This window comes from Streptomyces sp. NPDC048565 (assembly GCF_040650935.1).
Classification (GTDB): Bacteria; Actinomycetota; Actinomycetes; order Streptomycetales; family Streptomycetaceae; genus Streptomyces.
The window spans coordinates 1-56,281 of the sequence record NZ_JBEZIH010000018.1 but is presented as its reverse complement, the minus strand read 5'-3'; the positions used below and the strand labels follow the sequence as shown (position 1 = coordinate 56,281).

The following is a 56,281-nucleotide window of genomic DNA, read 5'->3' as shown; positions in this document are numbered from 1 at the left end:
GAGCGGCGCGAACAGGGAGGGCGGGTTGGTCGCGGCGTCGGACTCCGCGTGCAGCGAGGTCAGCAGCATCCACAGCGCGGGCAGACAGAAGGCGAGTCCTGCCGCCCAGGCCAGCAGGCCCAGTGCGGTGGAGCGGCGCCGGGCCCGTCGCAGGAGGCGTCGCGCGGACGGGGCGGGTGCGGTGGTGGTGGTCATGCGCGGTTCGCCTCCTCACTGAAGAGGGACGAGACGGTCCGCAGCGCGAAGGTGGCGATGATGATCGTGCCGATCACCACCACGACTCCCGCGGCGGACGCCAGTCCGTATTCGTGGGCCTGGTAGAAGGTCTGGTAGATCGTGTACGGGAGGTTGGCGGTGTCGAGGCCACCGGCGGTGATCGTGAACACCGCGTCGAAGTTCTGCACGATGTAGACGGCGCCGAGCAGGATGCCGAGTTCAAGGTACCTGCGCAGGTGCGGCAGGGTCAGGAAGCGGAAGGTCTGCCAGGCGCTCGCACCGTCGAGGCGCGCTGCCTCGATGACGTCCGCCGGCCTGCTCTGGAGCCCGGCGAGCAGGATGAGCATCATGAACGGTGTCCACTGCCAGACCAGTGCGGCGATGACGGCGAGCAGCGGCATGTCCGCGATCCAGTCCGGCTGGCTGGGGTTCGTATCGCCGAAGAGGTCGCCTATCCAGCTGAGCGCGCCGTTGAAGAGGCCGTACTCCGGGTTGTAGAGCGCGTGCTTCCACAGGAGGGCCGCGGAGACCGGCACGATCAGGAACGGCGTGATGAGCAGGGTACGGACCACGCCCCGGCCGAAGAACGTACGGTCCAGGAGCAGCGCGAGTGCCAGTCCGATGACGACCGTGGCGAGGACGACACCCACGGTCAGCAGGATCGTGGTGATGACCGAGTCGCGGAGCCCGGCGTCGGTGAAGACGGACGCGTAGTTGCCGAGGCCGTTGAAGGCGCGCTTGTCGGGGCTGAGGGAGTTCCAGTCGAAGAGGGAGATCACCAGGGTCGCCACGAACGGCAGCTGGGTGACGACGACCAGGAAGATCAGGGCGGGCAGGAGCGGCGCTCTGGTCGCCCAGGCCCGTCGGCGGCTCTTGCTGTCGCGGGCCGGGGCGGTAGGCCGCGGTGGTGACTGGGGTGTGGTGCCGAGTGTGGTGGTCATCGGTACTCCTTGGCGACCTGTTCAGCCAGCTTCTGTGAGGTGGCCAGCGCCTTGTCGACGGACTGGCGGCCGGCGATGGCCGCGCTGATCTCCTGCGCGACCCTGGTGCCGAGATCGGTGAACTCGGGGATACCGACGAACTGGATCCCCGGCACGGGGCGCGCCTGGGTGCCCGGGTTCTTCGGGTCGGCCCCGGAGATGGCCTGTTCGGTGACGTCGGCGAAGGCGCCTGCCGCCTTGCGGTATTCGGGGTTCTCGTAGGTGGAGGCCCGCTTGCCGGCCGGCGCGTCGGACCAGCTGCTGGTCTCGCCGACGAGCGACTCGTACTCCTTGCTGGAGGCCCAGGAGACGAACTTCCACGCGTCGTCGGACTTCTTGGAGACCTTCTGGATGCCCCAGGCCCAGGTGTAGAGCCAGCCCGAGCTCTTGGTCTTCTCCACCGGCGCGGGGACGTAGCCGATCTTCCCCTTCACCGGGGAGCCGGCCGCCTCCAGCGAGCCGGCGCCGGCGGTGGCGTCGTACCACATGGCGGTCTTGCCCTGCGTCATGTTGTTGAGGCACTCGGCGTACCCGGACTGGGAGGCGCCGCGCTCGCCGTGCTTGCGTACGAGGTCGACGTAGAAGCGGGTCGCCTTCTTGAACTCGGGCGAGGTGAGCTGGGGTTTCCAGTCCTCGGTGAACCAGGTGCCGCCCATGGTGTTGACGACGGTGGTGAGCGGCGCGACGAGTTCGCCCCAGCCGGGCAGACCGCGCAGGCAGATGCCCTTCATCCCGGACTCGGCTCCGTCCGCCTTCGCCGCGAGTCCGGCCACCTGCTGCCAGGTGGGGTGCTCGGGCATCGTCAGGCCCTTCGCCTCGAAGACGTCCTTGCGGTACATGAGGAAGGACGACTCGCCGTAGAAGGGTTCGGCGTAGAGCTTGCCGTCGGAGGTGAGCGACTCCGTCAGGGGTTCGAGGATGTCGTCCTGGTCGAAGGCGGTGTCCTCGGCGGCGTAGGTGTCCAGCGGGTGCAGCCAGTCGTTCTTCGCGAAGAAGGGCACTTCGAAGTTGCTGATGGTGCCGACGTCGTACTGCCCGGCCTGGTTGGAGAAGTCCTGGCTGATCTTGTCGCGGACGTCGTTCTCGGGGAGCACGGTGAAGTGGACCTTGATGCCGGTCTCCTCGGTGAAGTGCTCGGCGGTGAGCTTCTGCAGCTCCAGCATCTGCGGGTTGTTCACCATGAGTACGTTCAGTGCGTCACCCCCTCCGAACGCGGTGCCGCCAGCTCCGGCGCATCCGGCGGCGAGGAAGGTCATCACTGCCGTGCCCGCGACCGCACGCACGCGGATCCCACGGCGTCGTTGCTGGTGGGGCATAAATTCTCCTGATCGGTCGTAGCGGCTCGTGGATATCGGGTGCCCGCGCTCCCCCGGCCTCTCCTGACGGTTTCGGGCATGGCGGGGCGGCCCGCCGGGCCTCTTCGCGGAGGTGGCGGGTGACGGGACGGGGAGAACGGGGGACGAAGGGGTGGGGGGTGCGGGGCGGCGGAGTCGTCCGCCGTCGTGTCAGACGCGGATGACGTTCGGGCCGAGCAGGGAGTAGCGCTGGGCTTCCGCGGAGGGCAGCCCGGTGTCGGTGACGACGGCCTCGAAGTCGCCGACGCCGGCGAAGCGGCAGAAACTCACCGCTCCGAACTTCGAGTGGACACCGGCGAAGACACGGCGGCGGGAGCTGCGCATGGCCTGCGCCTTGACCTCGCCGACCGCCGGGTCCGGAGTGGTCAGCCCGTACTGGCGGGAGATGCCGTTCGCACCGATGTACGCCAGATCGATGACGAAGTCGGCGAGCATACGGGTGGCCCAGTGGTCGACGGTCGCCATCGTGCTGCCGCGCAGACGCCCGCCGAGCAGGAGCACGGCGACCTTCTCCGCGTCCGCGAGGACCGTGGCCACGGCCAGGGACGCGGTGACCACCGTCAACGGCCGGTCACGGGGCAGGGCTTCGGCGATGAGCTGGGGAGTGAAACCCTCGTCGACGAAGACCGTCTCGGCGTCGCCGAGCAGATCGGCGGCGGCCGCCGCGATCCGTGACTTCTGCGGCACGTGGTGTGTGGTGCGCATCGCGAGGGTGGTTTCGAACCCCGCGCTCTCGACCGGGTACGCACCACCGTGCGTGCGCCGTACGAGTCCGTGTTCCTCCAGGGTGTGCAGATCGCGCCGGATGGTCTCCTTGGCCACCTCGAACTGTTCGGCCAGCCGGTTCACGTCGACCGAGCCATCCCGTCGGGCCGTCTCGAGAATTCCTCGTCGGCGTTCCTCGGTGCCCACGACCCCATCCCTGCGCTAGGTGCGAATGCGTCAGGCCCGGTGTCCGTTCGGGCCCTGGCATAGTTTGTACAAGCAGCAGCAGGTGTTCGGCCAGCTTCTTCGCGCCACTGCCTGTGCCCGTTCATGCCCGGTGCGCCGGGACTTCCCGCGCTGGTCGGAGCGCCTTTCGGCCGTCGCGACACGGGAGGTGCGGCCCGTTCGGCACACCGTACTGCCCGTTTCGCGACCGTATCGCGGTCAAGGTACCGCCCGGTGCGGGCGCGACGAGCCGCCGGTATCCGCCCGGCTCGGCAAAAGAGCTGTGGCAGACTGCGCCGGCGGGAACGCTTCAGTTCGCCCCATCTGCAACGGAGTTCGGGATGAAGACCGGGATACCTCAGCCACCGATCGACACCAGCAGGCCCCACCCGGCCCGGGTCTACGACGCGCTCCTTGGCGGCAAGGACAACTACCCGGTGGACCAGGCGGTGGCCGAGCACCTGCCGGCCGAGGCGAAGACGGGGGCGTTCCAGCAGCGCGCGTTCATGCACCGGGCGACGGCGTGGCTGGCGGGCGAGGGCGTGGAGCAGTTCCTCGACATCGGTACGGGCATCCCGACGGCTCCGAACCTCCACCAGATCGCGCAGGAGATCCGCCCGGCGTCACGCGTCGTCTACTGCGACAACGACCCGATCGTCCTGCGGCACGCCGAGGCCCTGCTGATCAGCAGGCCGGAGGGGGTCACCGACTACGTCCACGCCGATGTGCGCGAGCCCGGCACGATCATCGAGGCCGCCCGCCGGATCCTGGACTTCGACCGCCCCGTCGCCCTGTCGCTCCTGGGGCTGCTGCACTTCCTGCCCGACGACGAGGACCCGGGCGCCATCGTGCGCGGCCTTGCCGGTGCGCTGGCGCCCGGCAGCTTCGTGACGCTGTCCCAGGGCGCGTCGGACGTGAATCCGGAGCGGGGCGAGCAGGGGACCGAGGAGTACGGGAAGGGCGGCATCCGGCTGGCGCTGCGCACCCGTGCCGAGTTCGGCCGCTTCTTCGACGGTCTTGAGCTCGTGGATCCGGGTGTCGTGACGGCACCGCTGTGGTTCCGCGGCTCGGCCGCCCCCGAGCAAGGACTGAGCGGGATGTACGTCGCGGTGGCCCGCGTCCCGTAGGCCCGTCCGGACGGGCCTACGGGCAGGGCCGGGACCGCCCCCCGGACCTTCGCACGCGTCGCCGGCTCAGCTGCCGAGCCAGGCGAGTGCGGCCACCGTCACGGCGCTGACCCCGGTGTCCAGCGTCGGCTGGACGACAGGGGCGAAGGAGGCGCTGTGGTTGACGGGGATGTCCTGGGAGACGGTTCCCTTCCTGGCGGCTTCGGCGTAGCGCTCGGGGTCGATGCCGCCGATCGCCCAGTACGTGAACGGCACCCCGAACGCCTCGGGGATCTCACTCAGGTCCTCGCTTGCGGTCTGGAGTTCGACGGTGTGGGCGTCGTCGCCGAAGTAGGCCCCGAAGGCGTCCGCCACGCGCCGGGTCGGCTCCTCGTCGTTGACGGTCGGCGGGAAGGAGGTCGTCCGCTCGAATTCGGGCTCACGGGGCGCACCGGACGCCTCGCACTCGGCTCTGACGATCCGCTCGATCGCCGCCAGGACCTGTCGGCGGGTGGCGTCGTCGTAGGTGCGGACATTGAGCTCGATGACGGCGCGGTCGGGGATGACGTTGGGGCCGCTGCCCGCGTGGACGCTGCCCACCGTCACCACGGCGGGGGTGGTGGCGGCCAGTTCCCGGGCGACGATGCTCTGCAGCCGTACGACGATCATGGCGGACATCACCACGGGGTCGATAGCGGCCTGGGGCATGGAGCCGTGCGCCCCTCGTCCGTGGACGGTGACACGAAGGCTGTCCGCGGCCGACAGGAACGCCCCCGGGCGGGTGCCCACATATCCGGCCGGGTAGGGCAGGACGTGCTGGGCGAGCACCACGTCGGGCCGCGGCGCCTTCCTGGTGAGGCCGTCGTCGATCATGGCCCGGGCGCCGTCGCCGTTCTCCTCCGAGGGCTGGAGGAGCGCGACGAAGGTGCCCCGCCAGGCATCGCGTTCCCGGGCCATCAGCTGTGCGCAGCCGATCAGACAGGTCACATGCACATCGTGGCCACATGCGTGCATGACCGGCTGTTCGCTGCCGTTCCCGTCGGTCGTCGTCGCGCCGGAGGCGTACGGGAGGCCGGTCTCCTCGCGTACGGGAAGGGCGTCCATGTCCGCCCGGGCCATGACGACCGGGCCGTCGCCGTTCGCCAGGACGCCGATCACGCCGGTGCCGCCGATGCCCTCGGTGACGTCGTAGCCGCAGGCGCGCAGGGCGTCGGCCGCCTTCTTCGCCGTGCGGTGTTCCCGCAGGCCGAGTTCCGGGTTCCGGTGGAGGTCCTTGTAGAGCTCCTCGAGATCGGGGCGTACGGCATCGAGGCCGGACAGGACGGTCTGCGCCGGATCGGTCATGATGGCTCCTTGCGTGGGTGCGGATCCCCGCTCCCACCTCGGGTTTCGAGTGGTTCGGGTGCGTTGAGGCCGTAGTGGAGGCCGAGCACGCGGATCAGGAAGCAGGCCGTCGCAGCTCCCAGCGCCGCGGGCGGACCGTAGAAGCCCCACTCGACCGCCGCCACGGTCATCGCGGCAGCCACGAGGGCGGGGATGGCGTACAGGCCGCTGTGCAGCACCGAGGGGATCCTGCCGACGAGTACGTCGCGGATGGTGCCGCCTCCCACCGCGGTGACCACCCCCAGCAGGACCGAGGGGGCGACGCCGAGACCGGAGTCCAGTGCCTTGATCGCGCCGATCACGGCGAAGGCGCTCAGCCCGATCGCGTCGAGTACGACGATCGCCGTCCCGATCCGCCGCAGGTGCCTGCTGAGAGCGAAGGCGATCAGCCCCCCGACGGCGGCCAGCGTGTAGTAGCGCCAGTCGCGGAGGGTCGCGGGAGGGAGCGAGTCGATGAGGACATCGCGGATGAAACCGCCGCCCAGTGCGGTGATCATGCCGAGAACGACTACACCGACCACGTCCAGCCGCGCGGCACGTACCGCGGTCAGAGCGCCGTTCAGCCCGAAGGCGAAGGTCCCGGTCAGATCGAGGACGAGGAGCGGCGCGGGTTCGGAGCTCATACCCGCCCGCCTCTCCCCGGGCGGGCCGGGCGCTCAGAGAACGTCATGGCCGGGCAGCGGTTGTTCGGTCCAGATGACCTTGCCGCCGTCGTCGGTGTAGCGGGTGCCCCAGCGTTCGGCCATCTGGGCGACGAGGAACAGTCCTCTGCCTCCCTCGTCCATGCCGGCCGCCTGGCGCAGATGGGGTGAGGTGCTGCTGCTGTCGGACACCTCGCAGATCAGCGTCCTGTCACGGATCAGCCGTACGCGGATGGGGCCGTTGGCGTAGCGGATGGAATTGGTGACCAGTTCGCTGAGGATCAGTTCGGTCGTGAACGCCTCCTCGACCAGAGTCCACTCGTTGAGCTTGCGGGACACCTCGGAACGGATCCGGGAGACCGCCGAGGGGTCGGGGGGCACGTCCCATTCGGCGACGTTCTCGGGGGCGAGACGACGGGTGCGGCCGACGAGCAGCGCGATGTCGTCCCTGGCCCTGGCGGGCACCAGACGGTGCAGGACGGCCTCGCAGGTCTCCTCCGGTGTCCGGTCGGGGTGTCCGGCCAGGGTTTCGCGCAGCAGCTCGAGTCCTACGTCGATGTCGCGGTACCGGTCCTCGACGAGCCCGTCCGTGTAGAGCACCAGCCTGCTCTCCTGCGGAAGCTCCACGACGAGCGTCTCGAAGGGCATACCGCCGAGCCCCAGGGGCGGGCCGCCGGGCACGTCCGCGAACGCGGCGTCGCCATCGGGGCTGACGATCACCGGCTGGAGATGGCCGGCCCGCGCCATGGTGCAGCGCCCGGACGCCGGGTCGTAGATCGCGTAGAGGCAGGTGGCTCCGGTGACGCCGCCGCCCTCCCAGCCCTCGGTGGACTCGTCCTGGTCGATGCGGGCGACGAGCTCGTCCAGGTGCCACAGGAGCTCGTCGGGGGGCAGGTCCAGGGTGGAGAAGTTGTGGACGGCCGTGCGCAGCCGGCCCATGGTGGCGGCGGCGTGGAGCCCGTGCCCGACCACGTCGCCGACCACGAGGGCGACCCGGGCGCCGGGCAGCGGGATGATGTCGAACCAGTCGCCTCCGACCCCGCCGAGCCCGCCGAACCCCGCCTGCGCGGGGAGGTACCGGTAGGCGGCGTCCATGGCGCTCTGCTCCGGGAGTCCCTGCGGCAGCAGGCTGCGCTGCAGGGTGACGGCCACGTTGTGCTCGCGGGAGTACCGGCGCGCGTTGTCGATGCTCACCGCGGCGCGGGCGACGAGTTCCTCCGCGACGGACAGGTCCTCGTCCTCGAACGGTTCGGGGGTCCCGGCCCGCCAGAACAGCGCCGCCCCGAGAATCACGCCCCTGGCCCGCAGCGGGACGGCCATCAGCGAGTGGAATCCGCTCCCCACGATGCGCTCGGCGCGTTCCGGGCTCTGCTGCTGCCAGCCGCCGCGCCCGGCCAGATCGGTGTCGAGGACGGCCTCACCCCTGAGCAGTCCCGCACCGATGTCGGTGCTCGGCAGGAAGCGGATCACCGAGCCCAGCGGATAGAGCCCCGTGTCGTCGCGGGGGCCGCTGAAGGCCGTGCGGCGCAGGCCGTCGGTGGTGGCCCGGACGGCCGTCGGCTCCTCGCCGCGGAGCACCCCCTCGACCAGGTCCACCGTGGCGTAGTCGGCGAACCGTGCCGTGGCGAAGTCGGACAGCTCCTCGCACGTGCGTACGACGTCCAGGGCGGTGCCGATCTCCGTGCCCGCGTCGTAGAGGAGCTTCAGCCTGCCACGCGCGAGGGCGGCCCTGCCCATGAGTGTCTGCAGCTCCGTGGTGTCCCGCAGGGTCGTCACGCTGCCGGGCGGACCGCCGTGCCGGTCCGTGGCCCGCTGGCTGACGGCCAGCAGGCGGTCACCCACGGAGTGCACCTCGTCGGTCGCGCTGCGCCCCGAGACCAGCAGCCCGGTGGTGTCGGTGTCGAGCCCGAGCTCGCCGACAGGCCTGCCCTCGACGTCCTGAGGAAGGCCCAGGAGCCGTCGTGCCTCGTCGTTGGCCAGCAGCAGCCGTCCGTCGCCGCTGACGATGACCACGCCCTCCCGGACGGCGTGCAGCACCGCGTCGTGGTGCTCGTACATCCGGGTCATCTCGGTCGGGCCGAGACCGTGGGTCTGGCGTTTCAGACGCCGGGTGACGAGGGCGGTGCCTCCCATGGTGAGCAACAGGATGCCGGCGGCCGAGCCGAACAGGAGGGGGAACTGGCCCTCGGCGACCCCGCTGACGTTCTTGATGGTGATGCCGGCGGACACCAGGCCCACGACCTGGCCGTCCGCGCTCTTCACGGGCACCACCGCCTGGACGAGCGGGCCGATGGTGCCGTCGATCTTCTCGGTGACGGTACCGCCGTCCAGGGCAGGGCCCACGGTGCCGACGAACTTCTTGCCGATCCTGTCGGGCAGCGGGTGGGTGTAGCGGATGGACTCCAGGTTCAGGACGACGATGAAGTCGACCCCGGAGCCCTTGCGCGCCGCCTCGGCCCTGGGCTGGAGCAGGGTGGTGGGGTCGGGGCTCTGCAGAGCCGCCTCCGTGCCGGGGGCGTTCGCGAAGGCCTCGGCCACGGCGACCGAGCGATCGCGGGCTTCGCGTTCGCTGTCGGACCGGGACTGGAGCACGAGCGCGGCCACCGAAGCAGCGACGAGCAACACCACGATCGCCACCTGCAGGAGAAAGACCTGACCAGCGAGGGTTCTCATTCGGAGAAACGAACGCGGGCGGCCGTAGCGTCCGGCCATGTCCCCCTTTCTACACGGATTCCCGCTCCCTCGCCGCCCCGCCCTTCTCGCGGGCACGGGATCCGGCGAGGGCGGACTACTGCAGGGCGCGGACCGCCGCGGTGAACAGAGGGGGCAGCCGCTGGGCCGCGGGCACGATCAGCCCGGCGGTCCAGGGGTGTCCCGCGGCGCCCAGCAGCGCTCCGGTGAGCAGGCGGTGGCGCCGCGTCAGCCGTGCCCACTGTGCGGGGTAGGCCTCGGGCCGTCCCGCGACGAGGCAGTCGACCGCGGCCGACGCGGTCGCCGCCGCCAGGGCGATGCCCTCGCCGGTGAGCGCGTCGACGTAGCCGGCCGCGTCACCGGCCAGCAGGACCCGCCCGGCTCGCGGTGCGCTCGCGGTCCTGCGCAGCGGGCCCGCGCCGCGTACGGGGCCCGCCGTCAGGCCGCCGAGCCTGTGGGCCAGCGCGGGGAAGGCGGAGAGGTGCTCCTCATGGGGCCGGCGGTGGCGGCTGAGCACGGCGACACCCACCAGGCACTCCCCCACCGGGGTCACGTACGCCTCGCCGTGGCGTGACCAGTGGACCTCCACCAGGTCCGTCCAGGGGGCGGTGCTGTAGTGCCGGCGCAGCCCGTACCTGCGGGGTGCCGAGCTGGGGCGTTCCAGGCCGAGCGCGCGGCGCAGCGGGGAGTGCAGGCCGTCGGCCGCGATCAGCCAGCGCGCCGTGAGACCCGCCGCCGTGACGCTGTCCGCCCCCTGGTGCACCCGCGTAACCCGGCCCGTCACGACGCGCACCCCGAGCTCCTGGGCACGCCGGTGCAGGGCGGCGTGCAGTTCGGTCCGCCGGACGCCGAGCCCGGGGGCGCCCCGGAAGGCGGCCTCCGCGTGCCGGGGGCCTTCGACGTACCGGATCCCCCGGAGTTCACGGCCGGCCGGAGTGACACCCAGCGCGCGCAGGGCCGCCACTCCGCTGGGCATGATGCCCTCGCCGCAGGCCTTGTCCACGGGCGTGGGGCGCGGCTCGACCACGACGGCCTCCAGTCCGGCCGAAGCGGCCCGGATCGCCGCCGCCAGGCCGGCCGGTCCACCGCCCGCCACCAGGATGTCGATCACGTGCGCGCGTCCGCTCCGGCGAGGCGGGCCAGGGCGCTGTCCTCGCACGGGATGCGTACGGTCATGAGCGCCGCGTTGAACACGGTGAACAGCACGGCGGTCACCCAGGCGCCGTGGACCAGCGGCAGGGCGGCCCCTTCTGCGGCCACCGCGACGTAGTTCGGGTGGCGCAGCAGGCGGTAGGGCCCGCCGGTCACCGGGGGCAGGCCGGGGACGACGATGACCCGGGTGTTCCAGCGGTACCCCAGGGTGCGGACGCACCACCAGCGCAGTCCTTGTGCGGCGGCCACCACCGCCACCATGGCCCAGCCGGACCGGGGCGCGAAGGGCCGGCCGGCCAGCCACACCTCGGCGAGGCACGCGACGAGCAGCCCGGTGTGCAGTGCGACCATCACCGGGTAGTGCCCGCGGCCCGCCTCGGTGCCGCCCCGCGCGAGGCTCCACCGGGCGTTGCGCAGGGCCAGGACGAGCTCGGCCAGGCGTTCCGCGGCGACGGCGAGCACGAGGGCCGTGTACCAGATCATGTGTTCCTCCGGACTACCAGCGCAGCAGCACCAGTTCGCAGCAGAAGCCCGGTCCCATGGCCAACAGCAGACCGGGGGTTCCCGGCTCGGGCCTCGGCTGCTCCATCGTGTCCCGCAGGACGTGCAGGACCGAGGACGAGGACAGGTTGCCGACCTCGGCGAGCGAGCGCCAGGTGACGTCAAGGGCTCCTTCGGGCAGGGACAGGACATCACTGACGGCTTCCAGGACCTTGGGCCCGCCGGGGTGGCTCACCCAGCGGGCGATGTCCTTGGGTTTCAGCCCGTGTTCCGCCAGGAAGCCGCCGACGTCCTCGGCGAGATAGCGGCGTACGACGTCGGGGACGGCCGGGTCGAGGACCACGGTGAAGCCGGAGCCCCTGATGTCCCAGCCCATGACATGTCCGGTGTCCGGGTACAGCCGGCTGCGGGTGTCCACCACCTCGGGCCCTTCCGCCGGTGCCGGGTGGTCGCCGCCGACGAGTACGGCGGCTGCCGCGCCGTCGCCGAACAGCGCGGTGGCTACCAGGTTGGCGGCGCTGGCGTCGTCGCGCTGGAAGGTCAGGGAGCAGAGCTCGACCGAGAGCAGCACGGCCACCTGTCCCGGCCTGCCGAGCAGATAGTCGTGGAGCCGCGCCACCCCGGCGGCCCCGGCGACGCAGCCGAGGCCGAAGACCGGGAGCCGTTTCACGTCGGGGCGCAGGCCGAGACGCCCGACCAGCCGCGCGTCGATGGAGGGGGCGGCGATCCCCGTGACCGAGGTGAACATCAGCAGGTCCACGTCCTCGGGGCGCAGCCCGGCCTTGCGCAGGGCGCCGCGGACGGCTTCGGCGCCGAGGCCGACGGCCGAGTCGATGAACACGTCGTTCGCCGCGCCGAAGTCGTCCAGTTCGCCGTAGCGTTCCAGGGGCAGCACCATGTGCCGGGTGCGCACGCCCGCGTTCGCGTGGATCCGGTCCAGCACACGGCGGTCGGCCCCGGCCGGCAGGCAGGTGTGCGCCACCATGTCGGTGACGTCGTGCTGGGTGTGGCGGTGTGGCGGCAGGACACCGTGCACAGCCGCGATCCGGGTCACCCTGGCCACCGCTTCGGAGAGGTCATGCCCCCCATCCTGCCCACAGAGTACGGCGAATCACCGCAGATACGACACGCGGCTTCTGTGTTCCCTCACCCCGGATGTCCCTACGATCGCCTCGTGGACACCACGGACCGGCCGCCCGCGTACGCCCCCGCCGCGCGGTTGTGCCGCGCGTCGGCGGGGCTCGCACTGTCCTGCCATCCGGGCCCGGTCGTGGCGGTGACCGGGCTCGTCACCGCACTGGCCGTCAGCTCGGGGCCGGGGGCGGGCCGTTGGATGCTGATCGGCGCCGCCGTGTTCACCGGTCAGCTCTCCGTCGGCTGGTGCAACGACGCCTTCGACGCCCGCCGTGACACCGGGGCCGGGCGTCGGGGAAAGCCCCTGACCCGGGGGGCGGTGGGCCTGCGCACGGTGTGGGGCGCGGCGTTCACCTCGCTCGCCCTGTGCGCGGTGCTGTCGTCGGCGTGCGGTGCGGCGGCGGGTGCGGCGCATCTGACGGGGGTCGCGGCGGCATGGGCGTACAACCTGAGGCTGAAGGAGACCGTGGTGTCCTGGCTGCCGTACGCGATCGGCTTCGGCAGCCTTCCCTGTCTGGTCGCCCTGAGCCTGCCGGGAAGCCCCTGGCCCGCGTGGTGGGCGGTGGCTGCGGGTGCGCTGCTGGGGGTCGCTGCCCATCTGGGCGACGTGGTGGCGGACATCGAGGAGGATCTGCGGGCGGGGGTGCGTGGGCTGCCCCAGCGGCTGGGGCCTGCCCGCACCAGGCTGCTGCTGCCCTTCCCGTTGGTGGCGGCCACCGCGGTGCTGGTCCTGGGGCCCACGGGGACGCCCGGTGGACGGGGGGTCGCGGTCCTCTCCGGGGTGGCTCTCTGCGCCGTGGCCGCGGCGACGGCGTGCGCCGGTCCACGGCCGGTCAGGACCTGGCGCAAGGCGGCGCTCGCGGGGACGGTGGCGGTGGCTGCGGCGGATGTGGCGCTGCTGCTGGCGCGGGGCACGGAGATCGCCTGACGGCCCGTACGGATGGGCGCGTCGCCCGTACGGGCCGTCCGGTGTGCCGTGGCCGCTACTGGCCGGCGAGACCGGTGTGCGCGATGCCGCGCACGATCTGCCGCTGGAAGAACGCGAAGACGATCAGGAGCGGTGTGCCGGCGATCACGAGCGAGGCCATGATCTGGGCGTACCGCACCCCGAAGGTCGACTGGACGCTGACGAGGCCGACGGGCAGGGTCATACCGCCCGGGTCGGTGGTCACGAGGAACGGCCACAGGAAGTTGTTCCACGTCGAGATGAAGGTGAAGATCGCCACGGCCGCCAGCACGGGCCTGGACAGCGGTATGACGATCGTCCAGAACACCCGCCAGCGGCCGGCGCCGTCGACGAAGGCCGCCTCCTCCAGTTCCCGCGGTACGCCTTCGAAGAACTTGACCAGGATGAACACCATGGCGGGCACGGCGACCTGGGGCAGGATCACGCCCCAGTAGGTGTCGACCAGGCCGAGCTGGACCATCTCGCGGAACAGGGGCGCGATGAGCACCTGCGGTGGCACCATGATCCCGGCGAGCACCAGACCGTGGAGCAGCCGCCGGCCGCGGAAGTCGGTGCGGGTGAATCCGTACGCGGCCATCGCGCACGTCACGACGGTCAGCAGGGTGGTCATGACGGAGATGTACGCCGAGTTCATGAGCCAGACCATCAGGTCGCCCGACTCCCAGACCTTGCTGTACGCGTCGAAGGTGACGCGTGAGCCGATCCAGGAGAGCGGCGTCCTCGTCGTGTCGCCCTCCGGCTTCAGGGAGGTGGCGACGGCCCAGCCGAGCGGCAGGAGCCAGGCCGCGGTGAGGAGCAGGGCGATGACGAGCAGGGCGATCCTGCCGGGCGTCCAGCGCGGCCGGCGGCCCCCGGTGTCCGCGGCCCGCTCGGGCGGTGCGGCGGGGCTGGTGGTGACGGTGGCGGAACCGCTCACTTCGCGGCCTCCTCAGCTCGGCGCCGGGACAGCAGCGGCTGCACCAGGGAGACGGTCAGGATCAGGGCGAAGAAGATGTACGAGACGGCCGATGCGTAGCCGATGCGGTACCCGGTGAAGCCCTGCTGGTAGACGTACTGGAGGATCGGCCGGGTGGATTCGTCGGGGCCACCGCCGGTCATGATGTACACCTGGTCGAAGATCTTCAGCGAGGCCAGCACCTGGAGGACCACGACCAGTCCTGTGGTGCGGCGGAGCATCGGCAGGGTGATGTGCAGGAGCCGCTTCCCCGCGCCGGCGCCGTCGAGTTCGGCGGCCTCGTACAGATGCGCCGGGACGGCCTGGAGGGCGGCCAGGTACAGCAGGAAGTTGAAGCCGACCGTCCACCAGACGGTGGTCGCCACAATGCTGAGCATGGCGTACCGCTCGTCGGTCAGCCAGCCGATCTCCGGCGTCAGCCCGACGGTGGCGAGCATCTGGTCGGCGAGGCCGAAGCCGGACGGCAGGATCATGTTCATGAACAGCAGGCAGACGACCCCGGACGGCAGCAGGAAGGGCGCGAACCAGCTGAGCCGCCACAGCCACTGCACCACCCGCAACTGGTGGGCGAGCAGTGCCAGCACGAGGCCGACCACGACGAGCGGGACGGTGGACAGGACCGTGAACCAGACGGTGTTCCACAGCGAGGACCACACGGCGGGGTCGCGCACCGCTTCGGCGTAGTTGTCGAGGCCGGTGAACTCGCCTCCGGTGCCGGTGATGTTCTCGCTGGTGAGGCTCATGCCCAGGCCGGATATCAGCGGCCAGATCAGGAATCCGGCGTACACGAGGAGGAAGGGGGCGATGAACACCAGGCCGTGTTCGGTCCACTTCCTGCGCACGGTCCGGGACGGACGCCCGGCCGCCCCCCGGTCGGGCTTCGCCACGGGTGGCGGCGGCGCGGTGGTGGAGGTCATGTCGCGGCTCCCGGGAGGGGGTTGCGGGTGTCGAGGAGTTCCCGCAGCCGCGCCCTGGCCTCGGTCACGGCGTTGCGCGGGCTCCGGGAGCCGGTGAGGACCCCGGAGAACACCGCGCCGAGCTCGATCCACAGCCGGGAGGCGGAGCCCGCGAACCACGCGGGCTCGTCGAGCGCCACGTCCTCGATCACGGTGCGGTATTCGGACTGCGGTTCCAGCGCGAGGTAGGCCGGGTCGTCGAGCACCGGCAGATAGGCGGGCACATGGCCGCCCTCGGCCCAGGCCACCGAGTGCTTCAGCATCCAGGCGACGAGGGTGTGGGCCGCCTCGTCGGGGGCGCCGCCGCGGTCCTTCTGGTGCGGCAGGACGAAGGCGTGGCAGTCGGCCTGGGTGGCCGCGGTCCCGAAGAGCGCGGGTATGCGGGCCATGGAGAACGGGAGCCCGGTGGCCCTGAAGGTGGAGATCTCCCATTCGCCGTTGAGGTGGAAGGCGGTCCTGCCCCCGTTGAAGACGCCGATGGATCCCGCGTAGTCGACGCGGCGCACCATCAGCCCTTCCTCGATCAGCCGCGCCAGGTACTCCAGGACCCGCAGCGCCTTGGCGTCGTCGAGTGCGAGACGTTTGCCGTCAGCCGAGAGGACCTTGCCGCCGGTCTGCGCGTAGAAGCTGGAGAACAGACGCCAGGGGGTGATGCAGTCGGGTCCGAGTGTCTCGGTCACCAGGCCGGGCTGCCCGGTCGCCTTCTTCGCGGCGCGCAGCGCGTCGGCGAACTCCTCCGCGCCGCTGATCGGCTTGAGCCGGCCACCCGACAGGAGTCCGGCCTTCTCGCAGACCTCGGTCTGGAAGTAGAGGACGAAGGGGTGGGTGTCGAGCGGGACGGCGTACTGCCGGCCGCCCACCCGGCCACGACGCCAGATGTCCGGCGGGAAGTCCTCCTCCCGTACGCCGTGTTCGGCCAGCAGGTCGAGGTCGAACGGATCGAGGAGCCTGCCGGGGGCGAAGCCCGCGAGCCGGGCCAGATGCAGGGCGGCGAGTTCGGGGGCCCGTCCGCCGGCGCCGGCCATGCCGAGCTTGGTGTAGTACGGGGCGCCCCATTGCAGCGTCGAGGCCTCCAGCGCGATCTCCGGGTGCCCGGCCCGGAAGTCGTCCAGCATTCCCCGCATGTTGACGCCGTCGCCGCCACCGAACAGGTGCCAGTACCGCAGCAGCGTCTGTCCCGGCCCGGCGGCGGTGGCGGGCGCGGCGCAGCCGGACAGGGAGCCCAGCGCTCCGGCGGCTGCGAGGGCGCCGGCGCCGCCCGCGAGGGCTCGGCGCCGACTGAGGAGAGGTGGTCGCATGGCGGCTCGTCTCGGCTCGTCATTGAGGTGCGGGGACGCGCGAAGGGAGGGCGGTGCGTTCGAGATCTCGACGACTGCCCGCTACTTCGGACGGGACCGTAGGCCCGGGACATGGCGGCGTCAATGGCTCTCGCTGAAATCGCGAACGATGTTCGACATGACGAACACGGCGGTGCGCGCGGGGAGATGTCGCAAGGATGCCCGCACATTTCCTACCGGGGGGTAGGCCCGCGCGGCCTCCTTGCTATACCTTCCGTCTAACAAGCGGGACGACGGGACATGACACCTCGTCACCGACATTTCAGGCGAGCGCACCAGGGACCTCACTGACGAACCGAGGAGCCGCACCATGGCAAGCAGCACCGTTCGACCGAATGCCGAGGACGGGCCGCCCGAGGACCACCTCACCCGGCGCCTGCTCGAATCGGCGGCCACACTGGCGTACGACCCCGCCACGGAGGTCGACTGGGACACCCCTCTGGACAAGGACTTCCACGGCGCCAGCCCGGAGTGGAGCACCCTGTACGGCACCGCGTACTGGGGCGAGCTGAGCGAGCAGCAACGCAAGGAACTCACGCGCCAGGAGGCCGCTTCGGTGGCCAGCACGGGCATCTGGTTCGAGATGATCCTCCAGCAGATGGTCCTGCGCGACGTCTACGCGAAGGACCCCACGAGCGCCGACGTGCAGTGGGCACTGACCGAGATAGCCGAGGAGTGCCGGCACTCGATCATGTTCGCCCGGGGAGCACAGAAGCTGGGCGCCCCGCCCTACCGCCCGCACCGGCTCGCGGTGGAGCTGGGGCGGGCCTTCAAGACACTCGCGTTCGGCGAGGCGGCGTACGCGGCGATCCTCGTCGCCGAGGAGGTCCTCGACGTCATGCAGCGCGACTGGATGCGGGACGAGCGGGTCGTGCCCTTCGTCCGCACCATCAACAACATCCATGTCGTCGAGGAGTCCCGGCACATGAAGTTCGCCCGCGCGGAGACCCGCAGGCACCTGAGCGGTGCGGGTCCGGTGCGGCGGCGGATCAACGCGCTGGTCATCGCCATCGCGTCGTACGTGATCGTCACCAGCATGGTGAACAAGGACGTCTACGCCAACGCCGGACTCGACGCGGAGCGCGCCATCGCCGAGGCGAAGGCGAACGAGCACCACAAGTCGATGATGCGTTCCAGCTGTTCGGGCCTCATGGAATTCCTGGCCTCGGCCCGCCTGCTCACCAGGCCCGCCCTGGCGTTCTACAAGCGTGCCCATCTGATCTGAGCGGACGACATGACCTACGCCATCACCCAGACGTGCTGCGGCGATGCCACCTGCATCTCGGTGTGCCCCGTCAACTGCATCCACCCGACGCCGGACGAACCCGACTTCGGACGGACGGAGATGCTGTACATCGACCCGAAGTCCTGCATCGACTGCGGGGCCTGCGCCGACGCCTGCCCGGTGGACGCGGTCTTCCCGGTGGACAGCCTCCCCGCCCCGCAGCGGGAGTACGGCCCGCTCAACGCCGCGTACTTCGCGGACCGGGGGCCCGGGCAGGAGCCCGAGGGGCCGAACTTCCACCAGTGGGGGGAGCCGTCCTTCGAGCGCAGTCTGCCCTCGGACTTCGCACCACTGCGGGTCGCGGTGGTGGGCACGGGACCCGCGGGGATGTACGCCGCGGAGGACCTGCTCCTGCACACCGGCGCGGAGGTGACGCTGATCGACCGGCTGCCCGTCGCGGGCGGGCTCATCCGCTACGGAGTGGCGCCCGACCATCTGTCGACGAAGAAGGCCGGCGACACCTTCGCCAGGTTCCACACCCATCCGCGGGTGCGCATGCATCTGGGCCTGGAGGTGGGCCGGGATGTGACCCCGCAGGAGCTCGCCGCGCATCACGACGCGGTGATCTACGCGGTGGGCGCACCGGCCGGCCGTCGGCTCGGAATTCCCGGCGAGGACCTGCCGGGCAGCCTCTGCGCGACGACGTTCGTCTCCTGGTACAACGCCCACCCGGAGGTCGCCCCTGACGCGGTGGACCTGTCCGGCGAGCGGGCCGTCGTGGTCGGCAACGGAAATGTGGCCCTCGACGCGGCGCGGATCCTGGTCTCGGACCCCGAGGCGCTGGCCGCGGGCGACATCGCCGGCCACGCGCTGGACGCCCTGCGCTCCGGCTCGGTGCGCGAGGTGGTGCTGCTGGGCCGGCGGGGGCCCGGGGACGCGGCGTACACCAGGTCGGAGCTGCTCGCGCTCAAGCACCTGCCCGGCGTGGAGCTGGTGGTCGACGTGCACGACCCGAGGACCGGTGCGGCGATCGACGCAGCGGAGCCGGGCGACAGGGCGGCGCTGCTGGCGGATGTCGTCCGCGAGGAGGTGGACTGGTCGCGCCCGCCGCCCGCGGGACGACGCATCGTGTTCCGCTTCCACTCCGCACCCGTCGAGGCGCGCGGCGAGACGCTCGATGTCGTCGGCGACGGTGGTGTCCGCGCCGTCCGGGTCACCGGCGGCGACGAGGGCACGGAGATCCCTGCCGGGCTGTTGCTGCCGGCCGTCGGTCAGCGCGGGCTGCCTATCGGCGGGCTGCCGTTCGACGAGGCGACTGGCACCGTTCCCCACGAGGGCGGCCGGGTTGCGGGCCGACCGGGGACATATGTCGTGGGCTGGATCAAGCGCGGCCCCTCGGGCGGCATCGGGGCCAACCGGACCTGTGCCGCGGAGACCGTGGGCACCCTGCTGGACGACGCCGTCGCCGGGGCGCTGCCCACGCCGGAGCACGGGGTGAAGGCGTTCGCACGCCTCGTGCGGCGCCGTAACCGGCGGGTCGTGGACGCCCGCGGCCTGGCGGGGATCGAGCGTGCGGAGCTGGCCAGGGGGCGCCGGGAGGGCCGGCCCCGGGTCAAGCTGGCCACGCTGCCCGAGCTGGTGGCGGCGGCCAGGAGCGGACGTCGGCGGATCTCCGGCTGACCGCGTCCGACGCTCAGCGGTGACACCCGGCCGACGGACCGGGTGCCACCGCTGAGCGGGTCCGGCGGGTCAGCGGGGGGCGCCGACCCCGTCAACGGTGTCGTGCGGCCGGCTCAACGCCTCTTTCTGCCCGCGTTCCACGACCGATTCGAGGATCTCCCCGACCCTGATCGCGGTGTTCGACAGCAGGGACGACGTGATGCCGTGGGTGTGCTCCGTGCCACCCTGCAGATAGATGCCGCACCGGAGCGCGGGGTCGGCCGCCACACGGTAGTCGCGCTCGACGCGGACCCGCCCCTGGTCGTCACGTTGGCAGTGCTCGGCGACGTCGCCGAGCAGACCGAGGGCGTCGGCGGGCAGATAGCCGGTGGCGTAGACGACCACGTCGGCGTCCAGCGTCGTCCGTTCACCTGTGACCAGTGACTCGACGGTGGTGCGGACCGTGTCCGGCGTCTCGACCGCGTCGGTCACCCTGGAGACGTTGAGGAACCGCAGCCGCTCGGCCCCCAGGACCTTCTCCTGGTACGCCGTGCGATAGAGGTCGTCGATGAGATCGATGTCCACCACGGCGTAGTTGGTGTTGCCGTGATAGTCCATCAGCCGCCGTTTGGTCTCGTCGGGAGCCGTGAAGTACGCGTCGACCGCGTCCGGGTCGAAGATCCGGTTCGCGAAACCGCTGTCGTCGGCGGGGCTGTAGCCGTAGCGGGAGAAGACCGCGCAGACCTCGGCGTCCGGGAAGCGACGGTGCAGGTACGCCACGTTCTCGGCGGCGCTCTGTCCGGCCCCGACCACGACGAAGCGGGTGGGCTTCGGCTGGGCGCTCTCCAGGTCGTCCACCCGGGCCAGCAGGTCGGAGGTGTGCCAGATCCGGTCCGAACGCTTGACGTCCTCGGGCATCTGCGGCCGAAGACCGGTACCGATCACGAGGTTGCGCGCCCGGTGGACCACCACGTCCGAGCCCGAACGGGACGTCACGTCCACGTACTCCACGACACCGTCGACCTCGACGGGACGGACGTCGATGACCTCGTGCCCGTAGGACACCATGTCGTCGACCTGGGCGGCGGCCCACTCGAAGTAGGCGTGGAACTCGACCCGCAGCGGGAAGAGGCTCTTGCCGTTCACGAAGTCGATCAGGCGCCCCTGGCTCTGCAGATAACAGAGGAAGCTGAATTCACTCGACGGGTTGCGCAGCGTCACCAGGTCCTTCAGGAAGGACACCTGCATCGTGGCGTCGTCGATCAGCATCCCGCGATGCCAGCCGAAGCGCGGCTGACTCTCGAAGAAGTGAGCGGTGACGGCCTGCTGCCTGCCGACGCGCGAGTTGCGCTCGGTGAGCGCGATCGCCATGGCCACGTTGGACGGCCCGAAGCCGATTCCTATGAGGTCGTGCACCGGTGGCGCGTCGTCGGGTGAAGCCTGTGACATGTCACTCCCAATCGTGCGGGACAGCCGCTTGGCGGACGTGGGGGAAAAGCGGAACAGAACACACCGGCTGAGCGGCAGCCGAGGCGGAACTTAGGTAAAGCTAACCTCATCTTCGCGCGCTGTCGACAGGGCAAATCGGACAGGCAGGGGGTCGGACGGCATCAACTCGCCTTGCGATGACAGGCATTGCACACTTAGGTTAGGCTTGCTTAACTAAGCATCTTGTTGTCGTTCCGAGGAGGAACTCGTGCGGGTCGTCATGTTCGGCTATCAGACGTGGGGGCACCGGACCCTGCGTGCTCTTCTGGACTCCGACCACGAGGTGGTGGCGGTCGTGACACACCCCAGGAGCGAACACGCGTACGAGAAGATCTGGAGCGACTCGGTCGCCGACCTCGCCGAGGAGAACGGCGTGCCCGTCCTGATCCGCAACCGGCCCGACGACGAGGAGCTGTTCGCCCGTCTCAAGGAGGCGGAACCGGACATCATCGTGGCCAACAACTGGCGTACGTGGATCCCCCCGCACATCTACGGGCTCCCGCCGCACGGCACGCTGAACGTGCACGATTCGCTGCTCCCGAAGTACGCCGGCTTCTCGCCGCTGATCTGGGCGCTGATCAACGGCGAGCGTGAGGTGGGCGTCACCGCGCACATGATGGACGCCGAACTCGACGCGGGCGACATCGTGGTGCAGCGCGCCGTGGAGGTCGGCCCCACCGACACGGCCACGGACCTGTTCCACAAGACCGTCGACCTCATCGCCCCGGTGACCACGGACGCGCTCGACCTCATCGCCTCCGGGCGCACGGACTTCACCCGGCAGGACCGCTCGCAGGCCACCTTCTTCCACAAGCGGGCCGACGAGGACATCCGCGTCGACTGGAACTGGCCGGCCGAGGACCTGGGGCGTCTCGTGCGCGCGCAGTCCGCCCCGTATCCCAGCGCGTTCACCTATCACAAGGGCAGGCGTCTGGAGATCGTGACGGCGGTCGTCTCGCAGGGCCGTTACGGCGGCACCCCGGGAAGGATCTTCTACCGTGAGGGCGAAGGCGTGGTGATCGTCGCCGGTGCGGACGCCAGGACCGGCCGCAACCACGGCCTGGCCATCACCCGGGTACGCACGGAGGACGGCCAGGAGCTGCCCGCCACCGAGTACTTCACCTCGATGGGCGGCTACCTCACCGGCCGGCCCTGACCTCCCGGTTCCTCCCGGCCGTCGCCACGTTAGGAAGAACCATGCAGCAGCCGAGCTCTCCGGGTGCGGAACCCGCCTCCCGCGCCGCGGGCATGCCGCCGTCGAGCGTGCTGGGCCTCAACGCCTATCTCATGTACGCGACGGGCAAGGCCGCACGGCGCAGGCTCACCGACACCCTGACGGCTCACGGGCTGCGGCTGTGGCACCTGACCATCCTGGCCATGCTGGACGAGGCCGGCCGGCTGTCCAAGGGCGATCTGGCCTCGCGTCTCGACATGAACCAGAGCGATCTGACCAGGACCGTCACCGACCTGGACACGGCCGGCTACGTCGTGTGCGCCCGCGACACCTCGGACCGCCGGCGCATCGAGGTCACCCTGACGCCGGCGGGCCGGTACGCGCTGGCGCGGCTCAACACGGAGGTGTCCGCCACCGAGGCGGACCTCCTCACCCCTCTGACCCACGAGGAGCGCGAGCTGTTCGCCGCCCTTCTGCGGCGTGTCCACAGCCATCTCGAACGGGACCGGGCGGTCAACGGCCCACTGCCGGCGCCGTGATCTCCGGCCGGGCCGTCCGGCCTTCGACGCCCCGGGACCGCTCCCCTGGTGAGCGCCCCCGGTGGTGGGCCGCTCAGGCGCCCGCCGCCGACTGGGCCTCGGCCGCCGCGCGGTAGAGCCGGCGCAGCCGCACCACGCCGAGGTCGTGCTGGTAGAGGTTCTCCCGCTGGTCGGCGTCGCCCGGCATGGCCTCCAGCATGACGCGGTCCTGTTCCAGGACGTCCCAGTGGCGCTGCTCGATCAGCGTCCGGTAGAGGAAGCGCCAGGACGCGCGCTGCCAGTCCTCGACCCGGCGGTAGCGCCAGAAGAAGACGCCGCTGCGCCGCTCGTCGACCGGGCAGACCATGCCGACGATGCCGAAGGGGCCGCCGGGGCCGGCCGACGGCGGGTACGGGATCGAGAGGTCGACCCAGTCCACCCCGGTGCGGCACAGCTCCACCCAGTCGAAGTTGACGCCGCGCTGGTCGGTCTTCTCGAAGAAGTAGCCGCGGGCGGTCTCCCGGATGCGGAACTTCGCTGTCGTGTCGCCGTCGAACATGGTGTGCGAGTCGTGGTGCAGGAACGCGCCGTGCATGGGGTCGAGCAGGTTCTCCACCGCGTAACGCCAGGGCGCGTTCCATTCCGCGTAGCAGAGGAAGGCGTCCACGCCTGGCTCGGTCAGCGGCTCCGGCAGGGTGAGCTCGGCGGGCTCGGGATGCTCCTCGTCACCGAAGTAGGCGAGGATCGCGCCCGCGACCTCGCGTACCGGCAGGGAGGTCACCAGCTGTTTGCCCTCCAGGCTGCAGCCCGGCAGCCCGGGGACGGAGGAGACCGTGCCGTCGGACTCGACCTCGACCCCGTGGTACCAGCAGGCGACCCGGTCACCGAGGTGCTTGCCGAGGGACAGCGGGGCACCGCGGTGGGGGCAGCGGTCGGCGAGCATGGACAGGGCGCCGTCGGAGCGCCGGAACAGGAGCCACTGCTCGCCGAGCGCTGTCACCTTGCGCATGGCGCCAGGGGCGACCAGGTGCGAGGGGACGACCGGGTGCCACTGGTTGCGCAGACCGGTGGCGTAGATGTGGTCCGCGGTGGCGGAGGACGTCAGGGTCATGGGTCAGGCTCCCAGTCGGTTCATCTCGGCGCGGAAGGATTCCTCGGTCCACGGTGCGCCGTCGGCGGCGTGGACCTGGCGGGCGTTGAGCCCGCGCACGACGTCGGCGAGCTCGTGGCCCTCGCGGGTGAAGACCTCTTCGAGGGTGGCGGCGAGTTTGTACTCGTAGGGGGTGGGCTCGTGCGTACGGGACTGGTGGACGTCCAGGTACGGCCAGGTGTCGGTCATGGTGTCTCCTGAAAATGCGAGGGGAAGAGGGGAAAAGAGAAAGGGAGGGAATGAGAAGAGAGAGGAACGGGTCACAGGTCCAGGACGAGCCGGCCGGAGGCGCACCGCGAGACACAGATCATCATCGTGGCGCCCGAGGCCCTCTCGGCATCGCTGAGCAGGAAGTCGCGGTGGTCGGGGGTGCCTTCGAGCACCCGGGTCTCGCAGGAGCCGCAGATCCCGTCGCGGCACGAGTTGTCCACGGTGAGCCCGGCGCCCTCGGCGGCCTCCAGGACGGAGGTTCCGGCGCCGACGGAGAGCGTCAGTCCCGAGGTGCGGCACTCGACCTCGAACGCCTCGTCGTCGTCGGCGTTTTCCGCCGCGGGCGCGGCGAACCGCTCCAGGCGCAGCCGGTCGCCGGGGCAGCGCTGTTCGACGGCGGCGAGCAGCGGCTCGGGGCCGCAGCAGTACACCAGGGCTCCCTCGGGCAGCCCGGCGAGCACGGGATCCAGGTCGATGTGGCCGTGTTCGTCCTGAGGGACGAGCGTGACCTCACCGCCGAGCGCGTCGAGTTCGCCGGTGAAGGCCATGGAGGCCCGGCTCCTGCCGCCGTAGACCATCCGCCATCCGGCTCCACGGCGGGCCGCCTCGCGGGCCATGGCCAGCAGCGGTGTGATGCCGATGCCACCGGCGACGAACACGTACGACTCGACGTCCTCCAGCGCGAAGTGGTTGCGCGGCTCGGACACCGTGATCTGCTGGCCCGGTCGCAGCCGGGTGTGCACGAAGCGTGAACCGCCGCGTGAGGCGGGCTCGTCGAGTACGCCGATGCGGTAGACGTCCGGGGTGTGCGGGTCGCCGCACAGGCTGTACTGGCGGACCTGGCCGCCGACGTGGACATCGAGGTGCGCGCCGGGTGTCCAGGCGGGCAGCGGTTTGCCGTCGGGGTGGGTCAGCTCGACGGACAGGACGCCCTCGGCCTCCCAGGTCATACGGCGGACGGTCAGCCGCAGCGATTCCTCGGTCATGGTCTGGTGCCTCCTTACCGGCAGTCCGGGCGGCCGGGCTACTGGCCCGGGATCCTCACGGGCGGGGTGAACGGGTTCTTCATCGGGCCGAGCGCCTCCAGATCGACCTCGACGAGCGTGGGCCCGTCGGACGCGACGGCCTCGGCGAGCACCGGCCCCGCGTGTTCCTCCGCCGAGACGCGGGCGTACGGCAGTCCGCAGGCGGCTGCGAGCAGGCCGAAGTCGGGGGTGGTCAGGTCGACCCCGGAGCGGCGCTCGCCGTGGTGGTCCTGCATGTTGCGCAGGACGCCGTAGCCGCCGTCGTTGAAGACGATCAGGGTCAGGCGGGGGCGCTCCTGGGCGAGGGTGAGGAGTTCGCCGAGGTGGACGGCGAGGCCGCCGTCGCCGACGATCACGACGGTGGGCGCTTCGGGCCGGGCGAGCGCCGCGCCGATGCCCATGCCGAGGCCCTGCCCGATGCCTCCGCCGCGCGGGAAGACGTTGTCCTTCGGGTCGTACATCTCCAGGAGCCGGTTGCCCCAGCTGCTGGAGGGGATGGTGACATCGCGTGCGACGACGGCCTCGCGGGGCAGGGCGGCCCGGATCGCGTCGCAGATCGCGGCCTGCGGCCCGATGGCGTCGTGGAGGTTCGCGCGCACTTCGGTGCGTACGGCGCCGACGCGGTCCGTCCAGCCGGGCTCGGCGGACACCGCGTGCGGGAGCAGGGCCGTGAGGGTGGCGGCGGCGTCGCCGTGCAGCGCGTGGGCGGCCGGGTACACCCTGCCGAGGGCGGCGGCCTCGATGTCGATCTGGATGTGGGCCCCCGGGAGCCCCAGGGTGTAGTCCGCGGTCTCGTTCGACCGGAAGTGGGTGCCGACGGTCAGCAGGAGGTCCGCGTCGGTGAGCAGGGCGCGTACCGCCGGTGTGGTGGCGAAGTTCCCGATGACCTGCTCGTGGTCCTCGGACACGCTGCCACGGCCGGAGTTGGAGGTGATCAGTCCGGCGCCGGTCGCCTCGAGGAGCCGGGCCAGTTCGCCCCGGGCGGTGTTCGCGCCGCCGCCGGCCCAGAGCAGCGGGCGGCGGGCGGAGGCCAGGAGGGCTCCCGCTGCGGCGAGTTCACCTTCCGTCGGGGCCGCCGGGGCTGCCTCGGCGTGTTCGGCGGGTTCGTCGGTCTGCGCGGCGTACTGGAGGTCGATCGGCCACTCGACGCTCGAAGGACCCCCGGGCGCGGCCAGGGCCGCGCGGGCCGCCTCGCGCAGGATCCGGCCCGCCTGCCCGGCGTCCGGCACGCTCGCGGCGTACGCGGACACGGCCAGGAGCATGCCGAGCTGGTCCTTGGTCTCATGGATGAACCCCCGTCCGCTGCCCAGGAACTCGCTCTCCACCTGCCCGGTGATGTGCAGCACGGAACTGCCGGCGCTGAGCGCCTCGATCAGCGATCCGGCGGCGTTGCCCGCGCCGGTGCCGGTCGAGGTCAGGGCGCAGCCCAGGGTGCCCCGGGCGCGGCCGTAGGCGTCGGCGGCGTTGACGGCGGACGCCTCGTGGCGCACGGGGACGAACCGCAGCTCACGGTCGACGGCCTCGACGAGCGGCAGGTTGTGGACGCTGACGATGCCGAAGACGGTGTCGATGCCGAGTTCGCGCAGGACGGTGACGAGAAGGTCGCCTCCGTTGTCGTGACGCATGGTGACTCCTCAGAGGATGGAGCGGCCGACGCCGCCGCAGACGTCGATGCTGGTACCGGTGATGTAGGAGGCGCGGGGCGAGAGCAGGGTGACGACCGCGTACGCGACCTCCTCCGCCCGGCCGAGCCGGCCCAGTGCGATGCCCCGGTCGGCGGCCAGTGCCCTCTGCCACTGCTCGTACGTCAGGCCGGAGTCGGCCGCCGCGTGGCGGCGGGTCCACTGGCCGGTGTCGACGAGTCCGAGGCAGACGGAGTTGACCCGGATGCCGTCGGCGGCGAGTTCGGCGGACAGGGACTTGGAGAGGTTGAGGATGCCGGCGCGTGCGGCGCTGGTCGTGATCAGCCGGGGTTCCGGCTGCTTGGCCAGGACCGCGTTGATGTTGACGACGCTCGCCGCCGACGACGCGATCAGATGGGGGCGCGCCGCCTGGAGGGGGTTGAGCACCCCGGCGAACTTCAGCTCCAGCTCGTCGCGCCAGTCGTCGGCGGTGGAGTCGTCGAGCCCCTTCATCCGGGACTGCCCCGCGTTGTTGACGAGACCGTCGATCCCGCCGAGCTCGTCGGCGGTCCTGCGGACGAAGCCGTCGACCGCTTCGGCGTCCCGTACGTCGCACACGCCGGTCAGCAGTCGGTCCCTCCCGGCGCCGAGGCCTGCGACCGCGTCGGCCAGCCGGCCGGCGTCGCGGCCGCAGGTGGCGACACGGGCGCCCTCGTCGAGCAGGGCGCGGACCGTGGCCAGGCCGACGCCCGAGCTGCCGCCGGTGACCACGATGGTGCGGTCGGCCAGACCCAGATCCATAACTCGTCTCTCCTGCGGTTCAGTTCATGGTGAAGCCGCCGTTGACGGCGATCACCTGTCCGGTCAGATAGCGGGATTCCTCGCCGAGCAGGAAGGAGACGATCCCGGTGAGGTCGTCGGGCTGCTGCGGCCGGGAGATGGCCCGGTTCATGCGGTAGAGGTCGTGGCGCTCGGCGGGCACGGTCCCGGTCGCCTCGCACTCGGTGAGGCCGGGGGCCACCGCGTTGACGGTGATCCCCTTCTCGCCGAGCTCGCGTGCCATGGCGCGGGTCAGGGCGATGACGGCGCCCTTGGAGGCGATGTAGTGGGCGAGGCGCGGGGAGCCGTACAGGGCGGCGTCCGATGCGAGGTTGACGATCCGGCCCTGCTCGGTGAAGAGCGGGTACAGGGCCTTGGACACCAGCCAGGGGCTGCGGGCGTTGACCGTCATCAGCCGGTCCCACGCCTCGACGCCGATGTCCTGGAACTCGCTTCCGCCCACGCCGTTGGCGAGTGCCGCGTTGTTGACCAGGCCGTACAGCGGGCCGAGCTCGCGCACCGCGCCGGCGAGTGCCTCCACCGATGCGGGGTCGGCGACGTCGCAGCGTACGAAGTGGGCGTCGAGCCCCTCCGCGCGCAGTGCGGCGGCGGCATGCTCACCGCGTTCGCGTTCCAGTTCGGCGAGGACGACCCGGAAGCCGTCGGTGCCCGCCCGGCGGGCCATGGCCAGTCCCAGGCCACGGCCCGCTCCGGTGACGACGACGGTGCGCCGCTCTGCCGGGGGCTGGTCAGCCACGGGTCACGCCGTGCATCGGCGAGTACTCGGGGTAGGTCGGCACCTGCGGCTTCTGCGTGCCGATGACGACACAGAACAGGGCGTCGGTGTCGCCCTCGTTCTTGAGCGACCGGGTGACACCCGCGGGGACGACGATCATGTCGCGGTAGCCCAGGGTGCGGTACTCGGCCTCGTCGGCGCCCCGGTGGATGCCGACCTTGACCTCACCCTCCAGGACGTAGAAGGCCTCCTCTACGTCGTGGTGGGTGTGCGCGGGGCCTTCGGCACCGGGCGGCAGCAGCATGTTGGAGAAGGTGAAGCCTCCGGAGGGCAGGATCCGGCTGTCGCTCTCGTGGTTGCCGGTGGCGCCGGAGCCGACGTAGCGGATCTGACCGCGGCGGAACTGCGGGCCGGCCTTCTCCTGGAAGGAGAGGGTGTCGAAGTCGGCGACCCGGGAGGCCTTGGTGGCGATGAGTGAGTCGGTGTACGTGGAGAGGTCGTCGCCGTTGTCGTACGCGTCGGTGGTCAGTGGCATGGGAGGGGCTCCTGTTCGGGGATGGAGGCGGTGATGCGGAGGTGGGAGAGCACCCAGGCGTCGAAGCGCCCGGGCTGCTCCTGGTTGGCCAGGTGACCGGCGTCCTTGACGATCACGTAGGCGGACCTGTGGATGGCCCCGGCGATGGCCTGGCTCGCCTCGACGCCGGTGACCCGGTCCTGTTCGCCGCAGAGCACGAGGGTGGGGGCGGCGACCGAGGGGAGTTCGGTGCGCAGGTCGGCGGTGGCCATGGAATCGGCGGCGTACGCGTAGCCCGGCAGCCGCACCGAGGCGGCCATGGTGTCGACGACGCGGCGCACCAGTTCGTCCGGAGCGCCGGACGACACGAGCCGCGGGCCGCGGGCCTCGGCGAAGGCGAGGGGGCCGAGCTCGGCGAGGTCGGCGGCCCTGGCGCGCATGCCGGCCGCCCTGGCCTCGTCCGTGCCCGAACCGGGGCTGGAGTCGGCGATGATCAGCGAGGCGACGAGCTCCGGGTGCCGGGTCGCCAGACGCAGCGCGATCACCCCGCCCCAGGAGACGCCGAGTACGTGCGCGGTGGTGGCGCGCTCCCGGATGAGGGCGGCCGCCACGTCCACGTAGTCGTCGAGGCCCATCGGCCCGGCGGGGTCGGGCGACTTCGCGTACCCGGGGGCGTCCCAGGCCACGACCCGTACGTACGCGGAGAGTTCGGCGAGCTGCGGGGCGAAGGCGGCCGATGAGGAGCCGATGCCGTGCAGGCAGAGCAGCAGCGGTCCGTGGTCGCCCGCCTCCTCGACGTGGACGTCGGCGGCGCTCACAGGATCTGTCCGGTCCGGCCGGCGAGGGCGGCGAGGCTGCGCAGCACGGCGTACGGCACCACCTGGCTGGTGGCGGGGTTTGCGGGGTCGGGCAGGTGCGCGACATCGAAGCGGTAGGTGCCGTGTCCGCCGGACGCCTCGATCACATGGCGGGTGTGGTGCGCCGCGGGGTCGGCGACGACCTGGACCCGCACAGCGTCCAGGTCGCCGACGGCCAGCGCGACCGATGCGGCCACGTTCGTCGACTTGGGGAATTTGACCGGGATGTCCCGGGCGGTACCGGACATGACCTCGACCGGTCCGGTCGCCGTCCGCATGCGCCTCAGCAACTCCTCGTCCATCCAGGGCTGTTCGAGGGTGGCGGGCAGCTTGGTGGTGGTGAGGCTGACCGTGTCGAGCGGGCCGAGTGCGCGGACCGCCTGGAGCAGGTCGAGCCCGCCGACGGCGCCGCCGGTGAAGTACACCCGGCCGGGGCCTGCAGCCAGCAGCCGCTTGGTGAGCTCGTCGTCGGTCAGCGCGCCGGTGGAGGCGATCAGCAGATCGGTGCCGGCCTCCAGGACCCGCTCACCCCACTCGCGTACGACGCCCTGTCCCGCGGCCTCGACGACGAGGTCGCAGCTCTCGATGGCCTCGTCGAAGGTGGCCTGCCGCACGGGGGCCGCCTCGCCCAGCGCGCGGTTGTCGACGACGCAGACCAGTTCGGCGCCGGTCACCCGCCCTTCGGCGAGCGCGGTGCCGACGACCCGGCCGATGGCGCCCCAGCCGACGACTGCGACCTTGCGGACGGTGCTGCTCATGCGGTGACCTCCTGGACAACTGCGGGACGGGCGTCCACGGGAACGAGCGGGCCGGGGTCGGGGGAGCCCGCCATGCTTCGGCGGATCTCCTCGGACGGCGGGCCGGCGGTCCCCCACAGGTCGGAGAGCTCGGGAACGCGCCGCCACACCCGGGCGATCCAGGCGTCCTCGACGATCTGGGCGACCTCGGAGGTGTATTCGCAGACCAGGCCCGAGGGGTCGGTGAAGTAGGAGAAGGTGTTGTTCCCCGGGCCGTGCCGGCCGGGGCCCCACTCGGGGGTGATGCCGTGGTGGCGCAGCCGTCCCAGGCCTCGCATGAAGTGGTCGACCGAGGTCATCTCGTACGCCACATGGTTCAGCGAGGTCCACTCCGCCTGGTTGAAGGCGATGCAGTGGTGGTCGCTGTTGCAGCGCAGGAACGCCATCCGGTGCTCGGACCAGTCCGAGACGCGCAGCCCCAGCACCTCGCGGTAGAAGGTGACCGCGGCGTCGATGTCGATGGTGTTGAGCACGGCGTGCGTCACTCCGACGGGTACGGCGCCGTCCCTGCCGCGTGGGGCGACGGCCTCGACCTGGGAGCTGATCTCGATGAGCCGGCCCTCGGGGTCGGTGAACCGCAGCCCGTAGCCGCCGCCGGCCTGGTCGAGCGGGCCGGGTCCGGTGACGGGCACGAGGGAGCGCGCTTCGAGGCGCCGTGCCGCCTCGTCGACCTCGGCGGGTGTGGCGACGGCGAAGGCGAGCCTGCCGAGGCCGACCCGGTCCCGCTCGCTCAGGTGCAGGACGTGGTGCTCGTCGCTCGTACCGCGCAGCCAGCGGGCGCCGGTGTCGGACTCGACGGTTTCGAGGCCCCAGACGTCCTCGTAGAAGTCGGCGGCCTCGGTGAAGGCCGGGGTGTGCAGCTCGACGTAGCGCAGCGAGCGCAGGCGGGCGATCGGACCGGGCGGTGTTCGGTGCATGGGGTTCCTCCAGGACGGGCAGGCGTGCCGGGTCAGTCGGCCCACGGGAGCGGGTGGTCCGAGACGCCCCAGTACAGGGACTTCTGGCGCTGGTAGGCGCGGATCGCGTCGCGGCCCTTCTCCGTGCCGAGACCGCTGTCCTTCCACCCGCTGAAGGGGGTGGAGGCGCTGAACTGCTTGTAGGTGTTGATCCAGACGGTTCCCGCCTCGATCCGGCGTGCCAGCGCTCCCGCGGCACGCAGATCGCGGGTCCAGATCCCGCAGGCCAGGCCGTAGACGGAGTCGTTGGCCTGGCGGACCAGGTCGTCCTCGTCGTCGTAGGGCAGGGCGACCAGGACCGGGCCGAAGATCTCCTCCTGGCAGGTGCGCGAGGTGTTCGCCAGACCGTCGAGCACCGTGGGCAGGTAGTACGCCCCGTCCTCGTACGGCTCTCCCCCGGGCGCCGATCCGCCGCACAGCACACGGGCGCCCTCGGACCTGGCGAGGTCGACATAGGCGGCGACGGAGTCGCGGTGGCGGTGGTGGACCAGGGGGCCGACCTGGGTGGACGGGTCGGTGCCGGGGCCGACCCGCAGCTTGCGTACGCGCTCGACGAGTTCGCCGACGAAGGAGTCATGGATCTCGCGAGCCACGAAGAGCCGTGAACCGGCGACGCAGGACTGGCCGCTGGACGAGAAGACCCCGAACAGCACACCGGCCAGGGCCTGTTCGACATCGGCGTCGGCGCGCACGATCGTCGGCGACTTGCCGCCCAGCTCCAGCGATGCGGGGATCAGCTTCCGGGCGGCGGTCTCGGCGATGGACCGTCCGGTCTCCGTGCCCCCGGTGAATCCGATGCGGCCGACGAGCGGGTGGCGCACGAGGGCGTCACCGACCACCCGGCCGCTGCCGGGCAGTACGGAGAACAGTGCGGCCGGCAGCCGGAACTCCTCCAGCGCCCGGAAGATCAGCCGCCCGAGCGCCAGGGAGACCAGAGGTGTCCAGGCCGCGGGCTTGAGGATCACCGCATTGCCCGCGGCGAGTGCGGGGGCGATCTTCTGCGCGTCGCTGGCTATCGGGGAGTTCCAGGGGTTGATCGCACCCACGACACCGATCGGCTCGTGCGTGCTCACCGTGACGTACGGACCGCGGGACGGGGTCACCGTGTCCTCGGCCGTCTCCAGGGCGGCCGCCATGTAGCGGAACGTGCCCGCCGCGCTGAGTGCGAGCGCCCTGGTCTCGGTGAGCGTCTTGCCGGTGTCGGCGGTCTGCACGGCCGAGAGCTCGTCGGCGGCCTGCTCGGTGAGTTCACCGATCCGGTGCAGCAGCCGGGCGCGGTCGTGGGCGTACAGGTCACGCCAGGCGGGGTCGGCCACGGCGCGGGCCGCGGCTCCGGCCGCCTCTGCCACCTCCTGGGCCGAGGCGGAGTGGACGGTGGCCAGGACGTGGCCCGTCGCGGGATCGATCGTGTCGACGGGCTCACCCGCACCGCGCCGCCACTGGCCCGCGATCAGGATGTCGGTGGAGAACTGCGGCACGGGTGGACCTCCGGACGAGGCGGGAAAGGGACGGACTCCGGGTGCGGACAGGGCCGTTGGGCTACCGCAACCGGACTGCCGAAGTGCTAGAAATCTAAGTGCTTAAGTTTCTCAGCACAAGACCCCGAGGTGAAATCGTTGCCCAGGAGGCCTTGAGCACCACATCTGTGGCATTGATGATGGTGGCCGAGCCGCGGGAAGGAAGTTTCCTAAGTCCTTAACCATTGACCACTTAGGTATAGCCCCCTACTGTCTCCGCAACTCATCTGCCCGCGGAAGGACCCCTCCATGACGACTGTGGCCGGCAACCCCGCTCTCGGCTCGATCGCCGCGAGACTCGAACGACTGCCGCACTCGCGCTGGCACGTGAAGGTCAGGTTCCTCATCGGTACCGTCACCTTCTTCGAGGCGTTCGACCAGTTGCTGGCCGCGTCCGCACTGCCCGTACTGACGAAGGAATGGGACCTGTCCACCGGGCAGGCCACCTTCGCCGTCACCTCGGCCTCGATCGGCATGCTGCTCGGCGCCCTGGCCGCGGGCTGGCTGGGTGACCGCATCGGGCGGGTGCGCACGGTCGCCCTGGGGGTCGGTGTCACGGGGCTCGCCAGCCTCGCGGTGGCCTTCGCCGGCACCATCGAGGTCTTCTCGCTCTTCCGGTTCCTCCAGGGGCTCGGGATCGGCGGTGTCGTGCCGGTCGCGGCCACGTACATCAACGAGATCGCCCGGTCCGACAAGCGCGGCCGCTTCGTCCTGCTGTACGAGATGATCTTCCCGGCCGGGCTCGCGGCCGCCACCCTGCTCGCCGTCTGGGTGGTCCCCACCTTCGGCTGGCGCGCGATGTTCCTGGTGGGCGCGCTGCCGGTGGTCATCGCCGCGATGCTGCCGCACCACGTCCAGGAGTCCCCGCGCTGGCTGCTGTCACGTGGCCGTACGGCGGAGGCCGAGGCCGCCATCGCCCGGATCGAGGCGGAGGTCGCACGCGCGAGCGCCGAGGAGCTCCCCGCACCTGTCCCGTCCGTGGACCCGCCGAACGAGCCGGGCGGCACCTTGGCCGACCTGTTCCGGGGGCGCTACCTGCGGCGTACGGCCGTCCTGTCGGGGCTGTGGTTCGTGGCGTACTACGTGAACCACGGCATCTCCACCTGGCTGCCCTCCCTCTACACCAGGGAGTTCGGCCTTGATCTGACCACGGCGCTCGTCTACACCCTGATCAGCAATGTCACCGGGCTGCTCGGCACCTTCGTCGTGGCCATGCTGATCGACCGCATCGGCCGCAGGCCCGCCCTGATCGGGGCCTTCGTCGGCACCGTGCTCTCACTCGGCGTACTCGCGCTGGCGGGCGCGACCTCGGGCGGCCAGGTCGCCCTGTTCGCCTCCTGTACGACGTTCTTCCTCTACGCGGTCAACGCCAGCCTGTACCTCTACTCCCCCGAGCTGTACCCCACGTTCAACCGGGCCAAGGGCGCGGCGTTCGGCGGTCTGTGGAACCGGCTCGGTGTCATCCTCGGCCCGGTGGCCGTGGGCGCGGTCATCGGGGCGGGCGGCGGCCTGGCCATGGTCTTCGCGCAACTCGCGGTGATGGGCGCGGTGGGTGCGGTGATCGCGTGGTTCGCCGTCGAGACGAAGGGCAGGACGCTGGAGGAGCTCAACGCCTGACCGTCCCGGGGCACTCCATCTCCTCAGCGGTAAGATTCTCAGTGCCGTGATAAGTCACGGACGGCCGGGGGCGCCGGCCTGAGCCGCACAAGGGGATGAGATGGCAGCATCAAGGCCTGGGGGCCAGGACGCCGTGGCGAAGGTGATCGCGGACTGGGCGCGGGAGCGGCCCGGGTTGGACACGAGCCCGCTGGAGGTCCTCGCCCGCCTCCACCGTTCGTTCCTCCGCTACAGCACCGGGCTCACCGAATCCATCGAACGGCACGGCCTGTCGGTGGCCGGCTTCGACGTCCTGACCGCCCTGCGCAGGTCCGGCGAGCCCTACCGGCTGACGGCCGGGCAGCTCGCCGACTCGGGGCTGGTGTCGTCGGCGGGGGTGACCCTGCGGATCGACCGCCTGGAGAAGGACGGCCTGATCGTCCGTGAGCGGGACACGGAGGACCGCCGGGTCGTGTACTCCCGCCTGACCGAGAAGGGCCTCGCCACGGTGGACACCGCGTTCACCGAGCATCTGGACAACGAGAGCCGGATGCTCGCGGGCCTCTCCCCCTCCGAGCGCCGGCAGCTCGCGCGGCTGCTGCGCAAGCTGGAGATCTCGATCCTGGACGCCTACGAGGAGCGGGACGGTACGGCGCAGTAGCCCGGGACACCTCGTGGATGGTCCACAGCGCAGGTGACAGGTGCCGCGATGCCGCACCCGGGCCGATCTCAGGCCTCGGGCGCGGCATGGTTAACATATGAGCACCGCCTAGCTCGAAAGATGGACCTGTGACTGCCACCGAGGACACGTTCAGCCATTGGAAGACCCGTGAGGAGATCGCGGAGTCGATGATCCCGATCATCGGGAAGCTGCACCGCGAGCGGGACGTCACGGTCCTGCTCCACAGCCGCTCCCTGGTGAACAAGTCGGTGGTCAGCATCCTCAAGACCCACCGTTTCGCCCGCCAGATAGCCGGCGAGGAGCTCTCGGTCACCGAGACGCTGCCGTTCCTGCACGCCCTCACAGCACTCGACCTCGGCCCGTCGCAGATCGATCTCGGCATGCTCGCCGCGACGCACCGGACCGACGGCCGAGGCCTGTCGGTGGCCGACTTCACCGCCGAGGCGGTGGCCGGCGCGACGGGCGCCAACAAGACGGACCGCCGCGAGGCGCGCGACGTGGTCCTCTACGGATTCGGCCGCATCGGCCGGCTCCTGGCCCGTCTGCTGATCGAGAAGACCGGTTCGGGAAACGGCCTGCGGCTGCGTGCCGTCGTCGTGCGCCGCAGCGCGGGACAGGACCTCGTGAAGCGCGCCTCCCTGCTGCGCCGTGACTCCATCCACGGCCAGTTCCAGGGCACGATCACCGTCGACGAGGCGAACAACAGGATCATCGCCAACGGCAACGAGATCCAGGTGATCTACTCCGACGACCCGACGTCGGTGGACTACACGGCGCACGGCATCAAGGACGCCATCCTCATCGACAACACCGGCCGCTGGCGCGACCGCGAGGGCCTGTCCCAGCATCTGCGCCCCGGCATCGCGAAGGTCGTCCTGACCGCGCCGGGCAAGGGCGATGTCCCCAACATCGTGCACGGTGTCAACCACGACATGATCAAGCCGGACGAGCAGATCATCTCCTGTGCCTCCTGCACCACCAACGCGATCGTCCCGCCGCTGAAGGCGATGGCGGACGAGTACGGCGTGCTGCGCGGCCATGTGGAGACGGTCCACTCGTTCACCAACGACCAGAACCTGCTGGACAATTACCACAACTCCGACCGACGGGGCCGCTCGGCACCGCTCAACATGGTCATCACCGAGACGGGCGCCGCGTCCGCCGTCGCCAAGGCGCTGCCCGGCCTCGACGCGAAGATCACCGGCAGCTCCATCCGGGTCCCGGTGCCGGACGTCTCGATCGCGATCCTGAACCTTCAGCTCGCGCGGGCCACCGACCGCGACGAGGTGCTCGAGCACCTCCGTGACGTGTCGCTGACCTCGCCGCTCAGGCGCCAGATCGACTTCATCACCGCTCCCGACGCGGTGTCGAGCGACTTCATCGGCTCGCGCCACGCCTCGATCGTCGATGCCGGAGCCACCAAGGTCGAGGGGGACAACGCGATCCTGTACCTCTGGTACGACAACGAGTTCGGCTACTCGTCCCAGGTCGTCCGGGTCGTCCAGCACGTCTCGGGGGTCGAGTACCCGACCTACCCGGCACCGGCGGCCTGATACGGGCGAAGGCCCCCGGCCTCAAATCAGGTCGTCCTCGGCGTCCGGCAGCGGCTGCTCGGCCCAGATGGTCTTGCCCGTACTGGTGTAGCGGGTGCCCCAGCGCTCGGTGAGGCTCGCGACGAGCAGGAGGCCGCGTCCGCCTTCGTCATAGATGCGGGCGCGGCGCAGATGGGGGGCGGTGCTGCTGCCGTCGAAGACCTCGCAGATGAGCGCGGTGTCCCGGATGAGGCGGAGCCGGATGGGGCCGCCCCCGTAACGGATGGCGTTGGTGACCAGCTCGCTGACCACCAGCTCGGTGGTGAACACCGCGTCGTCCAGACCCCATGCGGCGAGCTGTACGGCGGCCCGCATACGGGCGTTGGAGACGACGGCCGGATCGGCGGCGAAGTCCCACGCGGCGTAGTGGTCGGCGTCGAGGCGCCGGGTGCGGGCCAGCAGCAGGGCGATGTCGTCCTCCGGCTGCTCGGGAACCAGCGTGTCCATGACCGCGTCGCAGGTCTGCTCCAGGGAGAGCGCCGGGCGGCCGAGCACCTCACGGAGCTCGGCGAGCGCGGTGTCGACGTCGCGGCCCGCAGTCTCGATCAGACCGTCCGTGTACAGGGCGAGCCTGCTGCCCTCGGGCAGCTCGTACTCGGCCCCCTCGAAGGTCAGGCCGCCCACTCCGAGCGGCGGCCCGGTGGGCAGCTCCAGCTGGCTGACGGTGCCGTCGGGCCAGGTCAGCATCGGCTCGGGGTGGCCCGCCCTGGCCATCATGCAGTGGCCCGTCGCCGGGTCGTAGACGGCGTAGAGGCAGGTCGCGCCGGCGACCTGCCCGCCGTCGGCGCTGTCCGCCGGCTGTTCCCGGTCGAGCGTGAGCACCAGGTCGTCGAGCTGGGTGAGCAGCTCCACGGGAGCGAGGTCGACATCGGCGAGCGTCCGTACGGCGGTGCGCAGCCTGCCCATGGTGGCCGAGGCGTGCAGACCGTGGCCGACGACGTCGCCGACCACGAGCGCGACCCGGGCGCCGGACAGCGGGATGACGTCGAACCAGTCGCCTCCGATGCCCGTGCCGCTGGTGTTGGGGAGGTAGCGGGCCATGACCTCGACCGCCTGCTGGCGGACCGCCCGCCGTGGCAGCAGGCTGCGCTGCAGGGCGAGTGCCGTGGCCCGCTCGCGGGTGTACCGGCGTGCGTTGTCCACGCACACGGCCGCCCGTGACACCAGCTCGACGGCGAGCTGCAGATCCGCGGCACTGAACGCGCCGGGGGTACGGTGCCGGCAGAACAGGGCGACGCCGAGGGTGACGCCGCGGGCCCGCAGCGGAACCAGCAGCACCGAGTGGATCTTGTTCTCCAGGGCCGTCCGCATCCGCGCGGGGTCGCCCCCCGTCCAGCGCCGCAGCGTCTCCTCGTCGACGGTGAAGCGCGCCGGTTCTCCGTGGACCAGCACGCGGCCCACCTCGGACTCCCGGTCGTGGGCGTGGATCTCGCCGAGCGGGACGACTGCCTCGGGACATCCTTCGAGCACGGACTGCTGGGCCACCCGGTGGAAGCTGATCGAGTCCCGGCTCATCACCGAACGCGCCTCGTCGCCCCTCAGCACCTCGGAGAGCAGGTCGACCGCGACGAAGTCGGCGAAGTCCTCGATGGCGAGCTCCGCCAGCTCCTCGGCGGTGCGACCCACATCGAGGGTGCTGCCGATGCGTCTGCTGGCCTTGTTGAGCACGGCCAGACGTTTCCTCGCCCAGAACTGTTCGGTCGTGTCGAGGGTCACCACGGACACGCCCTGGACCTCGCCGGCGGCGTCCCGCACCGGAGAGAGCGCCGCCTGCCAGACGTGCTCGTGGTCCTCCATCACCAGGTGTGTCTCGTAGGGCTCGCCCTGGCCGGTCCGCAGCACCCGGTCGATCGCTTCAAGAAGCCCTTCGCCGCCCTGCACCATCACCCCGGGCGCCGACTCCCCCGGCCGCAGTCCGATCATGGAGGCCTCGTCCTTGCCGATCACGGCGAGCGACGCCGTGTTGGCCATGGCGAATCTCTGGTGCCGGTCGAAGTACGCCACCATCACCGGCAGCTGGTCCAGGATCCGGCAGCGCATGTCGTCGGACGGCACGTCGGCGGGCCGCCCGTGACCGGCGGCTGCGGGCTCGCCCCCGCGCGCGGGTGGACCGGCGGGCTCCGTCTCGTCCATGCTCACGGGCCGATCACTCGTCCTCCCGCCTGGGCAGGTCGCCCACGAACCAATTCATGCGACCTTTGTCCAAGAATGCCCCTGCGGCTTCCCGCTCTCAACCGGCCCCCTGCCCGGGCAGAGCCGATTGGCTCAGTCGGCGCCGAGCACCAGACCGGCGAAGCGCTCACCGATGCGCAGGTGCGTCGCGGCGTCGGGGTGCAGCGCGTCGGGAAGCGGCAGCTCGGCGAAGTCCTTCTCGCCGTAGAGCTCGCGGCCGTCGAGGTGGCGGATGTTCGGGTCATCCGCCGCCCGCTGCGCGACGATGCGGGCGAGTTCCTCCCTGATGATGCTGAGCGTGAGCTTCCCCGCAGCGGTCTCTGCGGGGTCTCCCGCGGCGCGGAAATTCAGCTTGCCCTCGGCGACGGCACTGAAGTCCGGTGCGCTGGGACCCGGCGTGTCCTCATGGATGGGACACAGGATGGGTGAGACGACCAGCAGCGGAGTGGTGGGATGGCCTTCGCGGATGGTGTCCAGGAAGCCGTGGACGGCCGGGGTGAAGGCCCGCAGGCGCATCACGTCGGCGTTGACCAGGTTGATGCCGAGCTTGACGCTGATCAGGTCCGCGGGTGTGTCGCGCAGCGCCCGGGCGGTGAACGGGTCGAGCAGGGCGCCGCCGCCGAACCCCAGGTTGATCAGCTCCACCCCGGCGAGGGCGGCGGCCCGTGCGGGCCAGGTGGTGGTGGGACTCGCGGCGTCCGATCCGTGACTGATCGAGCTGCCGTGGTGCAGCCACACCCTCCGTCCCTGGGCGGGGACGGGCTCCACCGGCGCATCGGTGCGCAGCGCGACCAGTTCGGTGGTCTCGTTGTGCGGCAGCCAGATCTCGACGACCTTCGGCTCGGCGGACAGGCCGTCGAAGCGGAGGGTTCCCGTCGGCCCCGGTGCGACCTCGGCCGATCCGGTGGTCATGTCGATGGTCAGGGTGTTGCCGCCCGGCACATGGGACCGGTCCGTGAGCCGGCCGTCGACCAACAGGTCGTAGACCCCGTCGGGCCGGGGCGGGACGCCCACGTACACCCGTTTGGTGGGCAGGGTGTCCAGCTCCACGACGGTCGCCCGGGTCCGCAGGACCAGCCGCACCCCGGAGGGCTGGGACTGGGCCATCGCCAGCTGGCCGTCGGTGTTCTGGGCGCGCGCCCGGGCGGGCAGCCGGTGCGGCAGCAGACCCCGCTCGGTGCGCTCGGGATCGAGGGCGCCGCGCAGGAGATCCGCGGTGAGGGGCGTGGTTATCAGTTCGTCGGTGCTCATTTTCCGCTGCCTGTCGGTCGTACGTATGCGTCCGGTCGGGAAGGGGCGAAGCGGCGTGGTCAGGGAGCGGGCCAGTTGCGCAGCAGGGAGTCGAGGGCGTCCAGGACACGCACCCAGGTCTCCTCCGTGCCCGGGGCGCTGTGACTGAAGCTGCCGCCCGACTCCATGGTGATGTAGCCGTGGAATACGCTGCCCAGCAGCCGGACCGCGTGCGTCTGGTCCGGTTCGGTCAGGTCGTAGCCGCGCAGGATCGCGCGCGTCATCTGGGCATGCCTGACGCCGGCGCTGGTGGCGGCGACTTCCGGGTCGAGCCTCAGCTGAGCGGCGGCGTAGCGGCCCGGGTGCTCCCTGGCGTAGTCGCGGTAGGCGTTCGCTGACGCCTCCAGTGCGTCCTTGCCCGCCCTTCCGGCCAGCGCGGCGGCGACACGGTCGGCCAGTTCCGCCAGGGCCAGCAGGGCGATCCTCGTCCTGAGGTCCTGGGAGTTCTTCAGATGCGAGTAGAGACTCGCGTCCTTGACGCCGAACTGCCGGGCGAGTGCCGCGACGGTCACGTTGTCGAAGCCGACCTCGTCGGCCATGTCCGCCCCGGCCAGCGTGAGGCGTTCAGCGGTCAGCCCTGCTCTCGCCATGACCATCCCTCTCCTTCGCCGGACCCGGCGGATCCGGCGGAGTCGATTATGCATTTGCCTAATACTTCTAGGCAAATAGCGAGGGTCACTCGGTTCGACGTTTCGAGCTTCCGAAACTTTCGGACCGGGAGAGCACAAACGCCGAGCCGTCTCTCCCGAGAATCGATGCTCCCCCGCCCTCCATGCCGACACACCCCACCCACGAGCGGAACAATTACTCCCAAAGCACCTCGCTTCAGTCCTCGACGGTTTCGTAGTTCTTGCCGAAACCATTGACACTTGACAGGGCCAGTTCAAAACTGTCGCCGTCGGCAGACCTCGAGAAGGGCTCTTCCATGCGCATCACGCCACGCCTGTCCCTACGGCCGGTGATCACCGCACTGGCCGTGGCCACGATGGCCGCGACCGCCACCGTCGCCGTGGACACCACCCCCTCCCACGCCACCCCCTCCCACGCCGCCTGCAACGGGTACGTCGGGCTCACCTTCGACGACGGCCCGTCCGGCAGCACCGCGGGCCTGCTCGCCGCCCTGACGCAGAACGGGCTGCGGGCCACGATGTTCAACCAGGGCGAGTACGCCGCCGCCAACCCGGCCCAGGTGCGGGCACAGGTCGACGCCGGCATGTGGGTCGGCAACCACACCTACACCCACCCGCACCTGACCGGGCTGAGTCAGGATCAGGTCGACTCGGAGATCTCCCGGACCCAGCAGGCCATCGCGGACGGCGGCGGAGGCACGCCGAAGCTGTTCCGTCCGCCGTACGGTGAGACCGACGCGACCGTGCAGGCCACCGCGGCTTCGTACGGCCTGACCCAGATCATCTGGGATGTCGACTCCCAGGACTGGAACGGCGCGAGCACCGACGCGATCGTGCAGGCCAACGCGCGGCTCACCGACGGTCAGATCATCCTCATGCACGACTGGCCGGCCAACACGGTCGCCGCCCTCCCGCGCATCGCACAGGACCTGGCGGGCCGAGGGCTGTGCGCCGGCATGATCTCCCCCCTGAACGGACGCGCGGTGGCCCCCGACAGCGTCGGCTGACAGCCGCTGCTTCTCCGGGCCGTGGGGTCGGCGGCCCTACCCGCCGTCCCCGTCGGTCGAGTTGGCCGCGACACCGCACCTTTTGGCGCTCACGTTGCCTATTCTGTTCGAAAGCTGATCACCGCTGTCACGCACGCACACCTGGAGTACGCCATGTCCGGACCGGAGAACGATGCCCCCTCCCTGCGCATCGACACCAGCAGGCCCCATCCCGCCCGGATGTACGACTGGTTCCTCGGAGGCAAGGACAACTACCCGGTGGACGAAGCGTTGGGCCGGCAGATGATCGCCGTCGAACCCGGGGTCCCGGTCATGGCGAAGGTGAACCGGGCCTTCATGCACCGCGCCACCCGGTGGCTGACCGGCCAGGGGATCAGGCAGTTCCTCGACATCGGCACGGGGATCCCCACCGAGCCGAACCTCCACCAGCTCGCCCAACGGGAGGCGCCGGACGCGCGGGTGGTCTACTGCGACAACGATCCGATCGTCCTGGCCCACGCCGAGGCCCTGCTGAAGGGCACCGAGGAAGGCGCCATCGACTACGTCCAGGCGAACGCGGGCGACGTGGACGCCATACTCGAACAGGCCGGCAGGACCCTGGACTTCAGCCGCCCTGTCGGACTCTCGCTGATCGCGCTGCTGCACTTCATCAGCGACGAGGACGGCGCATACGAACTGGTGGAGCGGCTGACCGAGGTTCTCGCACCGGGCAGCCATGTGGTGATCTCCCATCTCACCGCCGACTTCCACCCGGAGTCCACCCGTAAGGTCGACGAGATGTACAAGGCGAACACGCTCACCCTGGCGCCCCGCACCCACGATGAGTTCGCCCGCTTCTTCGACGGCTTCGACGTCGTCGAGCCCGGCATCGTGGCGGCCGAGGTCTGGCACCCCGAGCTCGGCGAACCGGTCCCCGGCCAGGACGACATCGTCAGCCCCGGCTATGCGGCGGTGGGCCGGAAGCCGTAGCCGCCGTCCCGGGGGCGGCCGGCCGGGAGCGGCTCAGGCCTGCCGCTCCCGGTGCCGCACGCAGGAGAGAACCACCACGAGTGGCCAGAGCGACTGCGCGAAGGTGATGACGCGTTCGGCCGCGCCGGCGATGTCGAACACGAGGAGGGCGAGCAGGAACCAGGCACCGCCGAGCCACATCAGCGCCGCCGCCGCCACGGACGGCCTGAGCCGCAGCCCCCACGGTGGGGTCATCGCACGCACGATACCGGCCGCGCCCGGTCCTGACGCGGACCGCGAGACGACGGCGCCGCGCCGCACGGCCAGCACCGGCCACAGCGCGAGGAGTGAGAAACCCACGGTCACGATCACACCGTGGGGGTACGAGCCACCACTGCTCGGAGCCGGGAACAGGGCCAGCAGCATCGCCGTGATCCCGCCGCCGGCCAGCGCCGCCCGCCCGAACGGCGCGGCGGGTCGCAGGCCGCAGGCGGTGACCACATGGCAGGCTCCCAGGGCGACCAGGGCCGATGTCATCACCCAGTACCCGGCGGCGCCGTCGGCCGCCAGGATGCTGATCGTCGTCGACGCGGGGTCGTAACCGGGCCCCTGAAGCCACGCCGCGACCGCCCAGCCGCCCACGAGCAGGATCGGGGCGCACACCGAGGAGATCAGGACCCACCAGGAGACAGACCGCATCGGTGCACGGTAGAACGCCCGGGCCGACAACCGGTGGTGTACACGCAGGCGAGGGCCTACTCCGCTCGCGAGCGGGTAGGAGCATGTATCGGACGAGGCCCCGAACAGAGGAGAACCCGCTGTGCTGAAACCCAGTCCTCAGGATCTGAGGGTCGCCCTGGCCCGCTACGCCGACGCGCGGATCGAGGACGCGCGCCGCTCCACGGTCGCGACGGCGCGGGCCACGGAGGACGCCGCCCGCACCCTGTGCGTGATGACCGGCGCCCCGGCCGTCCCCCAGGCACTCCATGACGCCGACACCATGCTCGGCATGAGGACCACGGTCTCCCCCGCCCTTCGCCGCCCCGGCGGAGCGGCGAAGGGCGACGGTTTCAGGATCGCCTGAGCAGTCGTCGGCGTCGGCTACGGAGCCATCTCGTACGAACCGGACAGGGCCTCGACACGGTCCCAGACCCGCGCCGAGCGGGCGTCGTCGACGACCGGACGCCGTACCGCCTCGATGGCCCACCGCTGCTGCTCCGGGGTCGCGGAGTCCTTGCCGTGCAGCTCGACGGCGTGCGCGGAGAAGTCGCGGACGAGCACGGAGAACAGCTCGTCGAGCACGTCCTCGTCCGGACCGGTCAGCTCGGCCTGCTCCAGGATCAGCTGTCCGTGGACCACCAGCGCGAAGAGCTGTCCGACGGACAGCAGGAAGTCCAGGTCGCGGCTCTGCTGCTCGTCAGGCGCGGCTCGGGACACGAAGTCGCACAGCGCGTCGGCCTGCTCGCGGAAGCGGGCGACGTTGGGGACCGAGGCGTAGGCGTCGTAGGCAGGGCGCCAGTCGTGGAAGCGTACGGAGCCGAGACCGCGGGCCGGTCCCTGCCGGAAGAGGAACGCGTCGTCGGCGGCGTCGAGGCGCGTCGGCACGGGCTCGTAGCCGGCCGGGTCCAGCAGGTGGTTGCGCAGGAACTTCAGGATGAGGGCGAGGTTCACATGGACCGTGCCCTCCAGCTTGGGCAGGCTTCGGATCTCCACGGCCGCCTGGGCGAAGTAGGTGTCCTTCTCGAAGCCCTTGGCGGCGATGACGTCCCACATCAGGTCGATGACCTTCTCGCCCTCGGTGGTCACCTTCATCTTCGTCATCGGGTTGAACAGCAGATACCGGCGGTCGTCCGGTCCGGCCGAGCGGAAGTAGTCCACGGCGCGGTCGCTGAACAGCTTCATGCCGACGAGCCGGACGTAGGCGTCGGCCAGCTCGCGGCGGACGTGCGGGAAGGCGGTCACGGGGCGGCCGTAGAGGATGCGGTTCTGCGCGTGGGTGACGGCCTCGTACATCGCGTGCTCGCAGATGCCGATGGAGGCGGTGCAGAGGTTGAACTTGCCCACGTTGACGGTGTTGAGGGCGGCGTCGAAGGCGGCACGGCCGGTGTGCAGGATGGCGTCGGGGCCGACCGGGTAGCCGTCGAGGCGGAACTCGCTGACGTACTTGGAGGAGTCGACGACGTTCTTCACGAGGTGGTAGGCGTCGTGGCGGCTGTCGGCCGCGAAGAAGACGTATCCCTCGGGGCCTTCGACGTCGGTGCGCCTGCCGAAGACGGAGACGAGTCCTGCGGCGTTACCGTTGCCTATGTAGTACTTGGAGCCGGTGGCCAGGAACCCGCCGTCGCCGTCCGGTGTCAGCAGCATGTCGGTGGAGTAGATGTCGGCGCCGTGCGCCTTCTCCGACAGGCCGAAGGCGAACACCTCGCCCTGGGAGAGGAGTTCCGTGGCGCGGTCGCGGGCGGCCTGGTTGTCGCTCTGCCAGACGGGGCCGAGACCGAGGATGGTCACCTGCCAGGCGTACCAGTAGTCGAGTCCGTAGAACCCGAAGATCTCGTTGAGCGCGGCGATCCGGGCGGTGTCCCAGCGCTGGTCCTCGCGCTCGGCGGCGGAGGCGGGGGTGAGGAAGGTGGCGAACAGGCCTTCCTTCGCGGCGAAGCCGAGGAACTCCCCCAGCCAGGCACGTGACCTGTAGTCCTCGATGATCCGGCGCTTGCCGCGGTCCTCGAACCAGTCGATGGTGGCGCGCAGCAGCCTGCGGGTCTCGGGGTCGAAGTGCGCCGGGTCGTAGGCACGCGGGTGGAACAGCAGCGGGTCGGCCATGGTGGAACGCCTTCCGGGGGGGTACGGGCGGGAGGGGTCGGTACGGTTCAGATGCGCGGGCCGGCCGCGCCGAGCCGGTGGAGCGTGGCGAGTACGTCGTCGAGCCAGGCGACCGTCATGCGCTCGTAGGCGATGCCGCCGCGCAGCACGACGTGCTGGAGCTCCTGCCCCGCGTCGAGCGGTGCGGGGGCGTCGGGACCGGTGAAGTCACGGAGTTCCCCGGTCAGATAGTGCGCGAGCCGGTCGCTGTGCACCCGGTGGTGCCGCTCGACCTCCTGGAGCAGCGCGGCCGGGTCGTCGAAGGCCGCGCCACGGATCTTCACGGCGAGGTCGTGGCGCAGGCTCTCGGGTTCGATCGGTTCGTGCAGCCAGCCGGAGAGTGCGGCGCGACCGGGGCCGGCGACGGAGTACTCCTTCTTGTCCGGCCGGCGCTCCTGCGGGATGTCGCGGACATCGAGCAGGCCGTCGCTCTCCATGCGCTTGAGGACGCGATAGATCTGCTGGTGGGTGGCGGTCCAGAAGTATCCGATGGACCGCTCGAACCTGCGGGCGAGCTCATAGCCCGAGCCCGGCTGCTCCAGCAGGGATACGAGGATCGCGTGTTCGAGGGCCATACCCCGATCGTTCTATGCAACTGGTTGCATAGCAAGCGGCGGCGGCCGGGTGAGACGCTCCTCACCCGAGCCGCCGCCGCGTCGGACGGTGTCAGCTCTCACCCCACGGCGAGTCGTACTTCTGCGCGAGCACACCGGCTTCCTCGGGTGTGAGCAGTCGCGGGGACCGCTCCCCCAGGGCGAGGAGCAGGGCGGACACCTCTTCGAGTTCCACCGCGGCTTCCACGGCGCGGGCCATCGTGGGGCCGGCGAGTACGGGCCCGTGGTTCTGGAGGAGCGCGGCGCGGAGCGGGAAGGGCAGCCCGGCCAGTTCCTCGGCCTGAGCAGCGTCGCCCGGCGGGGCGTACGGGACGAGCGGGGTCTGGCCGACGCGCATCACGAAGTACGGGGTCAGCGGCGGTATCGCACTCCTGGGGGACCACGGGGGGAGGCAGGAGACCGCTGTGGAGTGCCGGGCGTGCAGATGGACGACGGCGCGGGTGGCGGCGTCGCGCCGGTAGAAGGCGCTGTGCAGGGGGAACTCCTTCGACGGACGCGGCCCGTCGATGTGGGTGCCGTCGACGGCCAGCTCACTGAGCCCGTCGGGGTCGATCTCGGCGAGGTCGGCACCGGTGGGGGTGATGAGGATGCGGTCGCCGGACCGGACGCTGAGGTTGCCGGAGGAACCGGGACTGAGTCCGAGGGCCGCCAGCCGGGCGCCGGCGGCGGCGAGATCGGTGCGGGGGTCACTCATGCCAGCGCGCTCCAGGCTTCCGTGAAGATGGCGGTGTCGCCGAAGTTGCCCGACTTCAGGGCGAGATCCACGGCGTGGTCCCGGCCCTGCGCCCGGCCTTCGGCCCGCGCCCAGGTGACACCGGGCGCGATGGGCGTGCCGATGGCCAGGGTGCGGATGCCGAGCGCGGTGACGACGGCTCCCGAGGTCTCTCCGCCGGCCACGAGGAGGCGGCGCGCACCTGCCGCGACCAGGTCGGTGGCGCAGGTGGCGAGGGCCAGCTCGACCAGTTCGGACGCGGGCGTGGCCTGGTGCGGCGCCTCCTGTTCGAGGTCGCCGAGGTCGTCGACGGCGTAGATCAGGGGCGGCTTTGCGGGGTCGTCGTCCCAGGCCCGTCGGGCGAAGGCGACGAGTCCGGCGACCGTACCGGTGAAGTCGACGCGCAGGGCGTTCAGGTCGAGCTTGCGGTGCGGCAGGTGTGCGCGTGCGTGGGCGACCTGGGCCCGGGTGGCGGACGAGGCGCTCCCGGAGAGCACGACACCTGGGTCCCCCGGGCGGGAGGCGGGGGTGGCACGGGCGGCCTCGGTGTGCGGACCGGTGAGACCGAGGGCGAGGCCCGCCGCGCCGGTGACGAGGGTGAGGTGGGCGGTGGCCGCGGAGACGGTCACCAGGTCATCGTCGCTCACGGCGTCCACGACGACCAGGGCCTCGGCGAGCTCCGGGGCGTCCAGGGCGGTGCGCAGCGCGTCGCTGCCCTCGCGCACGGTGTCGAGCCCGACGAGGCGGACCGGGTGGCCGGTCTGCGGGGTGAGCAGCCGGCCGAGGTGGGAGTCGCGCATCGGTGTGAGCGGGTGGTGCCGCATGGGGCTGTCTTCGAGGGACTCGCCGTGGACGAAGAGGAGGCCGTCGCGGACGGTGCGTCCGGTCGCGGGGAAGGAGGGGACGACGACCGTGCGGTGCTCGCCCAGCTCAGCGAGGAGCGCGTCGGCCACCGGGCCGATGTTGCCGCGCGGGGTGGAGTCGAAGGTGGAGCAGTACTTGAAGTAGAAGCGCTCGCAGCCGGACGCGCGCAGGGCGCGCAGCGCCGCGAGTGACGTACCGACGGCCTCCTCCACGGGCGCGGTGCGCGACTTGAGCGCCACCACCACCGCGTCCGCGTCACGCACGGCCGCCTCCCCCCGGCCGTCGGAGCAGGCGTCGGGGCCCACGGCCACCACGGTCCTGTGGCCCCGGGCGACAAGCATCGTGGCGAGATCGGTTGCTCCGGTGAAGTCGTCGGCGATGGCTCCGAGGGTCGGCATCGGACCTCCTTGCGTTGGGGGGGTGCGGTACCGGGTGGAGTTCCCCGGCAGCCAGCGTGTGAAAAAATGTTAACAGACTTTACGCAGGCGAGATCTGCTGGTACATATTGTTAACACGCTCCCCTGTGGTGCTCGTGCCGTGGCCGAGACCGCGTCTGCCGGAGCCGTTGAACCGAGCCGTGTGCCCGTCTAGGAGAGCCCATGAACCTGCATCACCTGTTCGCCGGAACCGGCGACCGGACCGTGCGCTACGCACTGTCCGGAGCCGGCGGCGGCTTCGCCCGGACACTGCTGGCCCAGACCCCGCGCATCGGACAGACCCCGCGCATCGGACGTCTGGCCCCCGCCGTCCTGTGCGACCGTGACGTGGAGCGGCTGCGCGGCATGCTCGTCGAGCTCGGATACCCCGCGGAACGCCTGGTCGTCTGCACGGACGCCGACGAGGTCGCACGGGCCGCCGATGACGGGGCCGTCGCCCTGGTCGCGGACGGCTCGCTGCTGTCCGCGGCCCCCTGGGACATCCTGGTCGAGGCGACCGGAAGCCCGGCCGACGGTTACGCCATGGCCAGGGAGGCGCTGACCGGCGGCCGGCACGTCGCCATGGTCAGCAAGGAGGTCGACTCCGTCGCCGGGCTGCACCTCGCGGACCTGGCCCGGGACAACGGCGTCGTCTACACCACGGCCGACGGCGACCAGCCGGCCAACCTCATCGCGCTCGTGACCTGGGCGGAGCTGCTCGGCCTCGACATCGTGGCGATCGGCAAGTCCAGCGAGTACGACCTCGTGTTCGACCCCGCCAGCGGCTCGGTCACCCAGCTGGACACCACGGTCCCCGCTCCCGAACTGGCCGGGCTGCTGAGCCTCGGTTCCGACGTACGCGCCACGCTCGCCGCCCGCGCCGCGGCCGTGACCGCGCTGCCGACCGGCGCCACCGCCGACTACTGCGAGATGGCGGTGGTCGCCACCAACACCGGTTTCCGTCCGGACGTGGAGCGCCTGCACTACCCGGTCGCCCGGATCGCCGAACTCGCCGACGTCTACGCCCTGCGCGAGGACGGCGGGCTGCTGCACCGCGCCGGTGCCGTCGACGTGTTCAGCGCGCTGCGGCTGCCGGACGAGGCCTCCTTCGCCGGCGGAGTCTTCGTCGTCGTACGGACCGGTGACCCGGTCACCTGGGAGACGCTGCGCGGCAAGGGACACGTGGTCAGCCGGGACGGGCGCTACGCGGCCGTCTACCTGCCGTACCACCTCATGGGTGTCGAGACACCCGTCTCATTGCTGTCCGCCGTGCTCCACGGCCGGCCCTCGGGCGGCACCGACCCGCGCGCCCACGCCATGCTCGCCGGCCGGGCCCGGCGTGATCTGGCCGCCGGCACCGTGCTGGAGATGGGCGGCCACCACCACGACGTCACCGGCGTCCAGGCCGTGCTGATCCGCGACGAGGACACCCCCGCCGACGCGGCTCCCCTCTACCTGGCCGCGCACGCCACCCTCGGGCGCGAGGTACGCGCCGGCGCCCTGATCACCGTCGGCGACCTCGCCGACCCCGACGCCGACCTGCTGCACGCCTGGACCTCCGGGCGCGCGTCGCGCGCCACCGATGCCCCTGCCACCCACGCGAGCCGACGATGAGTACCGACCTCCAACACCTCCTGCTGGGCGCCGCCGCTGTCGTCGTCCTGATCCTGCTGATCACCAAGGCCAAGCTCCACCCGTTCCTGGCGCTGGCCCTCTCAGCGCTGGGCCTGGGACTGGCCGCGGGCCTGGGCCCCGGCGACACGGTCGACCATTTCCAGGACGGCTTCGGCGACGCGCTGAAGAGCACCGGGCCCACCATCGGCCTCGGCACGATCCTCGGCGGCATCCTGCTGGGTTCCGGCGGCGCCGACCGGATCGCGACCGTCTTCATCGGCGCCCGGCCCGTGAAGTGGATCCCGACGGCGATCACGGCCGCCGCCCTGCTCATCGGGATGCCGCACCTCTTCGACGTCAGCTTCGTGATGCTCGTACCGCTGGTGTACGCCGTCGCCAAGCGCACCGGCACACACCTGCTGTACGTGGGGCTGCCGCTCGCCGCGGGCCTCTACATCTCGCACGGCCTGCTCCCGCCGCACCCCTCCCCGACCCTCGCGGTCTCGGCGTACAGCGCGAACACCGGCCTGACCATCATGTACGGCCTGATCATCGGCATCCCGATCGCGGTGGTCAGCGGACCGCTGCTGACGAAGTTCGCCTCGCGGTGGTTCGGACCGGCCCCTGACCTGGACAAGGGCCCCATTCCCGAGACGAGCCCCGAGCCGGAGAACCGCAAGCGGCCGGCGTCCTTCGTGCTCGCCCTGATCACCGTGCTGCTGCCGCCCGTCCTGATGCTGATCGGGACCGTGGGCACCTCGAACACCGCCGAGGGCTCACTGCCCTACGCGATCTTCGAGGCGTGCGACTCCTCGGTCATCTCCCTCCTGGCGGCGGTGATCTTCGCCTTCTTCGCGCTGGGTCTGCGCTCCGGCTTCGGTCTGAACCAGCTCCAGAAGATGGCGGGCAAGGGCCTCGGCCCGGTCGGCGGGATCGTGCTGATCCTCGGCGCCGGCGGTGGTCTCAAGGCGATGCTCACCGCGACCGGCATCGACAAGCTGATCTCCGACTACGCGGTGGGCTGGTCGATACCCCCGCTGCTGCTCGCCTGGCTGGTCGCCGCGCTGCTGCGCATCTGCCTCGGCTCGGCGACGGTGGCCACGGCCGCCGCCACCGGAATCGTCGCCCCGCTGATCGGCGCCTACCCGGGCCTCTCCCCCGAACTGCTGGTGCTGGCGACGGCATCGGGCGCGGTCATGCTGTCACATGTCAACGACTCCGGATTCTGGCTGTTCAAGGAGTACTACCAGCTCTCGGTCGCCCAGACGTTCCGCACCTGGACACTGATGCTGTCGCTGCAGTCGCTGCTCAGCCTCGGCGGAGTACTCCTGCTCAGCACGTTCGTCGGATCCTGAACGCCGCGCCCTGTTGGGACCCCGCAGGGCGGGACGGCACAATCGAGCAGCGGCCACGGTGGCCGCGCGAGGAAAGGTAAGAAGCAGTGGCCGACGAAGAGCAGTTGCCCCTGATCCCCGATCAACGGCGCGAGCTCCTGTTGAAGCATCTGCGGCGCGACGGGGTCCTGAGCGTGCAGCAGATCACCCAGCTCTTCGGCGTCTCCCACATGACCGTCCGCCGCGACATCGCCGAGCTTGAGCGTCAGGGGCTGGTGTTCTCCGTGCCCGGCGGGGCACGGATCGCCAGCCACCTCCAGAGCGAGCCCAGCTTCCAGGCGAAGTCGGCGATGGAGCAGCCCGAGAAGCAGGCCATGGCCGCGGCAGCCGCCGAGCTCGTACGGGAAGGCATGACGGTCTACCTGGACGCGGGCACGACACTGCTGGCCATGGTGCCGTTGCTCGCACGCCATGAGTCGCTGACGGTCGTCACCAACGACTTCACGACCGTCGACCGCCTCATGGGCTCCTCGCACCTGGACGTCATACACATCGGCGGCCAGGTGGACCCGTCCAACCGGTCGAGCGTGGGCCGGCTCGCGGCCACGACGCTGCGTCAGCTGGCGCTGGACATCGCCTTCATCAGCACCAGCTCCTGGGATCTGCTGCGCGGCGTGACCACCCCTTCGGCAGCGAAGGTGGAGGTCAAGCAGGCGGCGATGGAGTGCACGGGGTCGAGCGTGCTGGTCGCCGGGGCGTCGAAGTACGGGACGTTCGGAAAGTTCCGGGTGGCGCCGCTCAGCACGTTCGACACCATCGTCACCGACGACTCGCTGGCGGAGGCCGCCGCCGAGGGGCTGCGGGCCGGCGGCGCCGACCTACGGATGGCGGCCGCCTGACCCTTCCTCAGCCGTCGTCCGATCCCTTCGTCGGCCGCCGGGGGTCCTGCCCCGGCGGCGCCGGCGTCCCAGGGGGCGCGTCCTGTGTGACCCGTGTCCCCGGATGCCGGTGCGCGCACAGGAACGCGACCGCGAGCGCGATGGCCATCCCGTAGAACACCCACTGGTTCGCCTCGGCGAAATCCAGTCTGACCGCGTCCATCGAGTCCCTCATCAGGGTGGCGACGTGGCCCGTGCCCTTCGGCTGCTGCGCGTCCGGATTTCCGGTGACCGCCTCGGCGACCGACCGGGCCGCGTCGTGCGCCGCGCCTGCCGGTACACCGTCGGACCTGAGGGTCCCCACGACCTTGTCGGTGGTGACGTGCGTGAGGATGGTCCCGAAGACGGCGATGCCGATACTCGCCGCGTAGTTGCGTACGGTCTGGGTGATGCCGGTGACCTCACCGTACGAGGCACCGATCGACCGGTTGACCGCGTCGGTCGAGGCGGGAGCGAGGAGGAAGCCGATCCCCGCGCCGGCGAGCGCGGCGTAGGGCCACTGGTCGTGCATCGACAGGTGCGTCAGCTTGTTCGCCCACAGTGCGAACCCGACGGCGCCGAGCGCCGTGCCGAGCTTCATCGCCGGACGGGCTCCGCGCCGGTCCAGGATCCGGCCGCCCCACTGGGAGGCGATCCCGAAGCCGATGAAGAAGTACAGCAGGTACAGGGCGGCCTGGTTCGGCGATGCGCTCAGCGAGACCTGCGCGTAGACCGACGCGAAGAAGAACACCGGGACGAACGCCAGCATCGCGAAGAACAGGACGAGCATGTCGACGGTGAAGGCCCGGTCGCGGAAGACACCCAGCTTGATGAGCGGCTCCGCCACCCCGAGTTCGTAGCGGCAGAACACCGCCAGGACGACGAGCCCTCCCACGATGCACGCCCAGGTGGCGACGCTGCTCCAGCCCCACGCGGACGCCTGCTGGAAGCCGAGCACGCTCAGCCCCATGCCCACGGCGACCAGGACGGCGCCCGGCACGTCGAGCCTCTCGCGCCGGCGGGTCTCGGGGATGTGGGCCATGGCCGCCAGGACCAGGGCGATGACGGCGACCGGCACGTTCACCCAGAAGATCGCCCGCCACGTCCAGACCATCAGCCAGCCGCCGAGCAACGGCCCCACCGCGGTGAGCGCACCCGACACACCGAAGAACAGCGCGAGCGCACGGCCCCGCTTCCCCACGGGGAACACGGCGATCACCACGGCGAGCGCGGCGGGGAACATCAACGCCGCGCCGAGCCCTTGCAGGGCGCGGAAGATGATCAGCCAGGTCTGTGCGAAGTCGCCCCTCGGAACACACCCGCACAGCACGGATGAGATGACGAACAGGAGTGTGCCGATCACCATCACCCTGCGGTGGCCGAAGATGTCGGACAGCCGTCCGCCGAGCGCGAAGAAGGCGGCGAGCGCGAGCAGGTAGGCGTTGACGACCCACTGCATCCCGGAGGACGAGAGGCCGAGTTCATCGATGATCCTCGGAGCGGCGACGGCGACGATCGTCTGGTCGATGAAGGTCATCGACACGGCGAAGAGCATCGCCGCGAGAGCCAATGACCGATGGGAGGAGTCCCTCCCGGCAGGGGGGCCGGCCGCGCCTGAGCCGGTACCCGGAAGGGGGTCGGTGCGCATGACCCGAGTGTGGACCGGAAGGGAACCACGTGCACCTCCAGGCCGCGTTCCCGTACGGCGGATGGCGGTGCTTCAGCTCTTTCCCGGCAGCAGCCCTTCGTGCCCGGCACGGGAGCGGTGCAGCGCCAGCATGGCCTGGTCGTCCTTGGGCCGGCCGCCGACGTGGCGCCGGACGTCCAGGATCAGCGTGTCCAGGATCTGCCCCGGGGTGAGGCGTCCGGCGGAGCGCGTCCGTCTGCCGAGCACGAGGGGCAGCCGGGCGACGGGGTCGTAGAAGCGTCCGGTGGCGTCGCGCGATTCGGTGACGCCGTCGGTGAAGCACAACAGGGTGGAACCGGCCGGGAAGGGGAAGCTGTCGACCGGGGAGGCCCACGCGCCCAGATCGCTCATGCCCAGCGGTGGCGCCTCCTCGGACGCCTCGAGGAGGGTGGTGCGGCCCTGCACGTCCAGGAGTACGGGGGCCGGATGGCCCCGGTTGACCAGGCGTACGGTCTCCAGGTCCATGGAGAACTCCGCGATGAGAGCGGTGGTGAAGCCCTCCTCCTGCTGCTCACCGCCGCGCCGGCCCCCCTCGCGCAGAAGGGCGCGCTCCAGCCGGGTCACCAGCTGCGGCAGATCCTCGGCTTCGTCGGCCGCGTACCGGAAGGCACCGAGGTCGGCGCTGACGGCGCTGACCGCCCCGAGCCCCTTCCCCCGCACATCGCCGACCATCACCCGGATGCCGTACGGGGTGCTCTGGACCACGTACAGGTCCCCGCCGATCAGGGCCTCGCTCTCGGCCGGCACGTACCGCGCGTCGATGTGCAGGTCGCCCAGGCGCGACGGCGGCCTCGGCAGTACGGCCCTCTGGGCCACGGCCGCGACCTGCTGGGCGCGCCGCGCGCGGTCGTCCCCTCTGCGCAGCGTGCGGTGGATCAGGACGGCGAGCGCGGTGACGGCCGCCAGGGTGATCTGGTTGGCCACGCCCGCGCGCCAGCCGAAGGTTCCGTCGACCCGTGCGAGGAACGCGTGCACGACCATGGCCGTGACGCCGACGCCGATGATCGCCCGGATGCCGCAGAGCGGGGCGGCGGCGACGGGCGCCGCGATGAGAAGGGGCGCGGAGGTCACATCCTGCGGCGTGATCAGGTCGACCACCACGGCCAGCACGATGAGGCCTACGGGGATCCACTGGGTTCTCAGCAGCTGCGGCACTCCCCCACGCTGCCCGCAAGCACGGCCCTTCGCATCCCGGGACCGGACACCGGGTTCCCTGTCCGGCGGGCAGCGCGGGCGCCTGGCTCTGGCGTCCCTGCTGGTGCGCAGGCCTTCGGCGCTGCTGCTGGACGAGCCGACCAACCATCTCGACGACGGGGCCGCCGCGTTCCTGGAGGAGCAGGTGTGCGGCCTTCCCGGTGCCGTCGTCGTGGCGAGCCACGACCGGGCGTTCCTCGATGCCGTGTGCACGGACCTGATCGACCTGGACCCCGCCGTGGACGGACCTGTGCGGTACGGCGGCAACTACACGGCGTACCAGGCCGAGAAGCGCGCCGAACGGGAGCGCTGGGAACGGCGCTACGCCGAGGAGAGCGATCGTCCTGGCCGGTCACGACCGCTGGCTGCGCAGGCGCTGGCAGGGCCGCGAGCTATGCTTGCGGCCGTGTTCGGCGGATGCCTCCGAGTGAACGCATCCTGGACATCGCGTCCGTATGGTGAGACACGCTTGCGGAGGCCCACGCCTGCGGCGTCTCATCGCGCCTGTGCAAACCGAACAGATACCCCCTGATCAACCGGCCTCCGACGACAAGGCGGCGAGGCGCGCCGTCACGGTGTTCCCGGTCCTCGTACTCGTGGCGGGCGTAGCCGGTCTCGTCACCCCCGGCACGTTCGACGGCTGGACGGAATCGGTTCCGTACCTGCTGGGGATCGTCATGTTCTGCATGGGCCTGACGATGACTCCGCTCGACTTCAGGGGCGTGGCGAAGCGCCCGTGGGCCGTGGCGATCGGTCTGGTCGCGCACTACGTGATCATGCCGGGACTCGGCTGGGCCATCGCCCATCTGCTCGGGCTGCCGCCGCAGCTGGCGGCCGGACTCATCCTGGTCGGCTGCGCGCCGAGCGGCACGGCGTCGAACGTAGTGACCTTCCTGGCCCGCGGTGATGTGGCGCTTTCGGTCTCCGTCGCGACCGTCTCCACCCTGCTCGCGCCTCTGGTGACTCCGCCGCTGACGCTGCTGCTGGCGGGCGCGTATCTGCCGGTGGACGCCGGGTCCATGATCACGGACATTCTCAAGACGGTGCTGCTTCCGGTCCTCGGCGGCCTGGCGGTGCGGCTGATCGCCGGGAAGCTCGTCGACCGCGTGCTGGGTCTGATGCCCTGGCTGTCGTCGCTGGCCATCGCCGCGATCGTCTGCGCCGTCGTGGCGGGCAGCGCCAGCACGATCAAGTCGGCCGCCGTGACGGTGCTGATCGCGGTCGTGCTGCACAACGGCCTCGGGCTCGCGCTCGGTTACGGCGCGGGCAAGCTCGCGAGGCTCGGCCCTCCCGCCAGCCGCGCCATGGCCTTCGAGGTCGGCATGCAGAACTCCGGGCTCGCCGCCTCACTGGCCACGGCCCACTTCAGCCCGCTGGCCGCCCTGCCCGCCGCGGTGTTCTCCGTGTGGCACAACATCTCGGGCGCCCTGGTCGCCGCCTGGATGGCCCACCGGTCGCGGCGCGATGAGGCTCACGCGGTCGCCGCTGCGGCACCGAGGGCCGCGACCGCCGAGGAGTCCTGACCGGGACCCACGCATCCGGCGGTCCCGACGCGCGGCGGGGGGGGGACGCCGGGGTGGGGA

The 56,281-nt window shown here is 71.1% G+C and carries 51 protein-coding genes and 1 pseudogene (1 of these 52 cut by a window edge); 17 read left to right on the top strand and 35 right to left on the bottom strand.

Going from position 1 to position 56,281, the window contains the following annotated elements; all coding sequences use genetic code 11:
* The 4 genes from AB0C75_RS21840 to AB0C75_RS21825 form a co-directional block, all read right to left on the bottom strand.
* Positions 1-195: the start of a carbohydrate ABC transporter permease gene (locus tag AB0C75_RS21840; RefSeq protein ID WP_362893261.1), read on the bottom strand. Its footprint begins 678 nt before the window's first position; 195 of the gene's 873 nt are visible here — the first part of the coding sequence; it begins with the start codon at positions 193-195; the stop codon falls past the left edge of the window.
* Entirely contained in the window at positions 192-1,157 is a 966-nt protein-coding gene (locus AB0C75_RS21835; protein WP_362893259.1) for a sugar ABC transporter permease, read from the bottom strand. Before AB0C75_RS21835 ends, AB0C75_RS21840 begins: the two co-directional genes overlap by 4 nt.
* Entirely contained in the window at positions 1,154-2,452 is a 1,299-nt protein-coding gene (locus AB0C75_RS21830) for a sugar ABC transporter substrate-binding protein (protein WP_362893437.1), read from the bottom strand. The genes AB0C75_RS21835 and AB0C75_RS21830 overlap by 4 nt, the downstream gene beginning before the upstream one ends.
* A gap of 249 nt (positions 2,453-2,701) precedes the next feature.
* Entirely contained in the window at positions 2,702-3,463 is a 762-nt protein-coding gene (locus AB0C75_RS21825; protein ID WP_362893257.1) for a DeoR/GlpR family DNA-binding transcription regulator, read from the bottom strand.
* 359 nt (positions 3,464-3,822) lie between these two features.
* Here AB0C75_RS21825 and AB0C75_RS21820 point away from each other — a divergent pair, with 359 nt between their 5' ends.
* A complete protein-coding gene (locus AB0C75_RS21820; protein WP_362893255.1) occupies positions 3,823-4,608 on the top strand; it encodes an SAM-dependent methyltransferase in 786 nt (261 codons plus the stop codon).
* Between the two features lie 66 nt (positions 4,609-4,674).
* On the opposite strand, the gene AB0C75_RS21815 is transcribed toward AB0C75_RS21820, so the two are convergent.
* The 6 genes from AB0C75_RS21815 to AB0C75_RS21790 all read right to left on the bottom strand — a co-directional run bounded on the left by AB0C75_RS21815 (position 4,675) and on the right by AB0C75_RS21790 (position 12,009).
* Positions 4,675-5,931, bottom strand: coding sequence for a M20 family metallopeptidase (locus AB0C75_RS21815; RefSeq protein WP_362893253.1), 1,257 nt, complete (start codon positions 5,929-5,931; stop codon positions 4,675-4,677).
* Entirely contained in the window at positions 5,928-6,593 is a 666-nt protein-coding gene (locus AB0C75_RS21810) for a trimeric intracellular cation channel family protein (RefSeq protein WP_362893252.1), read from the bottom strand. Before AB0C75_RS21810 ends, AB0C75_RS21815 begins: the two co-directional genes overlap by 4 nt.
* Positions 6,594-6,626: 33 nt before the next feature.
* Positions 6,627-9,323, bottom strand: coding sequence for a SpoIIE family protein phosphatase (locus tag AB0C75_RS21805; RefSeq protein WP_362893250.1), 2,697 nt, complete (start codon positions 9,321-9,323; stop codon positions 6,627-6,629).
* Between the two features lie 76 nt (positions 9,324-9,399).
* Entirely contained in the window at positions 9,400-10,413 is a 1,014-nt protein-coding gene (locus AB0C75_RS21800) for an FAD-dependent monooxygenase (protein ID WP_362893248.1), read from the bottom strand.
* Positions 10,410-10,937, bottom strand: a complete 528-nt coding sequence (locus AB0C75_RS21795) for an isoprenylcysteine carboxyl methyltransferase family protein (RefSeq protein WP_362893246.1) — start codon at positions 10,935-10,937, stop codon at positions 10,410-10,412. The genes AB0C75_RS21800 and AB0C75_RS21795 overlap by 4 nt, the downstream gene beginning before the upstream one ends.
* A gap of 13 nt (positions 10,938-10,950) precedes the next feature.
* Positions 10,951-12,009 (bottom strand): 3-oxoacyl-[acyl-carrier-protein] synthase III C-terminal domain-containing protein, encoded by a 1,059-nt coding sequence (locus AB0C75_RS21790; protein ID WP_362893244.1) that lies wholly within the window; start codon positions 12,007-12,009, stop codon positions 10,951-10,953.
* 120 nt (positions 12,010-12,129) lie between these two features.
* On the opposite strand from AB0C75_RS21790, the gene AB0C75_RS21785 reads away from it, so the two are divergent.
* A complete protein-coding gene (locus AB0C75_RS21785) occupies positions 12,130-13,017 on the top strand; it encodes a UbiA family prenyltransferase (RefSeq protein WP_362893242.1) in 888 nt (295 codons plus the stop codon).
* A 55-nt stretch (positions 13,018-13,072) separates the two neighbouring features.
* On the opposite strand, the gene AB0C75_RS21780 is transcribed toward AB0C75_RS21785, so the two are convergent.
* Genes AB0C75_RS21780 through AB0C75_RS21770 form a run of 3 tightly spaced genes read right to left on the bottom strand, consistent with a single transcriptional unit; the run spans position 13,073 to position 16,265 of the window.
* Positions 13,073-13,972 (bottom strand): carbohydrate ABC transporter permease, encoded by a 900-nt coding sequence (locus AB0C75_RS21780; RefSeq protein ID WP_362893240.1) that lies wholly within the window; start codon positions 13,970-13,972, stop codon positions 13,073-13,075.
* Positions 13,969-14,928, bottom strand: coding sequence for a sugar ABC transporter permease (locus tag AB0C75_RS21775; RefSeq protein WP_362893238.1), 960 nt, complete (start codon positions 14,926-14,928; stop codon positions 13,969-13,971). The genes AB0C75_RS21780 and AB0C75_RS21775 overlap by 4 nt, the downstream gene beginning before the upstream one ends.
* Positions 14,925-16,265, bottom strand: coding sequence for an extracellular solute-binding protein (locus AB0C75_RS21770; RefSeq protein ID WP_362893237.1), 1,341 nt, complete (start codon positions 16,263-16,265; stop codon positions 14,925-14,927). Before AB0C75_RS21770 ends, AB0C75_RS21775 begins: the two co-directional genes overlap by 4 nt.
* A gap of 349 nt (positions 16,266-16,614) precedes the next feature.
* On the opposite strand from AB0C75_RS21770, the gene AB0C75_RS21765 reads away from it, so the two are divergent.
* Complete coding sequence (locus tag AB0C75_RS21765; protein WP_362893235.1) at positions 16,615-17,529, top strand: diiron oxygenase; 915 nt, start codon at positions 16,615-16,617, stop codon at positions 17,527-17,529.
* A 9-nt stretch (positions 17,530-17,538) separates the two neighbouring features.
* Positions 17,539-19,209, top strand: coding sequence for an FAD-dependent oxidoreductase (locus AB0C75_RS21760; protein ID WP_362893233.1), 1,671 nt, complete (start codon positions 17,539-17,541; stop codon positions 19,207-19,209).
* 69 nt (positions 19,210-19,278) lie between these two features.
* Here AB0C75_RS21760 and AB0C75_RS21755 read toward each other — a convergent pair whose 3' ends face one another.
* A complete protein-coding gene (locus AB0C75_RS21755; protein WP_362893231.1) occupies positions 19,279-20,637 on the bottom strand; it encodes a SidA/IucD/PvdA family monooxygenase in 1,359 nt (452 codons plus the stop codon).
* Between the two features lie 247 nt (positions 20,638-20,884).
* On the opposite strand from AB0C75_RS21755, the gene AB0C75_RS21750 reads away from it, so the two are divergent.
* Both AB0C75_RS21750 and AB0C75_RS21745 read left to right on the top strand, forming a co-directional pair.
* Positions 20,885-21,832 carry a methionyl-tRNA formyltransferase gene (locus tag AB0C75_RS21750; RefSeq protein WP_362893229.1) on the top strand — a complete coding sequence of 316 codons (948 nt, stop codon included), beginning with the start codon at positions 20,885-20,887 and terminating at the stop codon, positions 21,830-21,832.
* Positions 21,833-21,873: 41 nt separating this feature from the next.
* A complete protein-coding gene (locus AB0C75_RS21745; protein ID WP_362893227.1) occupies positions 21,874-22,389 on the top strand; it encodes a MarR family transcriptional regulator in 516 nt (171 codons plus the stop codon).
* Between the two features lie 73 nt (positions 22,390-22,462).
* Here AB0C75_RS21745 and AB0C75_RS21740 read toward each other — a convergent pair whose 3' ends face one another.
* The 11 genes from AB0C75_RS21740 to AB0C75_RS21690 all read right to left on the bottom strand — a co-directional run bounded on the left by AB0C75_RS21740 (position 22,463) and on the right by AB0C75_RS21690 (position 32,532).
* Positions 22,463-23,479: an aromatic ring-hydroxylating dioxygenase subunit alpha gene (locus AB0C75_RS21740; RefSeq protein WP_362893225.1), complete on the bottom strand. Its 1,017-nt coding sequence runs from the start codon at positions 23,477-23,479 to the stop codon at positions 22,463-22,465.
* Positions 23,480-23,482: 3 nt separating this feature from the next.
* On the bottom strand, positions 23,483-23,707 hold the full coding sequence (locus AB0C75_RS21735) for a recombinase-like helix-turn-helix domain-containing protein (RefSeq protein ID WP_362893223.1): 225 nt from the start codon (positions 23,705-23,707) through the stop codon (positions 23,483-23,485).
* Between the two features lie 71 nt (positions 23,708-23,778).
* Positions 23,779-24,714, bottom strand: coding sequence for a PDR/VanB family oxidoreductase (locus AB0C75_RS21730; RefSeq protein WP_362893221.1), 936 nt, complete (start codon positions 24,712-24,714; stop codon positions 23,779-23,781).
* 38 nt (positions 24,715-24,752) lie between these two features.
* Complete coding sequence (locus AB0C75_RS21725) at positions 24,753-26,378, bottom strand: thiamine pyrophosphate-binding protein (RefSeq protein WP_362893219.1); 1,626 nt, start codon at positions 26,376-26,378, stop codon at positions 24,753-24,755.
* A gap of 9 nt (positions 26,379-26,387) precedes the next feature.
* Entirely contained in the window at positions 26,388-27,176 is a 789-nt protein-coding gene (locus AB0C75_RS21720; protein ID WP_362893217.1) for an SDR family oxidoreductase, read from the bottom strand.
* A gap of 19 nt (positions 27,177-27,195) precedes the next feature.
* Entirely contained in the window at positions 27,196-27,951 is a 756-nt protein-coding gene (locus tag AB0C75_RS21715) for an SDR family oxidoreductase (protein WP_362893215.1), read from the bottom strand.
* Positions 27,944-28,465, bottom strand: coding sequence for a cupin domain-containing protein (locus AB0C75_RS21710; protein ID WP_362893214.1), 522 nt, complete (start codon positions 28,463-28,465; stop codon positions 27,944-27,946). Before AB0C75_RS21710 ends, AB0C75_RS21715 begins: the two co-directional genes overlap by 8 nt.
* Positions 28,456-29,262: an alpha/beta fold hydrolase gene (locus AB0C75_RS21705; RefSeq protein ID WP_362893212.1), complete on the bottom strand. Its 807-nt coding sequence runs from the start codon at positions 29,260-29,262 to the stop codon at positions 28,456-28,458. Before AB0C75_RS21705 ends, AB0C75_RS21710 begins: the two co-directional genes overlap by 10 nt.
* A complete protein-coding gene (locus AB0C75_RS21700; RefSeq protein ID WP_362893210.1) occupies positions 29,259-30,059 on the bottom strand; it encodes an aspartate dehydrogenase domain-containing protein in 801 nt (266 codons plus the stop codon). The genes AB0C75_RS21705 and AB0C75_RS21700 overlap by 4 nt, the downstream gene beginning before the upstream one ends.
* Positions 30,056-31,015, bottom strand: a complete 960-nt coding sequence (locus tag AB0C75_RS21695) for a VOC family protein (RefSeq protein WP_362893208.1) — start codon at positions 31,013-31,015, stop codon at positions 30,056-30,058. Before AB0C75_RS21695 ends, AB0C75_RS21700 begins: the two co-directional genes overlap by 4 nt.
* A 32-nt stretch (positions 31,016-31,047) precedes the next feature.
* On the bottom strand, positions 31,048-32,532 hold the full coding sequence (locus AB0C75_RS21690; protein ID WP_362893206.1) for an aldehyde dehydrogenase: 1,485 nt from the start codon (positions 32,530-32,532) through the stop codon (positions 31,048-31,050).
* Between the two features lie 288 nt (positions 32,533-32,820).
* Between AB0C75_RS21690 and AB0C75_RS21685 the strand changes: the two genes are divergently transcribed.
* The 3 genes from AB0C75_RS21685 (at position 32,821) to AB0C75_RS21675 (ending at position 36,402) form a co-directional block, all read left to right on the top strand.
* A complete protein-coding gene (locus AB0C75_RS21685) occupies positions 32,821-34,188 on the top strand; it encodes an MFS transporter (protein WP_362893204.1) in 1,368 nt (455 codons plus the stop codon).
* A 100-nt stretch (positions 34,189-34,288) separates the two neighbouring features.
* The gene (locus tag AB0C75_RS21680; RefSeq protein ID WP_362893202.1) at positions 34,289-34,828 is read left to right on the top strand and encodes a MarR family transcriptional regulator; all 540 of its coding nucleotides are present in this window, start codon (positions 34,289-34,291) and stop codon (positions 34,826-34,828) included.
* A gap of 128 nt (positions 34,829-34,956) precedes the next feature.
* Positions 34,957-36,402: a glyceraldehyde-3-phosphate dehydrogenase gene (locus tag AB0C75_RS21675; RefSeq protein ID WP_362893200.1), complete on the top strand. Its 1,446-nt coding sequence runs from the start codon at positions 34,957-34,959 to the stop codon at positions 36,400-36,402.
* Between the two features lie 21 nt (positions 36,403-36,423).
* Here AB0C75_RS21675 and AB0C75_RS21670 read toward each other — a convergent pair whose 3' ends face one another.
* From AB0C75_RS21670 to AB0C75_RS21660, 3 genes are all read right to left on the bottom strand, one after another.
* Positions 36,424-38,574, bottom strand: coding sequence for a SpoIIE family protein phosphatase (locus AB0C75_RS21670; protein WP_362893436.1), 2,151 nt, complete (start codon positions 38,572-38,574; stop codon positions 36,424-36,426).
* A gap of 132 nt (positions 38,575-38,706) precedes the next feature.
* Positions 38,707-39,864, bottom strand: coding sequence for an SGNH/GDSL hydrolase family protein (locus AB0C75_RS21665; RefSeq protein ID WP_362893198.1), 1,158 nt, complete (start codon positions 39,862-39,864; stop codon positions 38,707-38,709).
* Between the two features lie 59 nt (positions 39,865-39,923).
* Positions 39,924-40,493, bottom strand: a complete 570-nt coding sequence (locus tag AB0C75_RS21660) for a WHG domain-containing protein (protein ID WP_362893196.1) — start codon at positions 40,491-40,493, stop codon at positions 39,924-39,926.
* 335 nt (positions 40,494-40,828) lie between these two features.
* On the opposite strand from AB0C75_RS21660, the gene AB0C75_RS21655 reads away from it, so the two are divergent.
* Both AB0C75_RS21655 and AB0C75_RS21650 read left to right on the top strand, forming a co-directional pair.
* On the top strand, positions 40,829-41,539 hold the full coding sequence (locus AB0C75_RS21655; protein ID WP_362893194.1) for a polysaccharide deacetylase family protein: 711 nt from the start codon (positions 40,829-40,831) through the stop codon (positions 41,537-41,539).
* A gap of 153 nt (positions 41,540-41,692) precedes the next feature.
* A complete protein-coding gene (locus tag AB0C75_RS21650; protein WP_362893192.1) occupies positions 41,693-42,508 on the top strand; it encodes an SAM-dependent methyltransferase in 816 nt (271 codons plus the stop codon).
* A 33-nt stretch (positions 42,509-42,541) separates the two neighbouring features.
* On the opposite strand, the gene AB0C75_RS21645 is transcribed toward AB0C75_RS21650, so the two are convergent.
* Positions 42,542-43,186 carry a DUF998 domain-containing protein gene (locus tag AB0C75_RS21645; RefSeq protein WP_362893190.1) on the bottom strand — a complete coding sequence of 215 codons (645 nt, stop codon included), beginning with the start codon at positions 43,184-43,186 and terminating at the stop codon, positions 42,542-42,544.
* Between the two features lie 121 nt (positions 43,187-43,307).
* Here AB0C75_RS21645 and AB0C75_RS21640 point away from each other — a divergent pair, with 121 nt between their 5' ends.
* On the top strand, positions 43,308-43,571 hold the full coding sequence (locus tag AB0C75_RS21640; RefSeq protein WP_362893188.1) for a DUF5133 domain-containing protein: 264 nt from the start codon (positions 43,308-43,310) through the stop codon (positions 43,569-43,571).
* A gap of 17 nt (positions 43,572-43,588) precedes the next feature.
* Here AB0C75_RS21640 and AB0C75_RS21635 read toward each other — a convergent pair whose 3' ends face one another.
* From AB0C75_RS21635 to otnK, 4 genes are all read right to left on the bottom strand, one after another.
* Entirely contained in the window at positions 43,589-45,307 is a 1,719-nt protein-coding gene (locus AB0C75_RS21635; protein WP_362893187.1) for an acyl-CoA dehydrogenase family protein, read from the bottom strand.
* 47 nt (positions 45,308-45,354) lie between these two features.
* The gene (locus tag AB0C75_RS21630; protein WP_362893185.1) at positions 45,355-45,921 is read right to left on the bottom strand and encodes a PadR family transcriptional regulator; all 567 of its coding nucleotides are present in this window, start codon (positions 45,919-45,921) and stop codon (positions 45,355-45,357) included.
* 91 nt (positions 45,922-46,012) lie between these two features.
* Positions 46,013-46,654: a class II aldolase/adducin family protein gene (locus AB0C75_RS21625; protein WP_362893183.1), complete on the bottom strand. Its 642-nt coding sequence runs from the start codon at positions 46,652-46,654 to the stop codon at positions 46,013-46,015.
* Positions 46,651-47,934: a 3-oxo-tetronate kinase gene (gene otnK / locus AB0C75_RS21620; protein WP_362893181.1), complete on the bottom strand. Its 1,284-nt coding sequence runs from the start codon at positions 47,932-47,934 to the stop codon at positions 46,651-46,653. Before otnK ends, AB0C75_RS21625 begins: the two co-directional genes overlap by 4 nt.
* Before the next feature lie 201 nt (positions 47,935-48,135).
* Between otnK and AB0C75_RS21615 the strand changes: the two genes are divergently transcribed.
* From AB0C75_RS21615 to AB0C75_RS21605, 3 genes are all read left to right on the top strand, one after another.
* Complete coding sequence (locus AB0C75_RS21615; RefSeq protein ID WP_362893179.1) at positions 48,136-49,566, top strand: homoserine dehydrogenase; 1,431 nt, start codon at positions 48,136-48,138, stop codon at positions 49,564-49,566.
* Complete coding sequence (locus AB0C75_RS21610; protein ID WP_362893177.1) at positions 49,563-50,921, top strand: gluconate:H+ symporter; 1,359 nt, start codon at positions 49,563-49,565, stop codon at positions 50,919-50,921. Before AB0C75_RS21615 ends, AB0C75_RS21610 begins: the two co-directional genes overlap by 4 nt.
* 86 nt (positions 50,922-51,007) lie before the next feature.
* On the top strand, positions 51,008-51,799 hold the full coding sequence (locus AB0C75_RS21605) for a DeoR/GlpR family DNA-binding transcription regulator (RefSeq protein WP_362893175.1): 792 nt from the start codon (positions 51,008-51,010) through the stop codon (positions 51,797-51,799).
* A 7-nt stretch (positions 51,800-51,806) separates the two neighbouring features.
* On the opposite strand, the gene AB0C75_RS21600 is transcribed toward AB0C75_RS21605, so the two are convergent.
* Together AB0C75_RS21600 and AB0C75_RS21595 are read right to left on the bottom strand one after the other, a co-directional pair.
* Positions 51,807-53,465 (bottom strand): MFS transporter, encoded by a 1,659-nt coding sequence (locus AB0C75_RS21600; protein WP_362893173.1) that lies wholly within the window; start codon positions 53,463-53,465, stop codon positions 51,807-51,809.
* A 72-nt stretch (positions 53,466-53,537) separates the two neighbouring features.
* Complete coding sequence (locus AB0C75_RS21595; protein ID WP_362893171.1) at positions 53,538-54,659, bottom strand: PP2C family protein-serine/threonine phosphatase; 1,122 nt, start codon at positions 54,657-54,659, stop codon at positions 53,538-53,540.
* Between the two features lie 43 nt (positions 54,660-54,702).
* Between AB0C75_RS21595 and AB0C75_RS21590 the strand changes: the two are divergent.
* Positions 54,703-55,032: pseudogene (locus tag AB0C75_RS21590) on the top strand (ATP-binding cassette domain-containing protein); the annotation flags it as partial.
* A 172-nt stretch (positions 55,033-55,204) separates the two neighbouring features.
* Entirely contained in the window at positions 55,205-56,221 is a 1,017-nt protein-coding gene (locus AB0C75_RS21585) for a bile acid:sodium symporter family protein (protein WP_362893169.1), read from the top strand.
* Positions 56,222-56,281: the final 60 nt, after the last annotated feature.

Excerpts from the sequence above, each read along its gene's own strand:
- AB0C75_RS21835 (WP_362893259.1), bottom strand. The coding sequence starts at position 1,157 with ATGACCACCACACTCGGCACCACACCCCAGTCACCACCGCGGCCTACC.
- AB0C75_RS21830 (WP_362893437.1), bottom strand. The coding sequence starts at position 2,452 with ATGACCTTCCTCGCCGCCGGATGCGCCGGAGCTGGCGGCACCGCGTTC.
- AB0C75_RS21820 (WP_362893255.1), top strand. The coding sequence starts at position 3,823 with ATGAAGACCGGGATACCTCAGCCACCGATCGACACCAGCAGGCCCCAC.
- AB0C75_RS21815 (WP_362893253.1), bottom strand. The coding sequence starts at position 5,931 with ATGACCGATCCGGCGCAGACCGTCCTGTCCGGCCTCGATGCCGTACGC.
- AB0C75_RS21810 (WP_362893252.1), bottom strand. The coding sequence starts at position 6,593 with ATGAGCTCCGAACCCGCGCCGCTCCTCGTCCTCGATCTGACCGGGACC.
- AB0C75_RS21805 (WP_362893250.1), bottom strand. The coding sequence starts at position 9,323 with ATGGCCGGACGCTACGGCCGCCCGCGTTCGTTTCTCCGAATGAGAACC.
- AB0C75_RS21795 (WP_362893246.1), bottom strand. The coding sequence starts at position 10,937 with ATGATCTGGTACACGGCCCTCGTGCTCGCCGTCGCCGCGGAACGCCTG.
- AB0C75_RS21775 (WP_362893238.1), bottom strand. The coding sequence starts at position 14,928 with ATGACCTCCACCACCGCGCCGCCGCCACCCGTGGCGAAGCCCGACCGG.
- AB0C75_RS21770 (WP_362893237.1), bottom strand. The coding sequence starts at position 16,265 with ATGCGACCACCTCTCCTCAGTCGGCGCCGAGCCCTCGCGGGCGGCGCC.
- AB0C75_RS21765 (WP_362893235.1), top strand. The coding sequence starts at position 16,615 with ATGGCAAGCAGCACCGTTCGACCGAATGCCGAGGACGGGCCGCCCGAG.
- AB0C75_RS21760 (WP_362893233.1), top strand. The coding sequence starts at position 17,539 with ATGACCTACGCCATCACCCAGACGTGCTGCGGCGATGCCACCTGCATC.
- AB0C75_RS21755 (WP_362893231.1), bottom strand. The coding sequence starts at position 20,637 with ATGTCACAGGCTTCACCCGACGACGCGCCACCGGTGCACGACCTCATA.
- AB0C75_RS21745 (WP_362893227.1), top strand. The coding sequence starts at position 21,874 with ATGCAGCAGCCGAGCTCTCCGGGTGCGGAACCCGCCTCCCGCGCCGCG.
- AB0C75_RS21740 (WP_362893225.1), bottom strand. The coding sequence starts at position 23,479 with ATGACCCTGACGTCCTCCGCCACCGCGGACCACATCTACGCCACCGGT.
- AB0C75_RS21735 (WP_362893223.1), bottom strand. The coding sequence starts at position 23,707 with ATGACCGACACCTGGCCGTACCTGGACGTCCACCAGTCCCGTACGCAC.
- AB0C75_RS21730 (WP_362893221.1), bottom strand. The coding sequence starts at position 24,714 with ATGACCGAGGAATCGCTGCGGCTGACCGTCCGCCGTATGACCTGGGAG.
- AB0C75_RS21725 (WP_362893219.1), bottom strand. The coding sequence starts at position 26,378 with ATGCGTCACGACAACGGAGGCGACCTTCTCGTCACCGTCCTGCGCGAA.
- AB0C75_RS21720 (WP_362893217.1), bottom strand. The coding sequence starts at position 27,176 with ATGGATCTGGGTCTGGCCGACCGCACCATCGTGGTCACCGGCGGCAGC.
- AB0C75_RS21710 (WP_362893214.1), bottom strand. The coding sequence starts at position 28,465 with ATGCCACTGACCACCGACGCGTACGACAACGGCGACGACCTCTCCACG.
- AB0C75_RS21700 (WP_362893210.1), bottom strand. The coding sequence starts at position 30,059 with ATGAGCAGCACCGTCCGCAAGGTCGCAGTCGTCGGCTGGGGCGCCATC.
- AB0C75_RS21695 (WP_362893208.1), bottom strand. The coding sequence starts at position 31,015 with ATGCACCGAACACCGCCCGGTCCGATCGCCCGCCTGCGCTCGCTGCGC.
- AB0C75_RS21685 (WP_362893204.1), top strand. The coding sequence starts at position 32,821 with ATGACGACTGTGGCCGGCAACCCCGCTCTCGGCTCGATCGCCGCGAGA.
- AB0C75_RS21680 (WP_362893202.1), top strand. The coding sequence starts at position 34,289 with ATGGCAGCATCAAGGCCTGGGGGCCAGGACGCCGTGGCGAAGGTGATC.
- AB0C75_RS21670 (WP_362893436.1), bottom strand. The coding sequence starts at position 38,574 with ATGGACGAGACGGAGCCCGCCGGTCCACCCGCGCGCGGGGGCGAGCCC.
- AB0C75_RS21665 (WP_362893198.1), bottom strand. The coding sequence starts at position 39,864 with ATGAGCACCGACGAACTGATAACCACGCCCCTCACCGCGGATCTCCTG.
- AB0C75_RS21660 (WP_362893196.1), bottom strand. The coding sequence starts at position 40,493 with ATGGCGAGAGCAGGGCTGACCGCTGAACGCCTCACGCTGGCCGGGGCG.
- AB0C75_RS21655 (WP_362893194.1), top strand. The coding sequence starts at position 40,829 with ATGCGCATCACGCCACGCCTGTCCCTACGGCCGGTGATCACCGCACTG.
- AB0C75_RS21650 (WP_362893192.1), top strand. The coding sequence starts at position 41,693 with ATGTCCGGACCGGAGAACGATGCCCCCTCCCTGCGCATCGACACCAGC.
- AB0C75_RS21645 (WP_362893190.1), bottom strand. The coding sequence starts at position 43,186 with ATGCGGTCTGTCTCCTGGTGGGTCCTGATCTCCTCGGTGTGCGCCCCG.
- AB0C75_RS21635 (WP_362893187.1), bottom strand. The coding sequence starts at position 45,307 with ATGGCCGACCCGCTGCTGTTCCACCCGCGTGCCTACGACCCGGCGCAC.
- AB0C75_RS21630 (WP_362893185.1), bottom strand. The coding sequence starts at position 45,921 with ATGGCCCTCGAACACGCGATCCTCGTATCCCTGCTGGAGCAGCCGGGC.
- AB0C75_RS21625 (WP_362893183.1), bottom strand. The coding sequence starts at position 46,654 with ATGAGTGACCCCCGCACCGATCTCGCCGCCGCCGGCGCCCGGCTGGCG.
- otnK (WP_362893181.1), bottom strand. The coding sequence starts at position 47,934 with ATGCCGACCCTCGGAGCCATCGCCGACGACTTCACCGGAGCAACCGAT.
- AB0C75_RS21615 (WP_362893179.1), top strand. The coding sequence starts at position 48,136 with ATGAACCTGCATCACCTGTTCGCCGGAACCGGCGACCGGACCGTGCGC.
- AB0C75_RS21610 (WP_362893177.1), top strand. The coding sequence starts at position 49,563 with ATGAGTACCGACCTCCAACACCTCCTGCTGGGCGCCGCCGCTGTCGTC.
- AB0C75_RS21600 (WP_362893173.1), bottom strand. The coding sequence starts at position 53,465 with ATGCGCACCGACCCCCTTCCGGGTACCGGCTCAGGCGCGGCCGGCCCC.